The organism is Oleispirillum naphthae, assembly GCA_027864655.1.
In the GTDB taxonomy this organism is placed as follows: Bacteria; Pseudomonadota; Alphaproteobacteria; order Rhodospirillales; family Rhodospirillaceae; genus Oleispirillum; species Oleispirillum naphthae.
In genome coordinates this window covers 56,481-114,151 of the sequence record JAQAZG010000010.1, presented here as the reverse complement: position 1 = coordinate 114,151, position 57,671 = coordinate 56,481, and the positions used below count along the sequence as shown (strand labels likewise).

The 57,671-nt window shown below is 67.1% G+C and carries 44 protein-coding genes and 1 riboswitch (2 of these 45 cut by a window edge); of the genes, 16 read left to right on the top strand and 28 right to left on the bottom strand.

Annotated features, from left to right (window positions below; translation table 11 throughout):
- Positions 1–111, bottom strand: partial view of an SPFH domain-containing protein gene (locus O7R11_RS14980; RefSeq protein ID WP_420792988.1) — the start only. Its footprint begins 417 nt before the window's first position; only the first 111 of its 528 coding nucleotides appear in the window; the start codon lies at positions 109–111; its stop codon lies beyond the left edge, outside the window.
- Entirely contained in the window at positions 108–575 is a 468-nt protein-coding gene (locus O7R11_RS14975) for an SPFH domain-containing protein (RefSeq protein ID WP_420792987.1), read from the bottom strand. The genes O7R11_RS14980 and O7R11_RS14975 overlap by 4 nt, the downstream gene beginning before the upstream one ends.
- 366 nt (positions 576–941) lie before the next feature.
- Between O7R11_RS14975 and O7R11_RS11780 the strand changes: the two genes are divergently transcribed.
- Complete coding sequence (locus O7R11_RS11780; protein ID WP_337997720.1) at positions 942–1,838, top strand: OmpA family protein; 897 nt, start codon at positions 942–944, stop codon at positions 1,836–1,838.
- A 244-nt stretch (positions 1,839–2,082) separates the two neighbouring features.
- Here the strand turns inward: O7R11_RS11780 and dps are convergent, their stop codons facing one another.
- The gene (gene dps / locus O7R11_RS11775) at positions 2,083–2,772 is read right to left on the bottom strand and encodes a DNA starvation/stationary phase protection protein Dps (protein ID WP_337997719.1); all 690 of its coding nucleotides are present in this window, start codon (positions 2,770–2,772) and stop codon (positions 2,083–2,085) included.
- Between the two features lie 277 nt (positions 2,773–3,049).
- On the opposite strand from dps, the gene O7R11_RS11770 reads away from it, so the two are divergent.
- Positions 3,050–7,429, top strand: a complete 4,380-nt coding sequence (locus O7R11_RS11770; RefSeq protein ID WP_337997739.1) for a chemotaxis protein CheB — start codon at positions 3,050–3,052, stop codon at positions 7,427–7,429.
- 18 nt (positions 7,430–7,447) lie between these two features.
- On the opposite strand, the gene O7R11_RS11765 is transcribed toward O7R11_RS11770, so the two are convergent.
- Entirely contained in the window at positions 7,448–7,585 is a 138-nt protein-coding gene (locus O7R11_RS11765; protein ID WP_337997718.1) for a hypothetical protein, read from the bottom strand.
- 651 nt (positions 7,586–8,236) lie between these two features.
- Between O7R11_RS11765 and O7R11_RS11760 the strand changes: the two genes are divergently transcribed.
- Positions 8,237–16,756, top strand: a complete 8,520-nt coding sequence (locus O7R11_RS11760) for a glycoside hydrolase family 94 protein (RefSeq protein WP_337997717.1) — start codon at positions 8,237–8,239, stop codon at positions 16,754–16,756.
- Between the two features lie 40 nt (positions 16,757–16,796).
- Here the strand turns inward: O7R11_RS11760 and O7R11_RS11755 are convergent, their stop codons facing one another.
- The 4 genes from O7R11_RS11755 to O7R11_RS11740 all read right to left on the bottom strand — a co-directional run bounded on the left by O7R11_RS11755 (position 16,797) and on the right by O7R11_RS11740 (position 21,147).
- A complete protein-coding gene (locus O7R11_RS11755) occupies positions 16,797–17,285 on the bottom strand; it encodes a hypothetical protein (protein WP_337997716.1) in 489 nt (162 codons plus the stop codon).
- 156 nt (positions 17,286–17,441) lie between these two features.
- Positions 17,442–19,322 carry a B12-binding domain-containing radical SAM protein gene (locus O7R11_RS11750; protein ID WP_337997715.1) on the bottom strand — a complete coding sequence of 627 codons (1,881 nt, stop codon included), beginning with the start codon at positions 19,320–19,322 and terminating at the stop codon, positions 17,442–17,444.
- Positions 19,323–19,506: 184 nt separating this feature from the next.
- Entirely contained in the window at positions 19,507–19,857 is a 351-nt protein-coding gene (locus tag O7R11_RS11745) for a site-specific integrase (protein WP_337997714.1), read from the bottom strand.
- Between the two features lie 216 nt (positions 19,858–20,073).
- On the bottom strand, positions 20,074–21,147 hold the full coding sequence (locus O7R11_RS11740) for a tartrate dehydrogenase (protein ID WP_337997713.1): 1,074 nt from the start codon (positions 21,145–21,147) through the stop codon (positions 20,074–20,076).
- 156 nt (positions 21,148–21,303) lie between these two features.
- On the opposite strand from O7R11_RS11740, the gene O7R11_RS11735 reads away from it, so the two are divergent.
- From O7R11_RS11735 to O7R11_RS11705, 7 genes are all read left to right on the top strand, one after another.
- The gene (locus tag O7R11_RS11735; protein ID WP_337997712.1) at positions 21,304–21,930 is read left to right on the top strand and encodes a DUF6655 family protein; all 627 of its coding nucleotides are present in this window, start codon (positions 21,304–21,306) and stop codon (positions 21,928–21,930) included.
- Between the two features lie 95 nt (positions 21,931–22,025).
- On the top strand, positions 22,026–22,988 hold the full coding sequence (locus O7R11_RS11730; RefSeq protein ID WP_337997711.1) for a LysR family transcriptional regulator: 963 nt from the start codon (positions 22,026–22,028) through the stop codon (positions 22,986–22,988).
- A 305-nt stretch (positions 22,989–23,293) separates the two neighbouring features.
- On the top strand, positions 23,294–24,250 hold the full coding sequence (locus tag O7R11_RS11725) for a hydroxymethylglutaryl-CoA lyase (protein ID WP_337997710.1): 957 nt from the start codon (positions 23,294–23,296) through the stop codon (positions 24,248–24,250).
- A gap of 10 nt (positions 24,251–24,260) precedes the next feature.
- Positions 24,261–25,457, top strand: a complete 1,197-nt coding sequence (locus O7R11_RS11720) for a CaiB/BaiF CoA transferase family protein (RefSeq protein WP_337997709.1) — start codon at positions 24,261–24,263, stop codon at positions 25,455–25,457.
- A 230-nt stretch (positions 25,458–25,687) separates the two neighbouring features.
- Entirely contained in the window at positions 25,688–26,593 is a 906-nt protein-coding gene (locus O7R11_RS11715; protein WP_337997708.1) for a TRAP transporter substrate-binding protein, read from the top strand.
- A gap of 30 nt (positions 26,594–26,623) precedes the next feature.
- Positions 26,624–27,121 (top strand): TRAP transporter small permease, encoded by a 498-nt coding sequence (locus O7R11_RS11710; RefSeq protein WP_337997707.1) that lies wholly within the window; start codon positions 26,624–26,626, stop codon positions 27,119–27,121.
- A gap of 9 nt (positions 27,122–27,130) precedes the next feature.
- A complete protein-coding gene (locus tag O7R11_RS11705; protein WP_337997706.1) occupies positions 27,131–28,408 on the top strand; it encodes a TRAP transporter large permease in 1,278 nt (425 codons plus the stop codon).
- Between the two features lie 217 nt (positions 28,409–28,625).
- On the opposite strand, the gene serA is transcribed toward O7R11_RS11705, so the two are convergent.
- A complete protein-coding gene (gene serA / locus O7R11_RS11700) occupies positions 28,626–30,200 on the bottom strand; it encodes a phosphoglycerate dehydrogenase (protein WP_337997705.1) in 1,575 nt (524 codons plus the stop codon).
- A gap of 75 nt (positions 30,201–30,275) precedes the next feature.
- A complete protein-coding gene (locus O7R11_RS11695; RefSeq protein WP_337997704.1) occupies positions 30,276–31,445 on the bottom strand; it encodes a phosphoserine transaminase in 1,170 nt (389 codons plus the stop codon).
- Positions 31,446–31,928: 483 nt separating this feature from the next.
- Between O7R11_RS11695 and O7R11_RS11690 the strand changes: the two genes are divergently transcribed.
- A complete protein-coding gene (locus O7R11_RS11690) occupies positions 31,929–33,356 on the top strand; it encodes a carbon starvation CstA family protein (RefSeq protein WP_337997703.1) in 1,428 nt (475 codons plus the stop codon).
- A 356-nt stretch (positions 33,357–33,712) separates the two neighbouring features.
- Complete coding sequence (locus O7R11_RS11685; RefSeq protein ID WP_337997702.1) at positions 33,713–35,140, top strand: carbon starvation CstA family protein; 1,428 nt, start codon at positions 33,713–33,715, stop codon at positions 35,138–35,140.
- 49 nt (positions 35,141–35,189) lie between these two features.
- Here the strand turns inward: O7R11_RS11685 and O7R11_RS11680 are convergent, their stop codons facing one another.
- The 7 genes from O7R11_RS11680 to O7R11_RS11650 form a co-directional block, all read right to left on the bottom strand.
- The gene (locus O7R11_RS11680; protein WP_337997701.1) at positions 35,190–36,563 is read right to left on the bottom strand and encodes an amidase; all 1,374 of its coding nucleotides are present in this window, start codon (positions 36,561–36,563) and stop codon (positions 35,190–35,192) included.
- A 25-nt stretch (positions 36,564–36,588) separates the two neighbouring features.
- Positions 36,589–37,263, bottom strand: coding sequence for a DUF2848 domain-containing protein (locus tag O7R11_RS11675; RefSeq protein ID WP_337997700.1), 675 nt, complete (start codon positions 37,261–37,263; stop codon positions 36,589–36,591).
- Positions 37,264–37,278: 15 nt separating this feature from the next.
- Positions 37,279–38,562 carry a TRAP transporter large permease gene (locus O7R11_RS11670; RefSeq protein WP_337997699.1) on the bottom strand — a complete coding sequence of 428 codons (1,284 nt, stop codon included), beginning with the start codon at positions 38,560–38,562 and terminating at the stop codon, positions 37,279–37,281.
- On the bottom strand, positions 38,559–39,152 hold the full coding sequence (locus tag O7R11_RS11665; protein WP_337997698.1) for a TRAP transporter small permease subunit: 594 nt from the start codon (positions 39,150–39,152) through the stop codon (positions 38,559–38,561). The genes O7R11_RS11670 and O7R11_RS11665 overlap by 4 nt, the downstream gene beginning before the upstream one ends.
- A 58-nt stretch (positions 39,153–39,210) precedes the next feature.
- Positions 39,211–40,272, bottom strand: a complete 1,062-nt coding sequence (locus O7R11_RS11660) for a TRAP transporter substrate-binding protein (RefSeq protein WP_337997697.1) — start codon at positions 40,270–40,272, stop codon at positions 39,211–39,213.
- A gap of 32 nt (positions 40,273–40,304) precedes the next feature.
- Positions 40,305–41,144: a putative hydro-lyase gene (locus O7R11_RS11655; RefSeq protein WP_337997696.1), complete on the bottom strand. Its 840-nt coding sequence runs from the start codon at positions 41,142–41,144 to the stop codon at positions 40,305–40,307.
- A gap of 103 nt (positions 41,145–41,247) precedes the next feature.
- A complete protein-coding gene (locus O7R11_RS11650) occupies positions 41,248–42,141 on the bottom strand; it encodes a LysR family transcriptional regulator (protein WP_337997695.1) in 894 nt (297 codons plus the stop codon).
- A 139-nt stretch (positions 42,142–42,280) separates the two neighbouring features.
- Positions 42,281–42,502, top strand: a riboswitch (cobalamin riboswitch).
- 142 nt (positions 42,503–42,644) lie between these two features.
- Here O7R11_RS11650 and O7R11_RS11645 point away from each other — a divergent pair.
- On the top strand, positions 42,645–44,540 hold the full coding sequence (locus O7R11_RS11645; RefSeq protein ID WP_337997694.1) for a TonB-dependent receptor plug domain-containing protein: 1,896 nt from the start codon (positions 42,645–42,647) through the stop codon (positions 44,538–44,540).
- Positions 44,541–44,576: 36 nt separating this feature from the next.
- Here O7R11_RS11645 and O7R11_RS11640 read toward each other — a convergent pair whose 3' ends face one another.
- Genes O7R11_RS11640 through O7R11_RS11615 form a run of 6 tightly spaced genes read right to left on the bottom strand, consistent with a single transcriptional unit; the run spans position 44,577 to position 50,029 of the window.
- A complete protein-coding gene (locus tag O7R11_RS11640) occupies positions 44,577–45,494 on the bottom strand; it encodes a LysR substrate-binding domain-containing protein (RefSeq protein ID WP_337997693.1) in 918 nt (305 codons plus the stop codon).
- 58 nt (positions 45,495–45,552) lie between these two features.
- Entirely contained in the window at positions 45,553–46,860 is a 1,308-nt protein-coding gene (locus O7R11_RS11635; RefSeq protein ID WP_337997692.1) for a TRAP transporter large permease, read from the bottom strand.
- Positions 46,857–47,408, bottom strand: a complete 552-nt coding sequence (locus tag O7R11_RS11630) for a TRAP transporter small permease (RefSeq protein WP_337997691.1) — start codon at positions 47,406–47,408, stop codon at positions 46,857–46,859. Before O7R11_RS11630 ends, O7R11_RS11635 begins: the two co-directional genes overlap by 4 nt.
- A gap of 1 nt (position 47,409) precedes the next feature.
- Complete coding sequence (locus O7R11_RS11625; RefSeq protein ID WP_337997690.1) at positions 47,410–48,507, bottom strand: C4-dicarboxylate TRAP transporter substrate-binding protein; 1,098 nt, start codon at positions 48,505–48,507, stop codon at positions 47,410–47,412.
- Between the two features lie 35 nt (positions 48,508–48,542).
- The gene (locus O7R11_RS11620) at positions 48,543–48,869 is read right to left on the bottom strand and encodes a YciI family protein (protein WP_337997689.1); all 327 of its coding nucleotides are present in this window, start codon (positions 48,867–48,869) and stop codon (positions 48,543–48,545) included.
- Positions 48,857–50,029: a muconate/chloromuconate family cycloisomerase gene (locus O7R11_RS11615; RefSeq protein WP_337997688.1), complete on the bottom strand. Its 1,173-nt coding sequence runs from the start codon at positions 50,027–50,029 to the stop codon at positions 48,857–48,859. The genes O7R11_RS11620 and O7R11_RS11615 overlap by 13 nt, the downstream gene beginning before the upstream one ends.
- Positions 50,030–50,235: 206 nt before the next feature.
- Between O7R11_RS11615 and O7R11_RS11610 the strand changes: the two genes are divergently transcribed.
- From O7R11_RS11610 to O7R11_RS11600, 3 genes are all read left to right on the top strand, one after another.
- Positions 50,236–50,703: a YbaK/EbsC family protein gene (locus O7R11_RS11610; RefSeq protein ID WP_337997687.1), complete on the top strand. Its 468-nt coding sequence runs from the start codon at positions 50,236–50,238 to the stop codon at positions 50,701–50,703.
- A 109-nt stretch (positions 50,704–50,812) separates the two neighbouring features.
- Positions 50,813–51,457, top strand: coding sequence for a TetR/AcrR family transcriptional regulator (locus O7R11_RS11605; protein ID WP_337997686.1), 645 nt, complete (start codon positions 50,813–50,815; stop codon positions 51,455–51,457).
- The gene (locus tag O7R11_RS11600) at positions 51,454–52,188 is read left to right on the top strand and encodes a haloacid dehalogenase type II (RefSeq protein ID WP_337997685.1); all 735 of its coding nucleotides are present in this window, start codon (positions 51,454–51,456) and stop codon (positions 52,186–52,188) included. The genes O7R11_RS11605 and O7R11_RS11600 overlap by 4 nt, the downstream gene beginning before the upstream one ends.
- 156 nt (positions 52,189–52,344) lie before the next feature.
- On the opposite strand, the gene O7R11_RS11595 is transcribed toward O7R11_RS11600, so the two are convergent.
- The 5 genes in view from O7R11_RS11595 to O7R11_RS11575 are tightly spaced (at most 33 nt apart) and all read right to left on the bottom strand, a layout consistent with a single transcriptional unit that may run on beyond the window.
- Positions 52,345–53,319: a beta/alpha barrel domain-containing protein gene (locus tag O7R11_RS11595; RefSeq protein WP_337997684.1), complete on the bottom strand. Its 975-nt coding sequence runs from the start codon at positions 53,317–53,319 to the stop codon at positions 52,345–52,347.
- Positions 53,319–54,284, bottom strand: coding sequence for a threonine ammonia-lyase (locus tag O7R11_RS11590; RefSeq protein ID WP_337997683.1), 966 nt, complete (start codon positions 54,282–54,284; stop codon positions 53,319–53,321). The genes O7R11_RS11595 and O7R11_RS11590 overlap by 1 nt, the downstream gene beginning before the upstream one ends.
- A 33-nt stretch (positions 54,285–54,317) precedes the next feature.
- On the bottom strand, positions 54,318–55,280 hold the full coding sequence (locus O7R11_RS11585) for a TAXI family TRAP transporter solute-binding subunit (RefSeq protein WP_337997682.1): 963 nt from the start codon (positions 55,278–55,280) through the stop codon (positions 54,318–54,320).
- Positions 55,281–57,236 carry a TRAP transporter permease gene (locus O7R11_RS11580; protein WP_337997681.1) on the bottom strand — a complete coding sequence of 652 codons (1,956 nt, stop codon included), beginning with the start codon at positions 57,234–57,236 and terminating at the stop codon, positions 55,281–55,283.
- A gap of 4 nt (positions 57,237–57,240) precedes the next feature.
- Positions 57,241–57,671: the 3' portion of a LeuD/DmdB family oxidoreductase small subunit gene (locus O7R11_RS11575; RefSeq protein ID WP_337997680.1), read on the bottom strand. Its footprint extends 106 nt past the window's final position; 431 of the gene's 537 nt are visible here — the last part of the coding sequence; the start codon falls outside the window, past its right edge; the stop codon is at positions 57,241–57,243.

Genomic DNA, 57,671 nt, shown 5'->3' with positions numbered 1-57,671 from the left:
ATCCGCATGGATGATCTTGGCGCGCCGGTCGCGTTCGGCCGCCGCCTGCTTGGCGATGGTGCGCACCATGTTCTCGGTGAGCTCCACGGTTCCGATCTCGACATTGCTCACCTTGATGCCCCGGGTTTCGGTCTGGGCGTCAAGGACGTTCTGGACGTCGGCGCTGAGTTTTTCCGTTCGGACAGCATTTCGTCGAGGTCGTGCTGGCCGAGCACGGCGCGCAGGGTCGTTTGCGCCAGCATGTTGGTGGCCGGCATATAGTGCTGCACCTGGATGATTGCGCGTTCCGGGTTGACGACGTTGAAGTAGAGCACGGCATCAACCTTCATTGAAACGTTGTCGCACGGGATCACGTCCTGGCTGGGGATCTCGATCACCTGGATACGCAAATCGACGCGAACCATTTCCTGAACGAGAGGAATCAGGAGCACGAATCCCGGTCCCTTGACGCATTGGAACCGCCCGAGAGTGAAGACCACGCCGCCTTCGTGTTCGCGCAATATCCGCACGCTTGCCGCCGGATGCCAAGAAATTGTGCAGAGAAATCGAAAACGAAGATGCTGCAACCCGCGCATACGAAACCAAAATTCGGCACGCAGTGATGAGTAGATTCCGACTCTGGCGCCTTATCCTGGAGGCCGGTATGACTGGTTGTGGCCAATACTATGGGTCGAAGCCCGCCGCCGGGATGATCCGTCCCGGTCCGGCGGAATCGCCCGAGGCCGACACGGTTTTGATCCGGCGGAGTTGATTGCCGCCCGCATGCCTGCGTCGCCATCGGCCTGGACGATTCCGGACGGACGTTTTCCGGCCGGAATCTTTTCCTTTCGACGCTCGGGTCTTCCGCCGGGTTTTACGTACTTTTCAGTGTGGGAAGGCGGCACGGAGCTTCGGTTCCGGCCAGGAAAGCCGCCGCAACGCCATCGAAGATTGGAACGATCATGAAGGCCACCAAATATATACTGATGATTTCGACGGGATTGGCCCTGAGCGGGTGTACGAGCTTCAGCGAAATCCATGCCGTCAACGACATGCGAACCGTGAAGCCGCAAGGCGGCACGCCTTTCACGCACGGACTTACGGATGAATATCGTCGCCTGTCGAACTGGCAGGCCGACGATCACGTGATGTGGATGGACGGGGCCTGGTTCGCCCGCAAGGGGCTTCGGGCCGCCAAGGGCGAGGTCGTGATGCCGTCGGCTCCCATCGCGGCGCCCGAGGGCGCCTGGCTGCGCCGCGGCGAACTGGGGGAGGTCGTGCAGATTCCTGCCGATCGGGTGAATGAACTCGCGGCCGCGCGGGTTCGCCTGATGGCGTATCTGGACGGCGGCGGGCGGACTCTTCAGCCGATCAAGGCCGCCCATGCCCAGGGCATCTACGACTGCTGGCTCCTGGAGGAATGGGAGCATTATGCGAGCGGCAAGTACTGCATCAAGGAATACCCGGGTCTTGAGGCGCAATTCATGACGGCGGCGGCAAAGCCCGCGACGTCCATGGCCCCGACGGTGCAGAAAAACTTCCAGGTGTTCTTCGCCTTCGATCGCTCGGAAGTTAGCGAGGATGCGGCTCAGGTGATCCGCAAGGCTGCGGACGAGGCGAAGCGGAGCAATGTGGCCGTCCTCAAGCTCACGGGTCATACCGACTCTTCCGGTACGAACGCCTACAACCAGCTTCTGTCGGAGCGACGGGCTCATGCGGTGATGGCGGAACTCGTCAAGGACGGCGTACCGGCGTCTGAGATCGCCACCATCGGCGATGGCGAAGACGGCCAACTGGTGCCGACGGCCGATGGCGTGCGCGAGCCGCAGAATCGGCGGACCACAATCATCCTGCAGTAGGTTTCGTCCTGCCGCTCAAGCTCGAAAGCCCGCCTCGTGAGAGGCGGGCTTTCTCGTCTTTGGGGCGGATATCCGGGGAGCGGGCGGATCGAAGATGGGGGTGGGCCTCGTCCAAAGGGGGTAAGGACGAGGCCCGCACCGATCGGCTTAGGGGGGGGAACCCCTGGAGGGAAGCCGATCGGCAAGATATCGGCGGCGGACCGATGTTCGGCCGCGCCAGTATCGAGTGCGGGAACCCGGCGTTTCAGGCCGGATCGTTTCCGTCATCGCCTTCGCTCATCCTCTTTTCGACGCCGTCGCGGGTTTGGGCCGTGGCCTTCTTGCCCGTCGTCGCGGTGAAGTGCCAGTCGGAGCCGCTTCGCGTCGTACCGGTCTGGTCGGTATCGTTGCCGTAGATCTGCACGGGAACCTCGCCTCGCAAGGGAAGGTGCATTTCCGGAAGCAGATGCAAGCTGTCCGCATCCACGTGCGATTCGATGAGCCAGAGGTACTGGTCGATGCCGCGCAGAATCTCGGTCAGAATATCGGCGGTCACGGGATCGTTCAGGTTGGCCGTCCGGCCGACCGCTTCGCGAAGGGATTGACCGAAGGCGCCGAGAGCCCCGGCGGCCGCAAAGATGTGCCGTTGCGGATCGGCGGCGCCATCGAGGGGATAGGAAGCGAGGAACGACTGCTCCGCCGCGACCTGGACGGTGCCGTGTGCGATGCCGCCGAGTCCGGCGGCGCGCTCGGCGAGAAGGTCGATATAGCCCTCGACTGCCGCGGCGATGGTGTCGAACAGCTCATGGACGGCGGTGAACCCCGGTCCGCGCACGTTCCAGTGCGCCTGCTTCATCTGCGCTTGCAGATCGATCGCCGCCGCCAGATGCATGTTCAGCACATCGACGGATTGTCCTCGGATACCCTCGGGCAACGTATTCAATGTCGGCAGCATATCTCACTACTCCTGATCGCGAAAAAGGGCCGCCCCTTCCCTCGTTTACGTGTGGGGGCGAGTGGGGCGCCGGTGTGAGCGGCGCACCAGGAATCGGCGGCCCGGGCGAAATCCCGCCTGCCGGAATCATAGGGGCAAAGAGTTGAGAAGCGCAGACTCGGAAACTACTCAAGATTATGCCGACGCACGCGTCGAGGCGGCGATCCCCATCAAGGCGGGAATATGCTATCATCATCCGCAGCCTCCCTTCGGGAGGCGGGATTGAAAGCTCTTGCATATGGTGGAACGCCGTCCGCAGAAGGCAAAGATCGTCCGATCGCCGCATCGCCGCGCCTCCGGGGATTTCCCGATCGTCGGGATCGGGGCTTCGGCGGGAGGGCTCGATGCCTGCCGCAAGATGCTGGGCGCGATCCCCGCCCACACCGGCATGGCGTTCGTCCTGGTGCAGCATCTCGATCCCCATCATGAAAGCATGATGGTGGATCTGCTCGCCGGGCACACCCCGATGGCGGTGCGGCAAGCCGCCGACGGCATGTCGATCGAGCGCGACCACCTCTACCTCATTCCTCCGGGGGTCTATCTCTCGGTCGTCGGCCTCACCCTTCACCTGTCCCAGCCGCAGGCGCGTCACGGTGCGCGCATGCCGTTCGATTTTTTCCTGCAGTCGCTGGCCGAGGATTGCGGCGCGCGGGCGGTGTGCGTGGTGCTCTCGGGGACCGGCAGCGACGGCAGCCTCGGGCTGAAGGCGGTGAAGGAAAAATCCGGGCTGGTGATCGCGCAGGATCCCGGCGAGGCCGATTTCGACGGCATGCCGCGCAACGCCATCGCGACCGGCGGCGTCGATTTCGTTCTGCGGGCGGCGGAGATCCCCGCCGCGCTGATCCGATACGGCGAGGGGATGGTCCAGGCGCGCACACACAAGGAAACGGCGGCGCAGGATTCCGGCGCGGGCTGGCTGGCCGAGATCATAGAGCTCCTGCGCACCAGGACGGTCCACGACTTCACGCTGTACAAGCTCGGCACGCTGCAACGCCGGATCGAACGCCGCATGGCGATGGCGTCGCTCGGCGACGAGGAATGGGAACGCTATCTCGCCATCCTGCGGGCCGACATGGGCGAACTCGACCGGCTCGCCAACGACCTGTTGATCAGCGTGACCGGCTTCTTCCGCGATCCGAAGGTCTTCGAAAGCCTCGCCGCGGAGATCGTTCCCGAGATCGTCGGCGGCCATGACGCCGACCACCCCGTCCGCATCTGGAGCGCCGGGTGCAGCACCGGAGAGGAAGCCTATTCCCTCGCGATCCTGTTCTCCGAGGGAATCACGGCGGCGGGGAGCCCGGCGAAGCTTCAGGTGTTCGCCTCCGACATCGATCCGGCGGCGGTTGCCGCCGCGCGCGCGGGACTCTACTCGGAAGCGATCGCGGCGGACGTGTCGCCGGAGCGGCTTGCCCGCTTCTTCGCGCGGGAGGATGGGGGCTACAGGGTCCTCCCCGAGTTGCGCGATATGCTGGTGTTCACCACCCAGGATGTCCTGACCGATCCGCCGTTTTCGCGCCTCGACCTGATTTCCTGCCGGAACCTCCTGATCTACCTGCGCCCGGAGGCGCAGGAGCGGGTGATCTCGCTGTTTCACTTCGCGTTGCGCGAGCGAGGGCTGCTTCTGCTCGGCAATTCCGAGACGGTCGGCACCGTCGAGAACCGGTTCGAGGTGGTTTCCAAATCCGACCGCCTCTATCGCCATATCGGCCTCGGTCATGCGGGAGGGCCCGACCTTCCCACGTGGCCGGGCGACGTGCATGCCGCGGCGCGCGTGGAACAGCATCAGGCGCCGCCCGACCGTTCGGCGGCGCTTGCCGCGATCTGCCGCAAGCTGGTGCTGGAGTCCTATGCGCCGGCCGTGGCGTTGATCAATCGCACGGGCAAGTGCCTCTATTTCCTCGGGCCGGTCGATACGTACTTGAGCGTGAAGCCCGGACAGCCGGTTCAGGACCTGCTTGCGATGGTGCGGGAGGATGTGCGGAACAAGCTGCGCCTGGCGATCCGGCAGGCCTGCCGGGAGAACAAGCGGACCGTCATCCCCGGCGGACGCCTGGAGCGCGAAGGCGGCACGTTCGGGTTCCGCATCGAGGTCAAGCCGGTGGTGAGCGAAGGGGAGGACCTGCTGCTGGTCGGCTTCATCGACGAGCCGCGACCGCCGCCGCGTCAGAATTTTCCGGCGAGCCCGGGAGACACGCCGCCGACCACCGAGATCGAGCAGGAACTCGAAGCCACCCGGACCGAGCTGCAAGCGGCGCTGCGCAGCCTGGAAATTCTGGGCGAGGAGCAGAAGGCGATCAACGAGGAAACGTCCTCGGTTCAGGAGGAGTACCAGTCCACCAACGAAGAACTGATGACATCGAAGGAAGAGCTGCAATCGTTGAACGAGGAGCTGACCTCCCTCAACACCCAGCTCCAGGAAGCGCTGGAGCAGCAGCGCTCCACCTCCGACGATCTCCAGAACGTCCTTTACAGCACCAACGTCGCGACGATTTTCCTCGACAGCCGCCTGAACATCCGGTTCTTCACGCCGGCCACCAAGGCCCTCTTCAACGTGATCCCGGGCGATGTCGGGCGGCCGCTCGCGGACCTGAACTCGCTCGCCACGGACGCGGCCCTGCTGCGCGACGCGGAGACCGTATTGCGGAATTTTACGCCGATCGAGCGGGAAATCGAGACCCGCAACGGCACATGGTTCATCCGCCGCATCCTGCCGTATCGGACCCAGGCCAGCGGCGTCGAAGGCGTCGTCATCACCTTTGCCGACAGCACCGAGCGGAAGCACACGGCGGATGCGCTGGAGGAGGCGAGACGGCAGGCGCAGCAGGCCAACGCCGCGAAGTCCCGCTTTCTCGCCGCGGCCAGCCACGACCTCCGCCAGCCGCTGCAAACCCTGGCCTTGCTGCACGGCCTCCTGGCGAAAACCATCGAGGGGGAAAAGGGGCGGAGCCTCGTCGCCCGTCTCGACGAGACGATGGGCGCGGTTTCGAACATGTTGAACACGCTGCTCGACATCAACCAGATCGAGGCGGGCACGGTCCAGGCGGAAATCGCCGACTTTCCGATCGCCGGTCTGCTCGCGCGCATGCACGACGAGTTCGTCTATCACGCGGAAGCGCAGGGGCTGTCCCTGCGCGTCGTGCCCTGCGGTCTGTCGATCCGAAGCGATCCGCGCCTGCTCGAACAGATGATCCGCAACCTGCTTTCGAATGCCTTGAAATATACCAGGAACGGCAAGGTTCTGCTCGGCTGCCGCCGACGGCAGGGGAACCTGCGGATCGAAATCTGGGATACCGGGATCGGCATTCCCGAAGAGGAATTACAGGCGATCTTCGAGGAATATCACCAGATCGACAATGCCGCACGGGAACGAAGCCTCGGCCTCGGCCTCGGCCTTTCGATCGTGCGGCGCCTTGCGAACCTGCTCGACCATCGGGTCGAGGTCCGCTCGCGGCTGGAGTGCGGTTCGGTGTTTGCGATCGAGGCGAAGCTGCCGCCGGGCACGTACCCTTCCGGAGCCTCCTCCCGGCCACGGGCCCCCGACGGGGCCGTTCCGGGTTCGCCGCAGGCGGAACATCGCACCGGGAATATCCTCGTCATCGAGGACGACCCCGAGGTCCGCGATCTGCTCGGTCTTGCCCTGCAGGGCGATGGCCATCGCGCCGCGACCGCAGCCGACGGGATCGCGGCGCTGGAACTCGTGGGGCAAGGAGCCTTCCGGCCCGACCTCATCCTGGCGGACTACAATCTGCCGAAGGGATTGAACGGGCTTGAGGCCGCAGAGAAACTGCGGCAAGGCGACGGGCGGCGGATTCCGGTGATCATCCTGACCGGCGACATCTCGACCGGCAGCCTGCGCGACATCGCACGGCAGGACTGCGTGCAGATCAACAAGCCGGTGAAGTTGACGGAATTGATGCGGGTCGTCCGGCAAGGCCTGGAGGCACGCCCCGCCCCGCCGCCTCTTCCGGTTCCAGCCGCGGTTCCGGCGGGGCAGGTCATCTTCGTGATCGACGACGACAACCTCCTGCGCGCCGGAATCCGCGAAATGCTGGAGGCCCACGGCCATATCGTCGAGGACTTCGCAACCGGCGAGGATTTCCTCGCGGCCTACCGCCCGGGGGGCGAGGGCTGCCTCCTGGTAGACGCCTATCTGCCCGGAATGAGCGGGCTCGATCTGTTGCGGCGGATGCGCGCAGCGGGGGCGCGGCTGCCCAGCATCATGATCACCGGCAGCGGCGACGTGCCCCTGGCGGTCGATGCGATGAAAGCGGGGGCGATGGACTTCATCGAGAAGCCGATCGGTTGTAGCGACCTGCTCGCCGGTATCGGCCGCGCGCTCGAACAATCGCAGGATGCGGCCAAGCTTTCCGCCTGGCGGAAGGGAGCCGCGGACCATATCGGGCACCTGACGCCCCGGCAGCGCGAGATCATGGACAGGGTTCTCGCCGGTCATCCCAGCAAGAACATCGCCGCCGATCTCGGCATCAGCCAGCGGACGGTCGAGAACCATCGCGCCGCGATCATGCGGCGAACCGGGGCGAAGTCGCTCCCGGCGCTGGCCCGGCTGGCCGTTGCCGCCGCAACGGACGCGGAGTCCCCCGGCCCGGCAACCGCGTAGGAACAGCCGGCGGCGGACCTACTTGCTGATCGCGTTTCCGGTGGTGCGGAGGTTGTCCCCGGTATCCTGTTTCGCACCGTGCCAGGTGTCGCTGCAGCCGGCGACGCCGGCCACGAAAACCACGAAAAACAAAGAAGCGATGATGCGGCGTAGCATGACGATATCTCCCTGAATGGCGGATTTTGTCGGCGAAGAAATACGTTCCGGCGAACGGTGGGTCCACCGGGCGTGCAACGACCGACTCTAGCTGGACGCCGTCTCGCGCGGCAGGCTCGGAAACTACGCAGGCCCGGCTTGGGCCGTAGCGATCGGCGCGGCGCGATGCCGTTCGGACTCCCGGAAGCCGTTTCCGGACCTTCGTAGGTAATTTCCGAATCTGCCGGGACGCGCCGTCCATGGGTATTCTGCGGGAATGCGCCGCCCGCGCGGTTCGTGCCGCGCGGGGAAGGCGTCCGAACGGCCTGCCATCGACAGAGGAGGATCGTCTTCGGTCTTTCGTTCGGGCAATAGCAGTCTGAAGCTGATTTTCAGCGACAAGGTCGCGTCGTTCGGCGAGGTTGCGCGGAAGCTGAGAACGCTTTCTCCACGCCGCCACGGCGATCATCCTGTCGCAATCAAACTCACGTCGGTCTCCTCGCCGGGAGGATCCGCTTCGCCGCGGTCCACGCCGCCCAGCTCCGGCCGCCGACGGGACGGCTCGGGCAATCGGACGCGTGCCGCGCCCTGCGGCCTGCCGATCCGGCGCCGCTGCGGGGTCCTGTCCGGTTCGCCTGATCGCGGGCCGCAATCCAAGCTGGAAAGGTCGTTATGAACTTGTTCCCCGGGGTATTCTTCCGCTGCCGCCGCTCGTCGCTTTTGTGGGGCGACAAGGCCCCGGTACGGGAGGAACTGTTCGGCGGCGAACGGCTGGAGCAGCATGCGGAAAGCCTCGCCGCGGCTCAGTCGGTCGCCGCTGACTTTACGCCGGTCCTGCCGCTGCACACGCGGCTGCGCGAGAACGCCGAAGCCTTGCACGGCGCCTATAAAGCGAACCTCGAAGAGATGGAAAGAGGCCGGGAGGTCGGCCCTGCCGCGGAATGGCTGCTCGACAATTACCATCTGGTCGAGGAGCAGATTCGCGAGATTCGCGACGATCTGCCCCCCGGCTACTATCGCCTGCTGCCGAAGCTGGCGACGGGGCCGTTCGCCGGATACCCGCGGGTGTTCGGCTTGACCTGGGCCTTTGTCGCCCATACCGACAGTCACTTCGATCCCGCCATCCTCTGCCGCTTCATCACCGCCTATCAGCGGGTTCAACCCCTGACGATCGGCGAGCTGTGGGCGGTGGCGATCACCCTGCGCATCGTCCTCGTCGAGAATCTGCGCCGGTTGGCCGACCAGATCGCCGCCGATCGCACGGCGACGCTTGCGGCCGACGATCTGGCGGATCGTCTTCTCGCCTTCGGACACACCCGGGCGGAGACGGCGGGGGAGGTTTTTCCGGACGCGCCGGAACCGTTATCCGAACGCTTCGCCGCCCAGCTTGCGAAACGGCTGCGGGACCACGATCCCCATACGACCCCGGCGCTGGGGTGGCTGGAGGACCGGCTCAAGCTGCAAGACGTCTCCATCGACGACGTCGTGCGGCACAGTCATCAAAGGCAGGGCGTATCCAACGTCACGGTGCGCAACATCATCACCAGCATGCGGCTGATTTCCGATGTCGATTGGGCGGACCTGTTCGAGAGCGTCAGCCTTGTCGATGCACGGTTGCGCGCGGCAAGCGCCTTTGCCGCCATGGATTTTCCGACACGCAACCTGTACCGCAGCGCCATCGAACACCTGGCGCGCGGTTCGAAGCTGTCGGAGATCGAGGTCGTCGCCCGGGTGCTGGGAGCCGCCCGCGCGGTGGCGGCCAAAACGCATGACGCCGCGGAAGCGCGGCGTGTCGGCGATCCCGGCTACCACCTGATCGGCAGAGGCCGCCGCGCGTTCGAGAAAACCATCGGCTTCCGTCCCCCGCTCCGGCTGTGGATCTACCGCTTCAACGTCCGCCTCGGCATCGGCGGCTATGTCGGCGCGATCCTGTCCGTTACGGCAGCCGCGCTGGTCCTCGCCCTGTGGGCGCTCGCGGCCTTCGGCCTGAGTTCCGTCTGGCTCGCGGGGTTCGCCGCGCTGGCGTTCCTGCCGGCGACCGAGGTCGCGACCGCCCTGGTCAACCGTGCCGCCGCCTGGACCTTCGGCGCGACGGCACTGCCGGGTCTCGAATTGATCGACGGGGTGCCGCAATCGCTGCGCACCGTCGTCGCGGTGCCGACGATGCTGACCAGCGAGGCCGACCTTCTGGAGCAGATCGAACGGCTGGAAATCCACCATCTTTCCGGCGCGAGCGGCGATCTGACGTTCGTGCTTCTTCTGGACGGCATCGATGCGGACGAAGAGGTTCTTCCGCGCGACGCCGCCCTGCTGAACGTCGCCGCCGAGGCGATCGACCGCCTGAACCGCCACCACGGCCCGGGGCCCGGCGGGGGAAACCGTTTCCTGCTCCTGCATCGGCGCCGCCTGTTCAATGCGGGCGAAAACAAATGGATGGGATGGGAGCGCAAAAGGGGAAAGTTGCACGAACTCAACCGTCTCCTGCGCGGCGCCACCGATACGACGTTCATCCCCATCGCGGGGCAGCCGCCACGGGTGCCGCCCGGGGTGCGTTACGTCATCACCCTCGATGCCGATACCCGGCTGCCGCGCGATGCGGCCCTGCGGCTGATCGGCAAGATGGCCCACCCGCTCAACCGCCCGAAGTTCAGCCGGGCCGATCACCGCGTCACCGACGGCTACGCCATTCTTCAACCGCGCGTTACCCCCGCTTTGCCGCTCGGACGGGAGGGGTCGTTCTATCAACGGGTATTTTCCGGCCCCGGCGGCATGGACCCCTACGCTTCCGCCGCGTCCGACGTCTATCAGGATCTCTTCGGCGAGGGGTCCTACACCGGCAAGGGGATTTACGACGTCGATGCCTTCGAGGCCGCGTTGTCCGGCCGGGTGCCGGACAACGCCATGCTCAGTCACGATCTCTTCGAGGGCATATTCGCGCGGGCCGGTCTCGCGTCCGATATCGAGGTGGTCGAGGAATTCCCCTCCCGCTACGACGTCGCCGCCAAGCGCCGGCATCGCTGGACGCGGGGCGATTGGCAGCTCCTTCCCTGGGCTTTCGGACTCCGCCCCGGCGCCGGTGCGCTTCCTCCGCTGGGGCGATGGAAGATGCTCGACAATCTGCGGCGGTCCCTGCTGGCGCCGTTCGCCCTTGCGGCCCTGGCGTTTTCCTGGACGCAGCCCGGTATCGCGGGGATGGACGCCGGTCTCTTGGTGCTTTCGGCCATCGCGATCCCGGCGTTTTTCCCGACCCTGTTTTCCGTGCTGCCGCGCAGAACCGACAGCCGCCTGCGCGCGCATCTCGCCGCCCTTGCGTCCGATCTGCGTCTGGCGGCGATGCAGTCCCTGCTGTCGGTGGTCTTTCTCGCCGACCATGCCTGGCGGACCGGCGATGCCGTGGCGAGAACCCTGACGCGGCTGTTCGTCACCCGGCGTCACCTTCTCGAATGGACGACCGCCGCGCAATCCACCGGACGGCCGCGCCTGGGGTTTCCCGGCTTTTATCGGGAGATGGCGGGCGGCGTCGTCCTTGGGCTGGGTGCGGCCGCGGGCGCGCTCGCCGCCGCGCCGCCGTCGTGGCCGCTGGTTCTGCCGTTCGCCGCGCTCTGGCTGGCCGCGCCGGGGTTGGCGCTGTGGTCCAGCCGGCCGCGGGCGGTATCGCGGCGGCTCGCGGTCTCCGCCGCGGATGCGCGTACGTTGCGCCTGATCGCGCGCCGCACCTGGCGCTTTTTCGAGACCTTCGTCACCGACGGCGACAACATGCTGCCGCCGGACAACTATCAGGAGGACACCAAGCCCGTCGTCGCGCATCGCACCTCGCCGACCAACATCGGCCTCTATCTGCTGTCCGCCGCCGCGGCCCGCGATTTCGGCTGGGCGGGCACCGGCGCGACCCTCGCCCGCCTGGAGGCGACGGTCGTCACCCTGCGGAAGATGCAGCGCTTCAAGGGACATTTCTACAACTGGTACGACACCCGCGATCTCCGCCCGCTGGACCCGGCCTACGTCTCGTCGGTCGATAGCGGCAACCTCGCCGGGCACCTGATCGCGCTCGCCAATGCCTGCGAAGACTGGGCCGAGACCCCGTTGGCGGCGGCGGCGCGCGCGGGCCTCAAGGACACCCTCGCCCTGGCGCGCGATGCGCTGGAAAGCGGGGCCGCGGCGAACGGCGAGCGCGGCCGGGCGCTCGCCGCGACGCTGACCGAGATCGAAACCCGGCTGGCCGGAACGCAAGCGTTCGACAGCCTTTTCCCGACGCTGAAGCGGCTGAGCGAAAAGGCCGCCGCGACGGCGCGCGCGTGCCTGTGCGAAGGCGCGGAGGACACACCGGACCTGATCTTCTGGACCGGGGCGCTGCAACAGGCGGTCGCGGACCATCTGTCCGATCGGGCGCGTCCCGCCGAAGAGGCGCCGCTCGTCGAGGCGCGGCTGCGGACGCTCGCCGCCAAGGCGCGCGGGTTGGCGCTCGAGATGAATTTCGCCTTCCTTCTCGACCCCGAGCGGAAGCTTCTGTCGATCGGCTATTCGCTGGCCGACAACCGTCTCGACCCGGGTTGCTACGATCTCCTCGCCTCGGAAGCGCGTCTCGCCAGCCTGTTCGCGGTGGCGAAGGGCGACCTGCCGACACGCCATTGGTTCCGCCTCGGGCGGGCAGCGACGCCGCTCGGCAACGGTTCGGCGCTGCTCTCGTGGTCCGGCTCGATGTTCGAATACCTGATGCCGTCCCTGGTGATGCGCGCGCCGATCGGCAGCCTGCTCGAACAGACCAGCCGCCTGGTGGTGGCGCGCCAGAAGTCCTATGCGCGGTCGCTCGGGGTGCCGTGGGGCGTTTCGGAATCCGCCTACAACGTGCGCGATGTGGAATTCACCTATCAGTACTCCAACTTCGGCATCCCCGGTCTCGGGTTGAAACGCGGCCTGTCCGAAAACGTCGTGATCGCGCCTTATGCCACCGGCCTCGCGGCGATGGTCGATCCCCCCGGCGCCTGCGCGAACTATGCCCGCCTCGCGGCGATGGGCGCGTGCGGCCGTTACGGCTTCTACGAGGCGCTCGACTTCACCCGGTCGCGTCTCCCCGACGACGCCGACGTCGCGGTCATCCGCAGCTTCATGGCCCACCACCAGGGCATGACCATCGCCGCCATCGCGAACGCCGTGCAGGATGGGCTGATGCGCGCGCGGTTCCACCGCGAACCGATGATTCGGGCGAGCGAACTCCTGCTCCAGGAGCGCATGCCGCGGGACGTCGCGGTCGCACAGCCCCACGCCGAGGAGGCGGCCGCCTATCCCGACGAGGCCTGGACCGAGGTTCCGACGGTGCGCCGCCTCAAGGCTTCGGCGGCGGGTCCGCCGGTCACCCACCTGCTGTCGAACGGGCGCTACGCGGTGATGCTGACCACGGCGGGCGCGGGCTACAGCCGCTGGCGCGATATCGCGGTGACGCGGTGGCGGGAGGATGCGACCCGCGACAACTGGGGATCGTTCGTCTTCCTGCGGGACGCCCAGAGCGGCAACCGGTGGTCCGCCGCGGCGGTTGCGGGAGGCGGCACGCCGGACGACGAGGATGTGGTGTTCGGCGAGGACCATGCGCGGTTCACCCGCCGCGACGGCCCGTTGACCACGATCATGGAGGTTCTGGTTTCCGGCGAGGACGACGGCGAGGTGCGCCGCGTGTCTCTGGTCAACAGCGGCCGCAGGCTGCGCGAGATTGCGCTGACCTCCTATGCCGAGGTGGTGCTGACCACGGCAGCGGCCGACGCCGCGCATCCGGCGTTCGCCAAGATGTTCGTCGAGACCGAATATCTTGCCGAATTCGGCGCCCTGATCGCCACCCGCCGTCCGCGCGAGGCGGGGGAAGCGCGGATCTGGGCCGCCCACTTTGCGGTGGTGGAGGGCGACATCGCCGCCGCCCCGCAATACGAAACCGATCGCGCCGCTTTCCTCGGGCGCGGCCATGGCCTCGCCGCTGCCGATGCCGTCGCCGGCGACCGGCCGCTGTCGAATACGGCGGGGGTGGTGCTCGACCCGATCTTCTCGATCCGGCAGCAGGTTCTGGTGCCGCCCGGCTCCGTCGCGCGGGTCGTCTTCTGGACGACCGTCGCACCCTCGCGGGAGGAGCTTCTGGGGCTGATCGACAAGCATCACGACCGCAACGCGTTCTCCCGCGCGAAGACTCTTGCGTGGACCCAGGCGCAGGTCCAGATGCGCCACATCGGGGTGAAGGCGGAGGAGGCGGCGGACTTCCAGAGGCTGGCCGCGCCGATTCTCTATGCCGACCCGCGCTTCCGTCCGCATCCGGAGGCGATCGCGCGCGGCGCGGCGGCGCAGTCGGATCTGTGGCCTCTGGGAATTTCCGGCGACCGGCCGATCGTGGTCTTGCGGATCGACGACATCGAGGACATCGCCCAGGTGCATCAGCTCCTGCGCGCTCACGAATATTGGCGGATGAAGCGTCTGAGCGTCGATCTCGTGATCGTCAACGAGCGGGCGTCCTCGTACACCCAGGATCTCCAGACCGCGATCGAAACCGCGGTGCGCAGCAGTCAGCTGGGGCCGGAATTCGGCGAGGAGCTGGCGCAGGGGTCGGTCTCCACGCTGCGCGCCGATCTGATCGGCCGCGAGGCGCGGGCCCTGCTGCAATCCGTTGCCCGGGTGACGATCGGCGCGGGCAGCGGCCCGCTTGCCGACCAGCTCGCCCGCGTGCCCGCCGCGCCGACATGGGCGCGGCCGGTGCACGGCGCGGCAATCGCGGCATCGCCCGTGGCGGCGAGCCCGGCGCAGCCCCCGGAAAACCTGGAATTCTTCAACGGCCTCGGCGGGTTCGGCCGGGATGGCCGGGAATACGTGACGCTTCTCGACGCGGCGCGGACGACGCCCGCGCCATGGATCAACGTCGTCGCCAACCCGGATTTCGGATTTCAGGCATCGGCGGAGGGGGGCGGTTACACCTGGGCCGGAAGCAGCCGCGAGAACCAGTTGACGCCATGGTCGAACGACCCCATCGAGGATCCGGCGGGGGAGGCGATCTACGTGCGCGACGAGATCACCGGCGAGCTTTGGAGCCCGACCGCACAGCCGCTCCGCGGCGGCGGCAGCTATGTCGCGCGCCATGGCTACGGCTATTGCCGCTTCGAGCACCGGGCGGGCGGCATTGCGCTCGGCCTGCTGCAATACGTGCCGCTCGCCGACCCGATCAAGATTTCCCGTCTGACCCTGCAGAACCTGTCCGGCCGCCCCCGGCGGCTTTCGGTCACCAGCTATGCGGAATGGGTCCTGGGAACCTCGCGGGGCGTTTCCGGACCGTTCATCGTCTCCGAAGTCGATGCCGCCACCGGCGCGCTTCTGGCGCGGAATCCCTGGTCGATCGGGTTCTCGGGCGGCGTCGCGTTCGCCGATCTCGGCGGCCGCCAGACCGCGCTGACGGCGGATCGCACCGAATTTCTCGGCCGCAACGGCGGACCGGATGCGCCCGTGGCGTTGTGCGGCACGGCACGGCTGTCGGGAAGCGCCGGCGCCGGGTTCGATCCCTGCGCGGCGCTACAGACCACGGTCGATCTCGGGGTCGGCGAAACCAGGGAAATCGTCGCCTTCATCGGCCAATGCGGATCGGTCGAGGCGGTGCGCGAGCTGATCGCGCGCTACCGCGCGGCCGATCTCGACGGCGTCCTCGCGGAGGTGACCGCGCATTGGGACGCCGTGCTCGGCGCGGTCACGGTCAAGACGCCAGACCGTGCGATGGACGTGATGCTGAACGGCTGGCTTTTGTATCAGACCCTCGCCTGCCGCATCTGGGCGCGCTCGGCGTTTTATCAGGCGAGCGGCGCCTACGGCTTCCGCGATCAGTTGCAGGACGGCATGGCGCTGAGCTTCGCGCGGCCGGAAGAGACGCGCGCGCATCTTCTGCGCGCGGCGGCGCGGCAGTTCGTCGAGGGCGACGTGCAGCATTGGTGGCTGCCGGATTCCGGCGCGGGCGTGCGGACGCGGATCTCGGACGACCGGGGCTGGCTCGCCTATGCCGCCGCCACGTATGTCGCGGCTTCGGGCGACACGGCGGTTCTCGACGAGATCGTGCCGTTCCTCGACGGGCCGCTTCTGCATGACGGCGAGGACTCCGCCTTCTTTCAGCCGACGGCCGCGGCGGAAACCGCGTCGCTGTTCGAACACTGCGCGCGCGCGCTCGACCGCAGCCTGGAGCGCCTCGGCGAACACGGCCTGCCGCTGATCGGCGCGGGCGACTGGAACGACGGGATGAACCGGCTCGGCACGGGCGGAAAAGGCGAAAGCGTCTGGCTCGCATGGCTGCTGGCGCGGACCGTCGATCTCTTCGCGCTGCTGGCGGATCGCCGCGATGCGGACCGGGCGCTGCGCTGGCGGACCCAGGCGGTGCGGATGCGGCATGCGCTGGAGCGCGACGCCTGGGACGGCGCGTGGTATCGCCGCGCGACGTTCGACGACGGAACCTGGATCGGCTCGGCGGAGTGCGACGAATGCCGGATCGATTCCATCGTGCAGTCCTGGGCGGTGCTGGGCGGCGGCGATCCGGCCCGCGCCGCCGTGGCGATGGCGTCGCTGGACCGGCATCTGGTCCGCCGCGACGACGGCCTTGCCCTGCTGTTCGCCCCGCCCTTCGACGAAACGCCGCGCGACCCCGGTTATATCAAGGGATATCCGCCCGGCCTGCGCGAGAACGGCGGCCAGTACAGCCACGCGGCGATGTGGGCGGTCCTCGCCCATGCGCGGATGGGCGATGGCGGCAAGGCGGCGGAACTGTTCGCGCTGCTCAATCCGATCAACCATGCGCGCACGCCGGAAGGGGCCGAGCGATACAAGGTCGAACCCTATGTCGTCGCCGCCGACGTCTATTCGGTGGCGCCGCATGCCGGGCGCGGCGGATGGACGTGGTATAGCGGCTCGGCCGCCTGGATGTACCGCGCGGGCATGGAGGGAATTCTGGGGATTCGGCGCGAGGGAACGACCCTTGTCGTCGCGCCGTGCCTGCCGCCCGAGTGGCCGGGCTTCGAGGCCGGGGCGACCCTGGCGGGGACGCGCTACGACATCCGCGTCGAGGCCGGGCGCGGCGGCCGTCGGGTCGCGCATGCATGGCTGGATGGGGAAGAAGTATCCTGCGACGGCGGAGAAGTGCGCGTCGCGTCGGCGGACGGCGGCACGCATGAACTCAGGCTGGAACTCGGATGACGGCATGCGAGCGCCCGCGCGGGCCTTTATCCCCCGTCGGTCATCGGAATGCGGGCGGCGGCGTACGGGGACCCGTGTCGGAGATCGACGGGCGGGCGGCCTGATCCTGGGCCGAGGATTGACGGTGCGCCATCATCCACTGTGTCCCCACCCCAAGAAGCATCAGCAGCAGGAAGGCGAGGCCCATGGTGCGGACCGGCACTTCGGGCGCAGTGGCCGTCTGCGCGGCGGGGGTCTCCACCGGGGTGGGGCGCGGCAAAAGCGCGACCAGACGCGCCGCGATTCCGGGGAAATCCGGCGTGCCCGAAAGGGGGTCGGGAAGCGCGACGATCAAGGCGGACAATCTTCGCACCGCGGCGTCCGCCGGCAGTCCGGCCAGTGCCGCGGCTTCGCGCCAGGGATCGAGGTTCATCCGTGCGAGAGCGGAGAGGGTGCTGAGCATCCCTCCGCTTTTGTCCTCGCCGACGGAAGCGAAGAGAAAGGCGTCGTATTCGGTCCCGAGGCGAAACCTCGAAGGAGATTTGGTCATGTCATCACCTGATTTCGGCCGGGGTGCCCGCGCGAATGGGCGATCCGCGCCCAGGCGCGCGGCAGGACGTGCCGCACCGGCCGAGACACCCTTCTATATGGTGTGCGGCGACCGACCGCGTCGGCCTCGGAAATCACTCAGCCTGTCCGCACCCTGCTAAGGCGCCGGTTCGGCGGCCGGGGTCAACACCAGATCGAATATCGACAGGTCGAGGGTCATCCGCCTGCCGAGGTTTTCGCTGAGGACGAGGGAAACCCGGTCCCCGTATCGGGCCAGGCGCGCGAGCAGCCGCTCGAACTGCCCAAGGTACTGCGGCGGCATGCCCTCGGCCGCGAGGGTGACGCGCGCGGGGGACTGCTCCAGCAGCCGGCAGAGATGCGGCGCCGCGGCTTTGAAAAAGCGCCGCTTCAACGCATCGCCGAGATGGATGGTCAGGTTCGGCGACGCCGTCGCCTCGCGGGTGACCCAAACCTCGTCCTGGCTCAGCTGGCGGGCGATCGCCGCCCGCACCGAATCGAGCAGATGGAGTTCGGGTGTGCTCGCGGGCAGCGCCGACCAGAGATGATCGCGGGCGAAGGCGCGCATCGACAACCCGATGATCCAGTCCGAGATCGCCAGAGGCAGAAGCGACGGACGCCGGAACGGCAGCGACCGGAGAAAATGATACATCCGCCGTGGACCGCCCGGAATGATGCCGCGGAACAGCAGGCGCGCAACGATGCCGGTGCTTTGCCCGAAGGTATAGCCGCCGCCGTAGCCCACCGGCCCGAGGAATCGCGTCTTGTTGCGGATGCGCGTGCCGATTCCGGCATCGGTCAGCAGGCGGCGGTAGATGTCGCGGTAGAGGTGGGCGACCTCTTCGTCGCTCATCGTCTTGGGAATGATGTTGGTGCGCAGGCTGGTGTTGTCGGATTCCTCGTCGATCTCGCGCAGGCGGCCCTCCCGCTCCATGCGGGCGTAAAGCGGGGTGCGCGGCAGGGCGGACAGCAGGCCGATCATCGCCGACTGGATGCCCGCCTCGGTGATGAAGCGGAACTGCGCGTCGAAGGTCTGGGGGGTGTCGTTGTCGAAGCCGATGATGAAGCCTGCGAGCACGTCGATGCCCCGCGCGTAGATCCGCCGCACCGAGACGAGAATGTCCTCGCGCAGGTTCTGCGTCTTGCCGGTTTCCTTCAGACTTGCGGCGTCGGGGGATTCGATGCCGATGAAAACCCAGCCGAAATGCGCCGCCTGGAACAGGCCCAGCAATTCGTCGTCCTGAGCGGCGTTGAGCGAAACCTCGGTGCCGAAGGAGAACGCGTGGCCGTGGCGATGCTGATACGCCGCGAGGAAACGCAACAGGGCCTTAGCCCGGGACTTGTTGCCGATCATGTTGTCATCGACGAAAAAGACGCTGCGTGCGCCGCGTTCGCGCAACGCGTCGAGTTCGCGGCCGATCTGCTCCGGGCTCTTGGTGCGCGGCGTGCGGCCGAACATCACGATGATGTCGCAGAACTCGCAGGCGAACGGGCATCCCCGGGAATACTGGAGGGTGGCATTGCCGTAGCGGGGGAGCTTCAACAGATCGAAGCGCGGCACCGGCGAATCCGCCATCTCGACGGTTCCGGTTTCCCGGTAGAGCGCTTGCGGCCTGCCCGCTGCGAAGTCGCGGCAGAATTCCGGCCAGATATATTCCGCCTCGCCGGCGACGATGGTGTCGGCGACCCCTTCGTAGGTCTCCGGACAAAGCGAGGCGGCGGCCCCTCCGGCAACGACATGATGACCGCGCTGCCGGTAATAGGCGAGCAGCTCGCGCTGACGCGGCGCCTGCACGCCCATGCCGCCGATGCCGATAATATCGGCTGCGGGATTGAGGGGGATCGCCTCGATGTTTTCATCGACGATTTCGACCTGCCAGCCGTGCGGACAGAGGGCCGCGACGGTCGCCAGTCCCAGCGGAGGGTTGACGGCGCGCTTGCCCGGCAAGATCGTGTGGATGGCCCACCCGAGGCTCCAGAAACTGTCGGGCAGCTTCGGATTGATCAGCAAAAGACGCATGTCGCCCTCCATTGCATCTGCCAAGGAGCCGACGGCGTCACTCGAGGCGCGACAGACGAACACCGACCGGTGTCTGCGGCCCTTCGACAAAAATTTACCCCCTTTGGGTCTGCCGGCGTAAGTTTCGGAATCTACCTATGGGGCGGGATTGCACTTACGTATGAATGCGTTCTGGTACGGCAGGTCATGTTCCACCTCGACGTTCCAGCCATGCGAGAATGCTGGCACGAGCAGGTTCGAGGAGTTCGAACTGAACAGGCCGACCGGTTTTCTGCTGGACGACGATTGCCCGGGATAGGACTTGCCCTCCTCTGACGAGGTCTCCAATTTTCATTTTGACGATGTCGCATCCGCGAAGCTTGCTATCAATAGCCAGGTCGAACATCGCACGGTCACGCAGCCTACGCTCCCGGTCCAACCAGAACCGGATCGCCCATACTTGTTGTGGTTTCAGCGCACGTTTGGCACCAATATATCGATCCGCATTCCAAGGACGCCGATCGCGTACCTCTGGATCAAATTCGGAAAGTCCCATAGCCGTTCTCCTCTTGGCAGGTGGAACCTCCGTAGATGAGACGTGTCGTGCTGCTGTCCGCTTTCAGGGCGATGAGAACTACCTCGCAACGACTGGCATGGGCGCACAGAAGACCTCGCGCACCCGACATGTCGGGCCAGCGCGGCTTTTAACAGCTTAAAGTAATGGGAGGCCCGGAGGGTCCGCGACCCTCCGGAAGGTTTTGGTTTTCCGGCCTTACCCCAGCGCCGCAACGATGGCCGCGCCGCAGGTGGCGGTGTTGGCGGTGCCGCCGAGGTCGCCGGTGCGCAGGGCGGGGTTGACCACGACTTTCTCGATCGCCGCGACGATGGCGGCGGCGGCTTCGGGCTCGCCGAGGAAGTCGAGCATCATCGCGGCGGACCAGATCTGGCCGATCGGGTTGGCGATGCCCTTGCCCGCGATGTCGGGGGCGGAGCCGTGCACCGGTTCGAACAGCGAGGGGAACCGGCGGGTGGGGTTGATGTTGGCCGAGGGCGCGATGCCGATGGTTCCGGTGCAGGCCGGGCCGAGGTCGGAGAGGATGTCGCCGAAGAGGTTGGAGGCGACGACGACGTCGAAGCGGTCCGGGTGGAGGACGAAATTCGCGGTGAGAATGTCGATGTGGTATTTGTCCCAGGTCACCTCGGGGAACTGTTTGGCCATTTCGACGACGCGCTCGTCCCAATAGGGCATGGTGATGGAGATGCCGTTGGACTTGGTGGCCGAGGTGAGGTGCTTCTTCGGGCGCTTCTGCGCGAGTTCGAACGCGAACTTGAGGATGCGGTCGATGCCGACGCGGCTCATCACGGTTTCCTGGATCACCACCTCGCGTTCGGTCCCGGCGTACATCTTGCCGCCGACCGAGGAGTATTCGCCCTCGGTGTTCTCGCGCACCACCAGGAAGTCGATGCTCCCCGGCTCGCGCCCGGCGAGCGGGCACTCCACCCCCGGCATCAGGCGCACCGGGCGGAGATTGACGTACTGGTCGTAGTCGCGGCGGAACTTCAGCAGAGATCCCCACAAGGAGACATGATCGGGCACCGTATCCGGCCAGCCGACCGCGCCGAAGAACAGCGCATCGACGGCGCCGATGCGCGCCTGCCAGTCGTCGGGCATCATCCGGCCGTGCTTGGCGTAATAGTCGCAGCAGGCGAAGTCGTGGTCCTGGAGGTCGAGGCGGAAGCCGAAGCGGCTCGCCGCGGCCTCGAGCACGCGCACGCCTTCCGGCACGACTTCCTTTCCGATGCCGTCGCCGGGGATGACGGCAATGGTATAGCAGCGGTCCTTCATCGGGGGTCTCCTTGTCCGCCGGGACCGGCGGATGCGGGTTCAAGACTGGGGCCTCCCAGTATAGCGAATCCGGCGGCCGCCGCCAGAGGCCGGGTTGACATCGGCGGGTGCCGACACGAAACAGACTGGGAGCGTTTCAACCGACCCGGAGACTCCATGCCGCGCCGTTTCGCCGTTGCCCTGGCCTGCCTCGCGCTCGCCGCCTGCACCACCGAGCGCCAGACCACCACCAGCCGCACCGCCACCGAGCAGCTTTTGATTTCCGCCGCCGCCGACCGCGCCGCGGTCGAGGTGGTGCGCGCCGTGCCGCCCGGCAAGAAGACCTTCGTCGATGCGGGCAACTTCGAGGCGACCGACGGCAAGTACGCGATCGGCGCGATCCGCGCCGCGGTTCTGGCGCGCGGCGCGCTGCTGGCGGCGGAGCGCAAGGATGCCGAGGTGGTGGTGGAGATTCGCGCGGGCGCGCTCGGCATCGACAATTCCGACACCATCGTCGGGCTTCCCGAATACAAGGTGCCGGTGCCGCTGGCCGGGTCCGACATCACCACGCCGAAGATCGCCCTGTTCGAGAAGGCGCGCCAGTTGGGCGTGGCGAAGTTCGCGGCGGCGATCTACGACGCCAAGACCGGCGCCGCGCTGTTCACCGGGCCGCCCCGCTTCGGCTTTGCACGCAAGAACGACTACACCGCGGCGCTGGTGATCTCCTGGCAGCGCGACGACATCCACTCCGTCGAGGACGCGCCGCCCGCGACGCTGACTTTCTACCCTTCCGACGACGAATGAAAACCGCGGCCGCCCCGAATCCCTGAGCGAAGGCTTGCCCGCGATGGCCGAATGCGGCACCGTGGACCGTGCCTTCATCCGCTGGAGCAAGAGCATTGGCCATCAGCCCGCTTCTCCGTAAGCTCGATTTCGTCACGCTCAAGCTTTTCATTTCGGTCTGCGAAGAGGGCAACCTGACCCACGCGGCGGAGCATGAGGCCATCGCCCCCTCCGCCGTCAGCAAGAGGCTGGCGGACCTGGAAGCGGCCCTGGGGGTCGCCCTGTTCGTCCGTCAGGCCAGGGGCATGGCCTTGACCATGGCGGGGCAGACCCTGCTCTACCATTCCCGCACCATGTTGCAGAACGTCGAGAGCATCGGCATCGAGCTCGGCGAGTACGCCCAGGGCGTGCGGGGCTATGTCCGCGTGTTGGCGAACATTTCGTCGCTCATCGAGTTCCTGCCCGAGGACCTCGAGGATTTTCTGACCCTGCATCCCGAGATCAAGGTGGACCTGGCGGAGTTTTCCAGCCCCAAGGTCGTCGAGGAAATCGAGAACCACAAGGCCGATCTGGGCATCTGCGCCGGCGACACCAACATGTACCAGCTCGTCCGCACGCCGTACCGGCGGGACCGGCTGATGGTGGTTTTGCGCCCCGACCACAAGCTTGCCTCCGAGCGGTCCTTGTCCTTCGGCCAGACCCTCGGCTACGACTACGTGTGCCTGCACAGCGACAGCTCGATCTTCACGCAACTGCTGGTCGCCGCGCGGCAGACGAACTCCCCCCTGCGGGTCAAGATCCACGTCACCAGTTTCGACGCCCTGTGCCGGATGGTGCAGGCGAATCTGGGCATCGGCATCATGCCCGACCGCGCCTTCGAAGTGGTCGGCCAGCCGCTCGGCCTGTGCGCCGTGGGCCTGACCGACCCCTGGGCGCGCCGGGAGCTGATGCTGGTCTGCCGCAATCAGCACGTTCTCTCGCCGGCCTCGAAGATGCTGTTCGATTACCTGGCGGCCGTCGGCAAGTCCGCCCCCCGCAGGAATCCCTCCGGCGAGCGCCCCGCCCCCGACATCCTCTGAACGATCCCTCGCGGCCAAGAACCCAGCGGCTTCCGCCCCGGCGAGCGTTCTCCGTTGGAGAACGCTCGTTGGCGTAAGGTGATTAGACATACCGGCGAAATTTCCCCATCATCAATTCAATCAAGAATACAAGAAGCACAACTGGAGGATATTCCATGGCACGCCACGGGAAAGAATAATCACATTATATTTGTGGCCTTTCTCATCTCTGCTTTGTTCGGCAGAGAGGGAGAGCTGTGTGAAAATTTCCACGTAGCGCCTGAAAGAGCGGATAACCCTTTAGTTCGATTACGTAAAGGTGGTCCATGATCTCTCTCGATGCCCCATCTCGTGTGTACATCAACGAGGTCGTCTTGCGGGACGGCTTGCAAAACGAAGCCGCGTTCGTGCCGACCGACGAGAAGATTCGACTGGCCGACCGATTGTCTCTGACCGGGGTCGCCAAGATCGAGGTGACCTCCTTCGTCTCCCCCAAGGCCATCCCCAATCTCCGCGACGCGGCGGAGGTCATGGCGGGGATCGCCCGGCATCCCGGCGTCTCCTATTGCGCGTTGGTCCCCAACGCCAAAGGCGCGGAACGGGCCCTCGCCGCGAAGGCGGATGAAATCAACCTGGTGATGTCGATCGGGGAACGGCACAACCTCGCGAACATGCGGATGACCTGCGCGCAATCCCTCGCGGGGTTCCGTGCGGTCATGGATCTGGTGGCGGGCAGCGGCGTCAAGGTCAACGGCGTCATCGCCACCGCGTTCGCCTGCCCGTTCGAGGGAACGCAGCCGCTCTCCCGGGTGATGTGGGCGATCGAGTCCTATCTGGCGCTCGGCATGGATGCGATCACCATGTGCGACACCACGGGCATGGCCTTCCCCTCCCAGGTCGAATCCTATTGCGGCGCGGTGCGGAAGGCCTTTCCGAAGGTGCCGCTGACGCTGCATTTCCACGATACCCGGGGCCAGGGCCTGGCCAACGTCATGGCCGCGCTTGCGGCCGGGGTCGGCAGCTTCGAGGGATCTCTCGGAGGCATCGGCGGCTGCCCGTACGCTCCCGGCGCGACCGGGAACGTCTGCACCGAGGATGTGGTCCATCTGCTCGAAGGCTGCGGCATCGCGACCGGCGTGGACCTGGACTCCCTGCTCTCCCTGTCGCGGGAAATGCCGAAGCTGCTGGGCCACGACATGCCCGGCCACGTCATGCATGCGGGCAAGAGCAGCGAACTCCATGCCTTCACGCCCGACGCGTCTCAAAAAATACCCTGTCTGTAAGGATATCATGATGAATGAGCAAAAAGGCGCACTGTCTGGGCTGCGGATTCTCGACTTGACCCGGGTTCTGGCCGGGCCGTTCTGCACCATGATGCTGGCCGACATGGGCGCCGAGGTCATCAAGATCGAGGAACCCGGAAAAGGCGACGATTCCCGGCACTTCGCGCCGTTTCAGAATGGCGAGAGCGCCTATTACATGAACCTGAACCGGAACAAGAAGGGCGTCACGCTCAATCTCAAGGGAAAGGGGCGCGAGCTTTTTCTCTCCCTGGCCGAAACCGCCGACGTGGTGGTGGAGAACTATCGTCCGGGAACCATGGACAAGCTCGGGCTGGGCTACGAGACGCTGAAGGCGATCAACCCCCGCCTGGTCTATGCCGCGATTTCCGGGTTCGGCAACACCGGCCCCTATCGCCTGCGCGCCGGATACGACATCATCGGGCAGGCCATGGGCGGACTGATGAGCACGACCGGATGGCCGGATGGCGAACCGACGCGAACCGGCACCGCCATCGGCGACGTTCTCGGCGGGCTCTCCGTGGCGATCGGCGTCCTCGCGGCATTGCGCCACCGGGACCTCACCGGAGAAGGCCAGATGGTGGATGTGTCCCTGGTCGATTCCGTCGTCGCCAGCCTCGAGATCATCACCCAGATCTATCTGACCGAGGGCCGGATTCCGGGACGAATCGGCAATCGCTACGAATCCGTCTATCCCTACGATTCGTTCCGCGCCAACGACGGCAGCATCGTCATCGGCGCGGGAAACGACAAGCTCTGGCACCTGGTGTGCTCGGTGATCGGCCGCCCCGACCTGGCCGCCGACGAGCGCTTCGATTCCAACCCCAAGCGGGTGAAGCGGCATGCCGAGGTCAAACCCCTCGTCGAGGCGTGGACCCAGCTCCATTCCATCGACGAGATCGTCGAGAAAATGCTGGCCGCGGGCGTTCCCGCCGCGCCGATCAACACCATAGACCGGCTGGTCAAGGACCCGCACATCGCGGTCGCGCGGGAGATGTTCGTCAACGTCACCCACCCCAAGGCGGGAGAGACGAAGCTGACCGGCTCGCACATCAAGATGTCGGCCACGCCCTCCGCGATCCGCACGCCTTCGCCCGAACTCGGGCAGCACAACGGCGAAGTGTATGGAGAAATTCTGGGGCTGTCGGAAAAGGAGATTCTCGCACTGCGCCAGGAAGGCGTTTTGTAACGGCGGGGAGAAACGCCGCCCCCCGCCGCAAAAATCCGCCGCGGCGCCTTTTCTCGATTGCGTATGAAAACATCGAGGTTCCGGCGGAGTTATCTTTGATAAGAAGAAAATGGAATGGAGTAGAGTCGGAAAAACATTAGGGAGGTATAGCAATGAAGACGACACGCCGTTTCGGGTTGACGACCGCAGTGGCCGCAGCCTTGGTGGTGGCCTTATCGTGCGGACCGGCCATGGCCGCCGCAAAGACATTGAGACTGGGACATACCGGCGCCCTTGACCACCACTACCAGAAGGGCAGCGAGATGTTCAAGAAACTGGTGGAGGAACGCTCCAAAGGCGCGCTCCTGATCCAGATCTATCCCTCCGACCAGTTGGGGACGCAGCGCGAGCTCGTCGAAGGCGCGCAGCTCGGCACCGTAGACATGGTGCTGACCTCCGACGTTCTGCTTTCCTCGTTCGAGCCCACGCTCTCGGTGCTGACCCTGCCCTACCTGTTCCAGAACATCGAGCAGGTCGCGAAGGTGATGGACGGCCCCATCGGCGACGAACTGGCCGCCAATCTCGAAAAGAAGGGCCTCACCGTCGTCGGCTACTGGGAAAACGGTTTCCGTCACGTCACCAATTCCAAGCGGCCGGTCGTCAAGCCCGAGGATATGAAGGGCCTGAAGATCAGAACCCCCAAGGGGCCGGTGTTCGTGGATACCTTCAATGCGTACGGCGCCAGCGCCACGCCGATGGGCTTCGGCGAAATCTACACGGCTCTGCAACTCGGCGTGGTGGATGGCGAGGAGAACCCCATCGCCCATATCCTCACGCAGAAGTTCTATGAGGTGCAGAAGTATCTCTCCCTCACCTCGCACATCCACTCGGTGGAGCCGCTCCTGATCAGCACCGCGGTGTTCAAGACGCTGCCCGCGGACCAGCAGAAGCTCCTCAAGCAGGCCGGCAAGGACACCGCCGTCTGGGTCCGCAAGGAAGTGGACCGGATCGAGGCCGCCCAGATGAAGCAGCTGGAAGGCAAGATCGCGATCAACAAGGCCGACATGGCCGCCTTCGAAGCCGCGTCGGAACCGGTCTACGCGAAGTACGAAAGCAAGTTCGGCAGCTTGATCAAGCGGATCAAGGCCGCGCGCTGAACCATTGCGCTGTCCAAGGGGGAAATACTCATGAAGATGCTTTCCGCTCTCAACGCAACGGCGAACCGCTTGATCGGACATGCCGTCGTCCTGCTCTTCGCCGCCATGACGACGATCATTCTGATGCAGGTGTTCTTTCGTTACGTGCTTGAGAACTCGTTGTCCTGGTCCGAGGAATTGGCCCGCTACATGTTCATCTGGCTGACCTTCCTCGGTGCGAGCATCGCCATGCGCGAAAAAGCGCACATCAAGGTGTCCGAAATCGTCGGACTGGTGAAGAACAAGAAACTCAATGCGATCTTGCGTCTTGCCGCCTGCGTGGCGGGAATCGTCTTCCTCTACATCCTGACGACCAACAGTCTGGTCGTCGCACAGCGCGTCTTCTCCCTTGGACAGGTTTCCCCGACCATGGAGTTCCTCCCCATAGGCGTCACCTATTTCGCGATCCCCATCGGGTGTCTCTTCATGATTCTGAATCTGGTTGAGCAGGCCTATCCGATCTGCCTCGACATCATCCGCCAATCCTAGGAGGCGAAGGTGGGCATCGTACTTTTCGCATCGTTTTTCGCTCTGATCGCCATGAGCGTGCCGATCGCGATCGCCCTCGGGCTTTCGTCGGTCATCGCTCTGTCGCTGTTCAGCCATACGTCGCTGATGGTGATCGTCCAGAAGGTATACGGCGGCGCCGATTCCTTCACCCTGATGGCGATCCCGTTCTTCATCCTCGCCGGCAACGTGATGAGTTCGGGCGGCGTGTCGCGCCGCCTGGTCGATCTGGCCGGGTCCCTGCTCGGGCGGATGACCGGCGGACTGGCCCAGGTGACCACGGTCGCCTGCACCTTCTTCGGCTCCATCTCCGGTTCGGCCCCCGCCACCACCGCCGCCATCGGCTCGGTGATGGTCAAGCCGATGGAGGAGAAAGGCTACGACCCGGCCTTCGCCGCCGCCGTGGCCGCGTCCTCCGGCACCATCGGCCTGTTGATTCCCCCCAGCATCACCCTGGTGATCTATGGGGTGATCACCGGCACGTCGATCGCCAAGCTGTTCATGGGCGGGGTGCTTCCCGGCCTGCTGATGACCGCGGCGATCATGGCCGTCAACCACATCATCTGCGTCCGGCACGGCCACCGGGGCGGCGACGCCTTTTCCGCCTCCGCCGTCGCCACCAGCGCCCGGCGCAGCTTTTTCGCCCTGCTGATGCCGGTGATCATCCTCGGCGGCATCTACGGCGGCGTCTTCACGCCCACCGAAGCGGCGGTGGTCGCGGTGTTCTACGGCCTGCTGGTCGGGCTCTACATCCACCGCGAATTGAAGCACGGGCAAATTCCCGGAATTCTGCTGGAAACCGGGAAGAGCACCGCGGTGATCATGTTCCTGATCGCCACCGCCCACATCTTCAGCTACATCCTCGCCAGCGAACAGATTCCCCAGAAGCTGACGGTGGCCATGCTGAACATCTCGCACGACCCCCACGCGCTGCTGGCGATGGTGGTGATTTCCCTCATGGTCGTCGGCACCTTCCTCGACAACGCGGTGGCGGTCGTCCTGATGACCCCGATCTTCTACCCGCTGACCATTCAGGCCGGCATCGACCCGATCTTCTTCGGCGTCCTGATGATCCTCACCCTCGCGATCGGCCAGATCACGCCGCCGGTGGGGCTGTGCCTGTTCGTCGCCTGCAACATCACCAAGGTGAGCATCGAATCCCTGTCCCTGCGGGTCGTTCCCTACGTAATCGCCCTGCTCGTCGTCGTCGCGTGCCTGGTCATCTTCCCCGACATCGTTCTGTTCATCCCCAACAGTATGGACTTGTGACCCTGCCCCGATAAGTCCCGGACCCGATCCGGAGGAAAACCCATAGCCGATACCGCCATCTGTCGGCACCCCCCCGGGAAGCGGCGAATCTTCTTCGCCGCTTCTTCTTTTTCTTTATAGGCTCCGCCCTGCCCGCCCTCCGCCGCGTGCGGGCGGCGAAAAGAAAAGGCCGCGCCCGAAGGCGCGGCCCGATCGTTTGTTCCGCCGGACATGCGCCTCAGAAGCGCAGCGCCTCGACCCGCACCACGTTGGGCACGGCGCGCAGGGAGTCGAGCACGTCGGGCTTGATCGCGCCGTCGATCTGCACCAGGGCGACCGCATCCTCGCCCACCTCGTTGCGGCCGAGATGGAAGGTGGCGATGTTCACCCCGGCGAGGCCGAGCGCGGTGCCGAGCTTGCCGATCAGGCCGGGCTTGTCCTTGTTGGTGAAGAACAGCATGTGGGCGCCGAACTCCGCCTCCACCGGAATGCCGTTGACCTCGACGAGACGCGGCTTGCCCGCGAACAAGGTGCCGGAGACGGAACGGGTCTGGGTCTCGGTGGTGACCGTCAGCTTGACCAGGCTCTGGTATTCGGCGCAGGTCTCGCGCTTGGTTTCCGAGATCCCGATGTTGCGCTCCTTGGCGATCACCGGGGCGGAGACCAGGTTGACCGCGTCCAGCATCGGGCGCAGCAGACCGGCCAGCGCGATCGCGGTCAAGGGCTTGGTGTTGAGGCCGGAGACCGCGCCCTCGTACTCGATGGACACCGCCTTGAGGCCGGTGCGGGTGATCTGCCCGGCGAAAGCGCCGAGGTATTCCACCAGCTTCATGTAGGGCTTGAGCTTCGGCGCGTCCTCGGCGGAGACCGAGGGCATGTTCAGCGCGTTGGTCACCGCGCCGGTGAGCAGGAAATCGGCGATCTGCTCCGCCACCTGGACCGCGACGTTGACCTGCGCCTCGGTGGTGGATGCGCCCAGGTGCGGCGTGCAGATGACGTTGGGGTGGCCGAAGAGGATGTTCTCCCTGGCCGGTTCCTGCTCGAACACGTCGAGCGCCGCGCCCGCCACCCGGCCCGCATCCAGCGCCGCCTTGAGCGCCGCCTCGTCCACCAGGCCGCCGCGCGCGCAGTTGACGATGCGCACGCCCTTCTTCATCTTGGCGAACGACTTTTCGGAGATGATGCCGCGGGTGGCGTCGGTGAGCGGGGTGTGCAGGGTGATGAAGTCGGCGCGGGCGAACAGCTCGTCCAGCTCCACCTTCTCGACGCCCAGGTCCCTGGCGCGTTCCGGCGAGAGATAGGGGTCGAAGGCGACCACCCGCATCTTCAGGCCGATGGCGCGCTCGGCGACGCAGGAGCCGATGTTGCCGCAGCCGACCACGCCGAGGGTCTTGCCGAAGAGTTCGACGCCCATGAACTTCGACTTCTCCCACTTTCCGGCGTGGGTGGAGGCGGAGGCCTGGGGAATCTGGCGGGCGAGCGCCATCATCATCGAAAGCGCATGCTCGGCGGTGGTGATGGAGTTGCCGAAGGGGGTGTTCATCACCACGATGCCCTTGGCGGTGGCGGCGGGGATATCGACGTTATCGACGCCGATACCGGCGCGGCCGATCACCTTGAGGTTGTTGGCGGCGGCGATGATGTCGGCCTTGACCTTGGTGTCGGAGCGGATGGCGAGACCGTCGTACTCGCCGATCGCCGCCTTCAATTCGTCGGGCGTCATGCCCGGCTTGCAATCGACCTCGAGGCCGCGCGCCTTGAATATCTCGGCGGCAAGCGGACTCATCTTGTCGGAAATCAGGACTTTCAGCATCGGAAGGCTCCTTCGCGGAGAAAAACGGGGCGGGACGGGACCGGGCGGACCCGGCCCCGCATCGCGGTCGGACGATCAGGCGGCGAAGTCCTTGGCGGCTTCGGCGAGGGCCCATTCGATCCAGGGGAAGAGCGCTTCGAGATCGGCGGTCTCCACCGTCGCTCCGGCCCAGATGCGCAGGCCGGGGGGCGCGTCGCGGTAGGCGCCGAGGTCGTAGGCCACGCCTTCCTTGTCGAGCAGGCCGACCACCGCCTTCTGCGCCTTGGCCTGGGCCTCGGCGGAGAGCTTGGCGAACCACGGCGCGGTGATCCTCAGGCACACCGAGGTGCTGGAGCGCACCGCCGGGTCGGCGGCGAGGAAGGCGACGTTGCCGCTTGCCTCCACCCAGGCGGCGACCGCCGCGAGGTTGGCCTTGCTGCGGCCGATCAGCGCGGGCAGGCCGCCGATCGCCTCGCCCCACTTCAGGCCGTCGATGGCGTCTTCCACCACCAGCATCGAGGGGGTGTTGATCGTCTCGCCTTCGAAGATGCCCGCGATCAGCTTGCCGCCCTTGGTCATGCGGAAGATCTTCGGCATCGGCCAGGCCGGGGCATGGCTCTCCAGGCGGGCGACGGCGCGCGGGGAAAGGATCAGCACGCCGTGCGCGCCCTCGCCGCCCATCACCTTCTGCCAGGAGTAGGTGACGACATCGAGCTTGTCCCAGGCGAGATCCATGGCGAACGCGGCGGAGGTGGCGTCGCAGATGGTCAGGCCCGCGCGGTCGGCGGGAATCCAGTCGCCGTTGGGCACGCACACGCCGGAGGTGGTGCCGTTCCAGGTGAACACCACGTCGCGGGAGAAATCCACCTGCTTGAGGTCGGGAATCTCGCCGTAGGGCGCTTCGAGGACGCGGGCGTCCTTGAGCTTCAGCTGCTTGACGATGTCGGTGGCCCAGCCGGAGCCGAAGCTCTCCCAGGCCAGCACATCGACGCCGCGCGCGCCGAGCAGGCTCCACAGCGCCATCTCCACGGCGCCGGTGTCGGACGCCGGAACGATGCCGAGCAGATAGCCCTCCGGGACGCCGAGCAGCGCCTTGGAGCGGTCGATCGCCTCCTTGAGGCGCGCCTTGCCGATCTTCGCGCGGTGCGAGCGGCCGAGGCAGTCGGTGGCGAGCGCCGCCAAGCTGTAGCCGGGGCGCTTGGCGCAGGGACCGGAGGAGAAATTGGGGTTCGCCGGCCGGGTGGCCGGTTTGGCGATGGCAGTCATCGATGTCTCCCTTCCATTGCAGAAGGGCTTGGCGACCCGTTGGGAGGTCGCGGCCCACAAGCCTTATACGGAGCGGCGGAATTTCCGTCAATCGAATCCCCCGGAGGGGGGCTTGCGCCGCCGTGCGAGTCGCCGTCCGGGGCGGGTGCGGAAAATCCACCCGAAGAGGTTGTGACGGAATAGAACGATGCCAAACAAGGGATAAGGCGCGCCCTAACCGAACGGGTAGCTCCGCGCGGGAGGACCGCCCCACCCTCGCGCCGTGCGGCCGAGCCTCAACCCTCGGAAATTCCCCGATAATTTTTCCGGCAAAATTCCGGCAAAAAAGTGTTGAATCTTTCCTTACATGAGGCGAGAGTCTGAAATCAGAGGGATAACTGGTGGGGGTACTTCGCGCGCAGAGCGTGCCGCCAGTGGGGAGGCCCCTCGAAAGCGAATGCATTTCTGCATCGACCCAAAAGCAGATACTTCAGGAGACGTCCGATGACTCTCTTCTTTACGTGCGTGGGCCTGCTCATCGCGGGTTATTATGTATATGGTTCGCTGGTCGATCGTATCTTCGAGCCCGATCCGGGCCGTGCCGTGCCTTCGGCCTCGATGGCCGACGGCGTCGATTATGTGCCGATGCCGACCTATAAGGTGTGGCTGGTGCAGCTGCTCAACATCGCGGGGCTGGGGCCGATCTTCGGGCCGATCCTGGGCGCCCTGTACGGACCGTCGGCGCTTTTGTGGATCGTCGCCGGTTGCATCTTTGCCGGTGCGGTGCACGACTACTTCGCTGGCATGCTGTCGCTGCGGTCCAACGGCGAGAGCGTCCCGAACGTCGTCGGCCGCGAGCTCGGCCCGGTGTTCAAGCAGTTCATGAACTACTTCTCGGTGATCCTGCTGCTGCTGGTGGGCATCGTCTTCGTCCTCGGGCCCGGCAAGCTTCTCTCCACGATGACCGGCCTGCCGGTGGGCGTGTGGGTGGCGGCCATCTTCGCCTACTACTTCCTCGCCACCATCCTGCCGATCGACAAGATCATCGGGCGCTTCTATCCGATCTTCGGCGCTCTGCTGCTGTTCATGTCGGTCAGCCTGACGATCATGATCATCGTCTCGCCGGACCACGCGCTTCTGCCGCGCGGCCTCGACATGGCCAACACCCATCCGAAGAACCTGCCGATCTGGCCGTTGATGTTCATCACCATCGCCTGCGGCGCGATCTCCGGCTTCCACGCCACGCAGTCGCCGCTGATGGCGCGCTGCCTGATGAACGAGAAGCACGGCCGTTTCGTCTTCTACGGCGCGATGATCGGTGAAGGCGTGATCGGCCTGATCTGGGCCACCCTCGGCCTGTCGTTCTATCCCGACGCCGCCTCCCTCGGCGCCGCCATCGCCAAGGGCTCGCCCGCGGGCGTGGTGCACGAGATCGCCACCGCCCTCCTCGGCGGCGGCATCGGCACGACCCTTGCGGTCCTCGGCGTGGTGATCCTGCCGATCACCTCGGGCGACACCGCCTTCCGTTCGGCGCGCCTGATCATCGCCGAATACATCAAGATGCCGCAGAAGGACGTGGCGAAGCGCCTGATGGTCGCGGTGCCGCTGTTCGGCATCGGCTATGTGGTCTCGCTGGGCAACTTCAACGTGATCTGGCGGTACTTCGGCTGGGCCAACCAGACGCTGGCCATGGTGATGCTGTGGGCGGCTGCGGCCTACCTGATCAAGCGCGGCAAGCTGCACTGGATCTGCACCATCCCGGCCACCTTCATGACCGCGGTGACCTTCTCCTACATCTGCGCGGAGAAGATCGGCTTCAGCCTGCCCTACACCGTCGCCAATTGGATCGGCATCGTCGCGGCGGCGGTGGCCTTCGGCGCGTTCTTCTATGCCTTCGGGGGCAAGAGGTCCGGCGAAGCCCCGGCCGAGTGACGTTTCGGGCCTGACTCGAACGGAAAACCGCCGCGGGAAACCGCGGCGGTTTTTTCGTTGCCCGCGCGCAGAGTCTGCTGCCCCAACCATGGCATGTATTGCCCAAAGCAAGGCGGCCTTGGCGACAATTCCCGTGATCCATACCAAAAAAGCGCCGCAAATCTGCTTAGACTCGTGTCAAGCAGGAAAAGCCGGTTTCCCCGGCAGATACATTCCCGCTGCTTTGCATCGTCTTTCTTTTGCATGGTTGCCGACTACCCGTATGGGCGATGTCCGGGCTTGCAATCAGGGGGGTTTCCGGCCTCGCCCCAACAAGGACAACAGCTTCACGCACACGGATTTCACGGAGACGTCTCATGGCTCTCTTCTTTCTCTGCGTCGCTCTGCTGATCGGGGGGTACTTCGTCTACGGCTCCCTGGTCGATCGCATCTTCGGGGCGGATGCCGGCCACGCGGTTCCCAGCCAGTCGATGGCCGACGGCGTTGACTACGTGCCGATGCCGACCTGGAAGGTGTTTCTCATCCAGCTCCTCAACATCGCCGGTCTCGGGCCGATCTTCGGGCCGATCCTCGGCGCCCTCTACGGGCCGTCCGCGCTGTTGTGGATCGTCGCCGGCAGCATCTTCGCCGGTGCGGTGCACGACTACTTCTCCGGCATGCTGTCGGTGCGTTCCAACGGCGAGAGCGTGCCCAACATCGTCGGCCGCGAACTCGGCCCGGCGTTCAAGCAATTCATGAACGGCTTCTCGGTGATCCTGCTGCTGCTGGTCGGCGTGGTCTTCGTGCTCGGGCCCGGCAAGCTCCTGTCCACACTCACCGGCTGGCCGGTCACCGCCTGGGTGTTCGCCATCTTCGGGTACTACTTCCTCGCCACCATCCTGCCGATCGACAAGATCATCGGCCGGTTGTACCCGCTGTTCGGCGCGCTCCTGCTGTTCATGTCGATCAGCCTGACGATCATGATCCTGGTCTCGCCGGAGCACCACGTGCTGCCGCAGGGCCTCGACCTCGCCAACGCGCATCCGAAGAACCTGCCGATCTGGCCGTTGATGTTCATCACCATCGCCTGCGGCGCGATCTCCGGCTTCCACGCCACGCAGTCGCCGCTGATGGCGCGCTGCCTGATGAACGAGAAGAACGGCCGCTTCGTCTTCTACGGCGCGATGATCGGCGAGGGCATCATCGCCCTGATCTGGGCCACCCTCAGCATGTCGTTCTACGACAGCTCCGCCGCGCTCGGCGCCGCCATCGCCAAGGGCTCGCCCTCCGGCGTGGTGAACGAGATCGCCACCGCCCTCCTCGGCGGCGGCATCGGCACCACGCTTGCCGTCCTCGGCGTGGTGATCCTGCCGATCACCTCGGGCGACACCGCCTTCCGCGCGGCGCGCCTGACCATCGCCGAGTTCCTCAAGGCGCCGCAGAAGGACGCGGTGAAGCGCCTGATCATCGCGGTGCCGCTGTTCGCCATCGGCTACGTGATCTCTCTCGGCGACTTCAACATCATCTGGCGCTACTTCGGCTGGGCGAACCAGACGTTGGCCATGGTGATGCTGTGGGCGGCGGCCGCCTACCTGATCAAGCGCGGCAAGCTGCACTGGATCTGCACCATCCCGGCCACTTTCATGACCGCGGTGACCTTCGCCTACATCAGTGCGGAAAAGATCGGCTTCAGCCTGCCCTACGACGTCGCCAACTGGATCGGCATCGCCGCGGCGGCGGTGGCCTTCGGCGCGTTCTTCTACGCCTTCGGGCGCAAGCACGCGGGCAAGGCCCCGGCCGAGTGACCGGCCCCTGCCGATGAAGAACCGCCGCGGGAAACCGCGGCGGTTTTTTTCATGCCTGCTGCATCATCGGGCGGCCCAGCCCGGCGCCGCACAGCGCGCCCTCCACCGCCGCGGCGAAGGAGAGCGTGGCGCGGTCGGAGCCGCGGCGGCCCACCACCGAAAGCCCCACCGGCAGGTCGCCGGGCTGCTGGCACGGCAGGCTGACGGCGCAGAGGTCGAGGAGGTTGCCGACCGTGGTGTTGCGCAGCGCCAGCGCGTTGACGCGGGTGTAGGCGGCATCCTCCGCCAGATCGGCGAGGCGCGGCGCGACGCAGGCGACGGTGGGCATGAGGACTGCGTCGAAGGGCTCCATCGCCGCGTCCATCTCGGCGATGCGCACGGCGCGCAGCGCCTGCAAATCGAGGTAGTCGGCGGCGGAGATCGCCGCGCCGCGGTCGATGCGCACCGCGACGCGCGGGTCGTAGAGGGCACGTTTTTCCGCCAGCAGGGCGCGGTGCCAGGCATAGCTTTCCGCCGCCACCAGGCCGCCGCCCGCGAGCAGCTCGGGGATTGCCGAGAGGTGGGCGAAGGGAACCTCCTCCAGCCGCGCGCCGAGACCGGAAAGCGCCGAGAGCGCCCGGCCGAAGGCCTTGGCCACCCCGTCGTCGAGACCGTCGAGCACATAGGCCTGCGGCAGCGCGAAGCGCAGGCCCGCAAGCGGCGGCGGTGCAAGCCGCGGCACCGCGCCGCCCACCAGCATCGCGTCGATCAGCGCGCAGTCGGCCACCGAGCGGGCGATCGGCCCCACCGAATCCAGGCTCGGCGACAGCGGCACGACGCCGTGGATGTCGCTGCGCGCCGCCGTCGGCTTGAAGCCGACGAGGCCGCAGAACGCCGCGGGAATGCGCACCGAGCCGCCGGTGTCGGTGCCCAGCGCCGCCGCCGCCATGCCGAGCGCCACGGAAACCGCCGCGCCGGAGGACGAACCGCCGGGGATGCGCGCCGCGTCCCACGGGTTGGGCGGCGTGCCGTAGTGCGGATTGATGCCGAGGCCGGAGAAGGCGAACTCGGTCATATTGGTGTGGCCGACGATCACCGCCCCCGCGGCGCGCAGCCGCGCCACCGCCGGGGCGTCGGCGGCGGCGGCGGGCGCATCGGCGAGCGCCCGGGACCCGGCGCGGGTGACATGGCCCGCCACGTCGAACAGGTCCTTCACCGAGACCGGCAGCCCGGCGAGCGGCCCCGTCGCCACGCCCGCGGCGCGGTAGAGGTCGGCGGCGCGCGCCTCGGCCTGGGCCTGCGGCGCGAAGACCTCGGTGAAGACGATGCGTCCGGCCTCGCCCGCGGCGCGCGCAAGCGCCTCGCGGACGAGGGACTCCGCCGTCGCCGTCCCGTCGGCGAGGGCGCGGCGCAATTGCGCAAAGGCACGCAGATCGACGAACATGAGCGGTCTCCCAAAGCGGCCGGGGTCAGGCGACCACCGGCAGACTCTCCATGGAATAGGCGTGGGTCAGGCTGCGGCGGCGCAGCGGGTCCTCGAGGACGATCTCGAAGCGCTCCGCCGGGCGGATGCCGCCGATCGCGGGCACCGTGCCGCACAGCATCGCCTGGCCGTCGGAGAAGCGCCCGTGCGCCGCCTCCCACCCGGCGATCAGCTCCTCGGGGCGCAGCAGGCCCGCCACCTTGCCCTCCTGATAGAGCACGCGGTCGCCGCCGATGGTGGCGTAGGAGCGCAGCACCAGTTCGTCCCAGTGGTCCGCCACCTCGGCGAAGGGCCAGAGCTCGGCGCCCATCGGCTTGACGCACATCTCCTTGGAGACCGCGACGGAATAGGACTCCACCTTGCGGTCGGTGTGGTCCGAGGCGATGCCGACCCACAGGACCCCGCCGATGGGAAGGACGATCGCCTCCGCCTCGCCCGAGCTTTCCGTCCCCAGCACCTGCACCCGCGGCGCGGTGGTCAGGCGGTCGGCGGAAACCCGGTAGTAGAGCGGCACCTGCGAGGGCGGCGCGACGCCGAGCGCCGCAAGCTCGGCGATGTGGTGGTCCACCGCGGCGCGGTCGCGCCCGGCCCACCCGGCGACGATGAGGTCGCGGACTTCGGCGGACAGCGGCGCGCCATCCGCGCTTTTCAGGCTCAGCATGGATGACCTCCCTGGTCAGTTCATGGCGTTGGGCAGGAACAGCGCGATGCCCGGGAAGACGAGCAGCAGCCCGGCCATCAGCAGCATGATGAGGACATAGGGAATCGACCCCATGATCACGTCGCTGAAGGCGCCGCGTCCGCGCACCCCCTGCACGACGTAGAGGTTGAGCCCCACCGGCGGGGTGATCAGCGCCATCTCGATGAGCAGGATGAGCATCACGCCGAACCAGATCGGGTCGTAGCCCAGGCTCACCACCACCGGCTCGATCACCGGCACGGTGATCACCATCAGCGACAGGGTCTCGATGAAGAAGCCGAGGATGACGTAGATGCCGACGATCAGCAGCATGGTGGCGAGCGGCGAGAAGCCGCTCTGCGTCACCAGGCGGGAGAGCGCCTGGGTGGCGCCGACGGCGGAGAGCACGAAGTTGAGGAAGTACGCCGAGGTGATGATCAGCATGATCATCGCGGTGGTGCGCATGGTGCCGAGGATCGCGCCGCGCAGCATGGAGATGGAGAGGGTGCGCGTCGCCTGGGCGATGCCGAGCGCGGCGAGCACGCCCACCGCGGCGGCCTCCGTGGGGGTCGCCCAGCCGGTGTAGATCGAACCGATGATCAGGGCGAACAGGCCGAACATCGGGGCGAGCGCGGCGAGGCCCCTCGCCCGCGCCGCCCAGGAATGGGTGCGCCGCGGCCCGCCCCACTCCGGCCGCAGGGTGCAGAGCGCGGCGGTGCCTGCGATGAACATCAGGGCGAGCAGGGTGCCGGGCATGATCCCTGCGATGAACAGGCGGGGGATCGAGGTCTCGGTCATGAAGCCGTAGACGATCAGGTTGATCGACGGCGGGATCATGATCCCCAGGGTGCCGCCCGCGGCGATGGAGCCCGCGAACAGGCGTTCGTCGTAGCCGAGCGCGCGCGCCTGCGGCATCGCCACGGTGCCGACGGTGGCGGCGGTGGCGACCGAGGAGCCGGAGGTGGCGGAAAAGAAGGTGGCGGTGCCGATGTTGGCGTGCAGCAGCCCGCCCGGCAGCCAGGAGAGCCACGCCTCCAGCGCCTGGTAGGTCATCCGCGCGATGCCGCTGCGCACCAGCAGTTCGCCGAGGAGAATGAACAGCGGAATGGCGATCAGCAGGAAGCTGTCGGAGGCCGACCACAGCACTTCGCCCAGCGCGCGGTGCAGCGGGAAGCGCGAATAGGTCTCGCCGAGGAAGAGGCCGAGGCCCATCAGCGTCGCCGCGATCGGAATCGACAGCAGCATCAGGACGATGAGAACGACGAAGGCGACCCCGATCATGAGCCCTGCTCCTTAAGGTTGAGGGCTTCCTCCTCGATCTGCTCGTCGAGGGTGGAACTGCCGGCGAGGCGGCGCACCGTCTCGGCGTCGCCGGTCACGGCGGCCAGCGCGACGCGGACGAACAACAGCAGGGTGGCGAAGGCGAACCACAGCCAGCCCGCGGCCCACAATACCTGCGGAATCCACATCGGGGTGTGCAGCGGGGTGTTGGACACGCTGTCGCGAGCGATCGTCTCGGTGAGCACGCCGAAGGCCGCCTGCGCCGCCATCACCGCGAAGGCGGTGAACGCGGCGAGCGCCAGAAGGTCGAGAACCAGCCGTCCCCGCGCCGAAAACCGCACATAGGCGGCGTCGATGCGGATGTGCGCCTTGTGGAACAGCGCATAGGCGAACGACCAGGAGGCGGTGATGCCGAGCACGTAGCCCGAATACTCGAAGGACAAGCCGGGAGAATGACCGATGGTGCGGCGCATCACGATCTCCAGCGAGATCAAGAGCACCATGCCGATCAGGACCACCCCCGCCAGTCCGGCAAGCCGGCGCGAGAGGCGCTCCACCAGGCGGATCAGGGCATCGAGGGCATCGAGCATCGGCGGGGTCCTTGCAGCGGGGGCCGGGACCGGCAAAAGCCGGTCCCGGCGGGAGGGATCACTTCTTGGCGGTCAGGCCGACGACCTTGCCGACCGTGGCGTTCCAGCGGTCCACATAGGCCTTGTCGGTGCGGCCGGCCCAGCTCGGCAGCACCTTTTCGGTAAGCAGCTTGCGCGCCACCTCGACGTCCGCCTTGGACACTTCCACCAGCTTCATCGAACCGGCCTTGCCGTGGGTGCACGCGGGCGTGCCGACGCCGGTCAGGCAGGCGATGCCCTGCTGGGTGTCCTCGGTGGCGGCGGCCCACACCGCCGCCTCGAACTTGCGCTCCACCTCGTCCTTGAGGAAGGCCTGGGTTTCCTTGTCCATGCTGTTCCACTTCTTCAGCGAGATCGCGGTCACCACGTCGTCCCAGCCGCCCATCGGCATCGGGTAGAGGACCTTGGAGACCTCGTGCCAGCCGGAGGAATAGCCGGAGAGCGAGCCGGTCACGGCGCAGTCGATGACGCCGCGTTGCAGCGCGCCCGGCACCTCGGAGAACGCCATGGTCACCGCCTCGGCGCCCGCGGCCTTGAGGAACTCGGCCGCCGAACCGCCGCTCGAACGCACCTTCAGGCCCTTGATCCCGGAAAGCCCCTTGATCTCGGCGTTGCAGAACAGCATCTGCGCCGGATAGGGCACCACCGCCAGCACCTTGGCGTTGAAGCGCTTGGCGAAGGCGTCGTCGAGCACCGGCTTATAGGCCATCGCCACCGCCTGCGCGGTCTTGGGGTCCCGGGCGAGCATCGGGATGTCGAGGCCCTCGACCTCCGGCGCGTCGGCCACCGTGTAGTCGGCCACCGTGGCGCCGATGTCGAAGACGTTCTTCGCCAGGATGCGGTACACCTCGGCGCCCTTCAGGCCCATCTGGTCGAAGGTGGAGACGTCCACCTTGATCTTGCCCTTGGAATCGGCGGGCAGGGTCTCGCCCCAGAAGGGCTTCTCGAACTGCTTGAACAGCACCAGGCCGCTCCAGCTGCCGACATAGGTCAGGCTGGTGCCCTTCATTTCGGCATGTGCCGCAGTCGAGCCGAGCAGCGCGGCGAGCGCCGCGGTCGTTACCACCTTGAAACCTCGCATGGGTGCCTCCTTGTTCTTTGGGCTGGAAACCGTCAAAACGAAATCGAGTCGTCCTCCACCAGTCCGCCGAGGTCGTAGACGTCGGCATTGCGGATATCGGTGATCAGCATGTGGCCCGGGTCGTGGGTGATGGCGAAGGGGAGCCGGGCCGTCTCCAACACCGCCTGGGGCGTGACGCCGCACGCCCAGAATACCGGAACCTCCCCCGCCGCCACCGGCACCGCATCGCCGTAGTCGGGGGATTGCAGGTCGGCGATGCCGATCGCCGCCGGGTCGCCGAAGTGCACCGGCGCGCCGTGCGCCAAGGGCATGCGATCCGACAGGCAGATCGCGCGGATCGCGTCGGCGGGCGCGAACGGGCGCATCGACACCACCAGCGGGCCGGAGAAGCGGCCGCGCGGCATCGTCGGAATCGCAGTCTTGAACATCGGCACGTTGCAGCCGCAATCAATATGACGCACCGCAAGACCGGCATGCAGCAGCGCGTGCTCGAACGAGAAGGAGCAGCCGAGGGCGAACACCACCAGGTCGTCGCGCCACAGCGCGGCGATGTCGCTCACCCGGTCGGTGCAGCGGCCGTCGCGGTAGACGCGGTAGCCGCAAAGGTCGGTGCGGATGTCGAGGTCCTCGGCCACGCCGGGGATGCCCGCCTCGCCCGCGCGGGAGACGCCCAACAGCGGACAGGGCTTGGGGTTGGCGCGGCAGAAGGCGAGGAAATCGGCGGCGTGTTCCCGCGGCAGGATCGCCAGGTTGGCCTGCATGAAGCCGTCCGCCATGCCCGCCGTCGGCGCGTCCACCGCGCCCGCGCGGATGCGGGCGCGGACCTCGCGCGCGCTCATCGACCTGAGGGAAGAGGAATCGCCGGGTGTCATCGTCCGTCTCCGCCTGGGTATCGCAAAGACGTTATGGTGACAAATGTTATTGATCGCGTCCAAACGCGAATCCTGATGGTTTCCCATCAGGATTGCCTATGGATTAGGCCGCAGCGCCGGAGTGCTCAATCGCTGTGCGGTAGGCGAGGTCGGAAACCGCGCGCGGCAGCGCCGTATCCGCCGCATGGGGAAACGACGCGGTGAAGGTGAGCGCGGGCAGCGCCACGGAGACCCGCAGCGGCACCAGCACGCCGCGGTCCAACTCGCCCTGCACGATCTCCTGCGGCAGGGCGCACACGCCGATGCCGTCCACCGCCATGCGCACGATGGTGGCGATGGACGAGCTGTTGTGGATGCGCGCGCGCTCCCCCGCATCGCGGAAGATGGAGAGGATGTCCATGTTGGGGCGCGAGTTGCGCGGAAAGGTGATCACCGGGATGCGGCGCAGGTCGTCGAGGCCGAGGGTGCGCCCGTGCAGGCCGAGGCGCGGGCTGCCCACCCAGACCAGGGGATAGGTGCTCAACGGCAGATTCTCGATTTCCGGGTGCGCGATCGGCCCCATCAGCAGGCCGAGATCGATCTCCCGCGCGATCAGGCGGCGCGAGAGATTGGCGGTGATGTCGATGTCGAGTTCCAGCGAGAGCGCCGGATAGGTCTGGGCGAGGCGTTCGATCAGGCGCGGCAGCCAGGTGTGGGCGATCGTCTCCACCACGCCGAGGACGATGGTGCCCTGGATCGCCGCGGGGTCGCCGACCTTGGCCAGCATCTCGCTTTTCAGCGCCAGCACCCGCTCGGCATAGGGCAGCAGGTCGCGCCCCTTGGCGGTCAGCGTCACGGCGCGGGCGCTGCGTTCGAACAGGCGCACCCCGAGTTCCTCCTCGAGCGCGCGGATGCGCGCGGAGACCGAGGGCTGGGTGGTGTTGAGGCGATCGGCGGCAAGGCGGAAACCGCCGAGGCGCGCGATCCACAGAAACGTCTCGAGAGCGCGAAAGTCCATGTCCGTTGCGGCCCCGCCATGGCTGAAAAACCGTGATGGATTATACGGATAGGACCGGAAGAGGGAAAGCGGACTCTCGGGGTGGCGGAAACAAGTACGTTCTAATGTTACATCGGGATTGACAGACCCCGCATCAGCCTGTACCACCGCTTTCGACGGTGTTCGCGGGGGTTGCCCCGCGGATGAAAAGGGAATCCGGTGCGGCGCGCGCAGGCGCGCCAAGGCCGGAGCTGCCTCCGCAACTGTAAGCGGCGAGCGCCCGGACCGAGAAAGCCACTGGCATGGAAATCCATGCCGGGAAGGCGGTCCGCAGACGCATTGACCCGCAAGCCAGGAGACCTGCCGTCGGACGTCGCTTTCTTCCGCGCGGGGGTGCGGGGGGACGGTTTCCGACCGTTGCGGTGACGTACTTCGCCGCGGCGGGACGGTGTTCTCCTCTCCCCCACGGCATCGACGACACAACCGGCGCGCGGCGACGGAGGCCCGCGCTCAAGGGGGAAACGATGCGACAGACGCACACTCCATTTCCGCGGCGGCTCGGCGCCGGACTTCTGGTTCTTTCCGCGGCCGCCGCCACGCCCGCCTTCGCCGACGAGGCGCAGGACCTCGGCAAGATGGTGATCTCCGCCGACCGCACCGCCACGCCGGTGGCGCAGACCGGCAGCACCGTCACCGTGATCACCGCCGAGGACATCGCCAAGAAGCAGGCGGTCACCGCGCTCGACGTGCTCCGCGAGGTGCCGGGCGTCTCCAGCTACGGCAACGGCGGCATCGGCAAAACGACCAGCCTGTCGATCCGCGGCATGGGCGACGCCTACATCAAGATCCTCATCGACGGCATGGACGTCAGCGACGTTTCGGGGGCCGCCTCCAGCTACGACCTCACCCACCTGCTCGCCGACGACATCGAGCGCATCGAGGTGCTGCGCGGCAACCAGAGCACGCTCTACGGCTCCAGCGCCATCGGCGGCGTGATCTCGATCACCACCAAGTCGGGCAAGGGCTCGGGCAAGGCGATCGGCGGCGACGGCGGCTTCGAGTGGGGCAGCTACGGCACCGCCAGGGGCCACGTCAACGCCCGCGGCGAAAGCGGCGGCGTCTACTACAGCGCCGGGCTTTCCGGCCTCACCACCCAGGGCTTCGACGTCTCGCCGATCGGCGCCGACACCGGCGAGAGCGACGGCTACAAGAACCGTTCCGCCAACCTGCGCGTCGGCTCCGACCTGATCACCGATCTCGGCATTCTCGACCGCCTGAACGTCGAGGCGCTGGGCAGCACCATCGAGGCCCACACCGAATACGACGGCAGCGCCACCGCCGACAACGACCGCGACATCCGCTCGGTGCAGCGCTCGGGCAAGGTCTCGGTCTCCGCCGACCTGTTCGAAGGCCTGCTCGCCAACACCGTCTCGGCGGCGCAAAGCCGGATACGGCGCGACTACTACACCAACGACAAGCGCAACAACTACTTCGACAGCGAGGTCACCAAGTACGAATACACCGGCACGCTGAAGCCCCTGGACCACCATGCCGTGGTCTTCGGCGCGGACCACGAACGCCAGCACATGCGGACCTACAGCGTGTCGGCCAAGGAGATCACCAACGACGGCTACTTCGCCAACTATCAGCTCGGCCTGCTCGACGACGCCCTGACCCTGACCGCGGGCGCGCGCCAGGACGACCACTCGGCCTTCGGCGACACCACCACCCACCGCGGCACCGCGGCCTACCGCATCCCCGACTGGGGCACCCGCCTGCACGCCAGCTACGGCACCGGCTTCCGCGCCCCCAGCCTCTACCAGCTCTACGAACCGACCTACGGCGACCCCGGCCTCAAGGCGGAGGAAAGCCGGGGCTACGACGTGGGCATCGAGCAGAGCTTCCTCGACGACCGCCTGGTCATCGACACCACCTTCTTCAACACCCGCCTGAACAACGCCATTACCTACGACTTTGCCACCAGCAAGTACGCGCAGACCGCCTCGGCGCGGGTCTACGGCCAGGAGACCAGCGCCACCGCCCAGGTCAGCGACGAGGTTTCGGTGTCCGCCGGTCACACCTGGATGCAGGCGCGCGACAACACCACCGGCCAGGTGCTGGCGACCCGCCCGCACCACCAGGGCAACCTCCGCGTCGCCTATGCGCCGGACGAGGTGAAGGGTCTCGACGCCTGGGTGAAGGCGCGCTTCGCCACCTGGAGCTACGACTCCGCCAACACCAGCAGCAAACCCTTCATCGGCGGCTACACGGTGTTCGACCTCGGCGCGACCTACGCGATCACCGATTGGGCGAGCGTCTACGGCCGCCTCGAGAACATCGCCGACAAGGACTATCACACCAAGAGCTGGTACGCGGAAAGCGGCCGCGCCGGCTATGTCGGCGCGCGGATGAAGTTCTGAGCCTTTGCCGGGGCGTCCCCTGCGGGCGCCCCGCGCTCACTTGCGCAGGATCGAGCCGCTCTCGCCCGCCGCGGCGCGCAGATGCTCCACGAGCAGCCGCACCGGCGCGGGCAGCCGCCGCTCCGAATAGGCGACGGCGATCTCCGCCGTCGCCACCTCGTCGGCAAGCGGACGGTAGACCACGTCCGGCAGATGCAGGTTGCACACCGAATCCGGCACCAGGGCAACGCCCAGCCCCGCCCCCGCCAGGTTGACGATGGTGGCGAACTGCGAGGCGCGGTAGGCCACCTGCGGCGAGAACCCCGCCGCCGCGCAGATGCGGTGGATGTGTCCGGCGAAGCCCATGGAGGGCGGCAGGTGGGTCAGGATAAAAGATTCCCCCCGCAGCGCGGACAGGGAGAGACTCTCCCGCGCCGCGAGGGGATGGTCGCGACGCAGCGCGACGAAGATGGTCTCGCGGTGGATGGTCACGGTGCGCACCGTATCCGGCAGTTCGGCGGCGGGCAGGCGGATGAACCCCACGTCGAGGCGCCCCGCGGCGACCTCCAGGAGCTGACGGTCCATATCCACCTCGTGGAAGTTGAGTTCCACATCGCGGGCGATCTGGCGGAAGCCGTGAATCGCCTCCGCCAGGATGCCGCCGTAGGCGGCCGAGCCGACGTAGCCGATTTCCAGGGAGCCGATCTCGCCGCGCCCGGCACGCAGGCCCTGCGCCTCGGTGCGGTGCATCTGGCGCAGCAGCGCCTCGGCCTCGGGCAGAAGGGCGGTCCCCGCGGCGGCGAGCGCGACGCTGCGCCGCGTGCGCTCGAACAGGCGCACCCCGAGGTATTCCTCCATCGCCTTGATCTGATGCGTCAAGGCGGGCTGCGCGATGTGCAGCTTCTCGGCGGCGCGGCCGAAGTGCAGCTCATGCGCCAGGGTGACGAAGTATTCGTACTGCCGGAGCGTCAGCATCGGCTCCTCCCCTTGTATCTCGCGTCCGGCGCGGCGGCCGCGCCGGACGCCCGTGGCGTCAGTTCATCAGGTTCGGGATGAACAGCGACAACTGCGGGAAGCTCAGGATCAGCACCATCACCACCGCCTCGGCGTAGAGGAACCAGCTTGTCCCCCGCACCACCTCGGAGAAGGTGATCTGTCCCTTCACCGCCGCGGTGACGACGTAGAGGTTCAAGCCGATGGGCGGCGTGAGCAGGCCGATCTCGACGAACTTGACGACGATCACGCCGAACCAGATCACGTCGATACCCATGACGCTGACCGCGGGCGCGAGAATCGGCAGGGTCACCAGCATCAGGCCGACCGCATCCAGAAACATCCCCAGCACCAGATAGAACACCGAGATCATCAGCAGGAACAGCGGAAGGTTGTCGGACAGGCCGCGGATCAGCCCGCCGATCACCAGGGGCACCCGGCTGATGGTGAGAAACTGGCTGAACAGCACCGCGCCGATGGCGATGAAGAAGATCGCGGCGGTGGTGCCGGCGGTGTCCTTGACCACGGCGAGCAGCATGGCGCGGTTGAGGCGTCCGCTCAGCGCCGCGACGATCAGCGCGAGGGCGGAGCCCGCCGCGCCCGCCTCGGTGGCGGTGACGATGCCGCTGTAGATGCCGCCGATGATGCCGATGAAGATGATCGGCAGCGGCCATGCCTGGGCGAGCAGGCGCAGCTTCTCCTCCATCGGCACCGCATCGTTGGTGCGCGGCGCGAGCGAGGGGTTGAGCGTGGTGCGGATCACCACCAGGCCGAAGTACGCGGCCATGGTCAGGAGGCCGGGGATGATGCCCGCCATCAGAAGCTTGCTGACCGAGGTCTCCATGAAGGTGGCATAGAGGATGAAGTGGATGCTGGGCGGGATCAGCGCGCCCAGCGTGCCGGAGGCGGCGACGACGCCGGAGGCGAGGCCCTTGTCGTATCCGGCGCGCAGCATCTCCGGCACCGCGAGGCGCGACATCGCCCCGGCCATGGCGACGCTGGAACCGGAGGTGGCGGCGAACCCGGCGCTGGCGCAGGTGGTGGCGAGCGCCAGCCCGCCGGGGAGGAAGGAGAGCCAGGCCCGCGCCGCGCGGTAGAGCATGGTGGCGAGCCCGGAGTGATAGGCGACGTTGCCCATGAACAGGAACATCGGCACCGCCGTCATCGTCCAGTGCGCGGCGAAATCGAAGGTCGCCGCGCCGAGGATGGAAAGCGCGGCGGTCTGGCCGCGGATGAGCAGCACGCCCACCGCGGCGGTGCCGCCGAGCGCCACCCCGATCGGGATGCGCAGCGCCGCCAGCAGCAGCACGCAGGCAATTCCCATGCAGCCGATCTGGACCGCGCTCATGACCCGTTCTCCTCGCTGATGGTGTCCTCGGGTTCGAGATCCCGTATCTCATCGACGTCCAGTTCCTCCTGCTCGCCGCCCCGGAGGAACGCGGCGATGCGGACCGCCACCAGCGCCGCCATGGCGGCGATGGCGGCGAAGGCGATCCACCGCGCCGGCCAGATCGGCAGATAGGCGACGAGGGCGTCGATCTCCTCGAACTCGGCGGTGCGGCGCAGCGCCTGGCGCCCGAGGGCGAGGGCGAAGGCCGCAAGGTAGGCGAGCGTCAGCGCCTGGCCGATCACGTAGACCGCGGCGCGGCCCTTGCGCGGCAGCAGGCGGTAGATCACGTCCACCATGATGTGATGCTTCTGATACGCGGCGACGAAGCTCCCCACGAAGATGATGATGACCATGTAGTAGTAGCTCACGATCTCCATCGCCCCGGTGGCCGGGATGTGCAGGAAGCTTCGCCCCAGTGCGTCCAGCGTGACATGAACCAGCATCAGGAGCGTTGCGGCGCCGGTGAGGATGACCCCCACCCGTGCCATCAGCTTGAATGCGGGCATGTCACTTCCCCCAGATCTTGGTCCTGAGCATCTGCACGTAGGCCGCTTCGTCCGGCTTGGCGTCGTCGATCAGCTTCTGCCACTTGGCGATGTTGGCGATCAGCGCCTCGGCGACCTTGGAACCGTCCTTGACGCCACGCCCGGCCGCGGTCTTGGCCGACTGGGTACGCTGCAATTCCTGGAAGGCGGCACGCGCATCCGACATCTCCTTCGACGGCGCAAGGAAGGTGATGCCCTTCTTCTCCGCGGCGACGCGGGCGACCTTCTCCTCGTCGAGGTAGGCATAGACGGTGCGCGCGATGCCGATGATCGCGGCATCTTCGAGGATGCCGCGGTCCTTGGCGGAGAGGCGCTTCCACACCTCCTCGGAGACGTTGAGCAGGGAGCCGCCCTGGAAGGCGCCCATCGGCATTTCCAGCACCGTCTCGGTGACCTCCACCAGCGACAGCGAGCTGAGCCAGGAGACCGCGCCGATCACGCAGTCCACCTGCTTGCGCTGCATCGCCTCGTAGGACTCGCTGTTGGGAATGTTGACCGGGATCGCGCCGATGCTCTGCGCCCAGCGCCCCATGTCCTCGCCGGCGACGCGCATGCGCTTGCCCTTGAGGGTGAAGCCTTCCGGCTTCGCGGCGCAGAGCGCGTTGTAGGGCGGCGCGCCGTAGGTGGCGAGGAAGTGCACGTTGTGCTTGGTGAACTCGGCCAGGCACTGCGGGCAATCGTTGACCACGGTGTCGGAAATCGCTGCGGAGATCACCCGGGTGTCGGCGTTCCAGAAGGACATGTCGTTGATGATCGAATTGATCGGCACCTCGGTGGGGAAGTAGAGGTTCACCAGCATGCCGCCGTCCATCAGGCCGTCCTGGATCGCGCTGAGGCTGGTCTTGCCCGAGGCGATGGAACCCGAGGGATAGAACTCGAAGACGATGTCGCCGTTGGTCTTGGTCTTCACCGTGTCGATGAAGGCCTGGATTCCCTTGCTGGAGGAATGCGACGGCGGCAGATAGCTGCCGTAGGTCAGCCGTTCCTTCGCCAGGGCGGTTCCCGAGGCGGCCGCAAGCATCATCGTGGCGGCCATCGATACGCGCATCACTGTATTCATGACGTCCTCCCTTTATTGTCGTGCCGTCGTTTCCGTCAGCCGGCGGGTTTCGCCGCCGCTTTCACGGGCAGGTAGTTGCGTCCGTCCACATAGGCCTTGCGCCACCGCGTGATCGCCACGCGTGCGAACAGGCCGGCGGCGTGGAAGGGATCGCGGCCGATGAAATCCTCCGCCGCCTCCCGGGTCTCCACGGCGACGATGTAGATGCCGCCGCCCAGATCCGTGCCGTCGTCGTTGAGCTTGGCCCCGCAGGCGAGCAGCAGGGACGCATTCTCCACGAGGAACTCCAGATGTTTGTCCCGCACCGCCATGCGCAACGGCAGGCTGTCGGGTTTGTCGAAGGTTTCGATCAGATAAGGCATGCCGCGTCCTCCTTTCGCATCAGGCTCTTGAGCGCATCGCGGTCGATTTCGACGCCGCTGCCCGGCCCGGTGGGCACGATCAGGCAAAAATCCTCGTAGCGCACCGGCGCCACCACCGGGTCGGCGGTCATCAGGAGCGGCCCGAACAGCTGGTTGCCGAGGGAAACCGACGACACGGTGGAGAAGAACTGCGCATGCGCCGCCACGCCCAGCGAGGATTCCAGCATGGTGCCCGCGAACATGCGGAAGCCCGCGGCCTCGGCGATGGAGACCACCGCCCGCGTCGCGGTGGGGCCGCCGTGCTTGCCGAGTTTCACCGAGAAGGCGTCGCAGGCGTGCGCCGCGGCGAAGCGCAGCGCATCCTGCGGCGTCTCCACCGGCTCGTCGGCCATGATCAGGCAGGGGAAGCGCCCGGTCAGCCGCCGCATCGCCTCGACGTTGTCGGCGCGCACCGGCTGCTCGACCACGGTGATGCCCGCCTCGGCGAGCTGGGGGATGAAGCGCATCGCGGTGGGCTCGTCCCAGCTCTGGTTGACGTCTACGCGCAGTTCCACGCCGTCGCCGAGCTCTTTGGCGACGCGGCGCACCCGGGCGAGATCGTCTTCCGGCGCGCCCTTGCCGACCTTGAGCAGGAAGCAGCGGAAGAGCTTTTGCTCGAACAGCTTCTTCGCTTCGGCGATGTCCGCCTCCGCCTCGCCCGCGCCGAGCACCCACAGCCCGGCGATGCGGTCGTGCCGCCGCCCGCCGAACAGGGCGGACATCGGCACCCCGGCGCGGCGCGCCATCAGGTCCGCCACCGCCAGTTCCACCGCGGATTTCGCATAGGGATTGCGCTTGATTGCGGTTTCCATGCGCGCCGCGGCACCGCCGAGACTGGAAATCTCCGTGCCGACCAGCGCGGGGGCCAGGCTCGTCCGCACCACCTGCGCCATGGTTTCCACCGTCTCGGCGCCATAGCCGGGAATGGTGGCGGCCTCGCCCCACCCTTCCTCTCCGTCGTCGGTGACGATGCGGACGACAACGTTGGACTGCACTTCGATCGTCGCCATGGCGAGCTTGTGCGGCCGCTTCAGGGGCAGGTCCACCACTCCGCACCGCACCTCGGCGATTCTCGCGGTGTTGAGACCGATCGGGTCGAGCGCCTCGCGCATTTTTATCATACCTCCTGCTGCCTCAGGGACATCCACTCTATCGGGTGGGAAGATGCTCGAGAGTCGCAGTCGGCAAGATATAACTCCAATATATCTTTTCGTTTTATTTATTATTTTTAGTTATTATTCGGAAACGCCGTGCAATCCTCCGGGGTTGCGCGCTCCGGCGGGCGGAGGTATCACGGAAGCCTTCCAAGCAGCTTCCGGAACCCGCCATGAGCCTCGAATCCGCCAGGGCCTTCCTCGCCGAAAAGGCCCCCGACCTCGCCGTCGTCGAACTGCCGCAGAGCACCGCCACGGTGGAGCTGGCCGCCGCCGGGTTCGGCGTCGAACCCGCGCGCATCGCGAAAACCCTGTCGCTCAAGGTGGAGGGCAAGGCGCTGCTGGTGGTCGCCTGCGGCACCGCGCGGCTCGACAACAAAAAGGCCAAGGCCGCCTTCGGCGGCAAGGCACGCATGCTCGAAGCCGAGGAAGTGGTGGAGATCACCGGCCACCCGGTGGGCGGGGTCTGCCCGTTCGGCCTCGCCTCGCCGCTGCCGGTCTATTGCGACGTGTCGCTCCAGGCCTTCGACGAGGTGCTGCCCGCCGCGGGCTCGACCAACAGCGCCCTGCGCATCTCCCCCGCCCGCCTCGCCGAGATCACCGGCGCGGCCTGGGTGGACGTCTGCAAGGACCCGGAGTAGCCCGCCGCCCTCCGCCGTAACGGATCCGTGGCCCGCCACATTCCGCTTGTATTTTAACGAACGTTCTTATTAATATAACCCCGCCCTTCAGCCCCATCCGGAGCGCCGCATGCCGCGCACCCGCATTCTCGACGACGACACCGTGCTCGACCACGCCATCGCCCTGTTCTGGCGGCGCGGCTATGCCGGCACCTCGATCCGCGACGTTTCGGAGGCCTCCGGCCTCGGCGCAGCCGCGCTCTACCACCGCTTCGGCGACAAGGACGGCCTGTTCGTCGAGGCCCTGCGCCGCTATGCCGAGGAAGGCCCGGCCGAACGCATGGCGCGGTTTTCCGCCCTGGCGGACCCGCTGGCGGCGGTTTCCGGCTTCCTTCACGAATTGGCCGACCTCTCGATCTCGGACCCCGAGCGGCGCGGCTGCTTCCTCGTCAACACCGCCCTCGACGGCGCCGCCACGGTGCCGGGCGCGCGCGGCCTCGCCCGCGCGCGGCTGGACGAGATGAAGGATTTCTTCCGCGCCCAGGTGTGCCGCGCCGAGGCCGCGGGGCGGCTCTCCCCGGACGCGGACCCCGACGCCCTGGCCGAAAGCCTTCTCGCCTGCGCCCTGGCGATGCGCGTCCTCGCGCGCATCGATCCCGACCCCGGCCGCCTGCGCCGCCTCGTCGATGCGGCGCTTGCGCCCCTCCTCCCCCGGGAGGCGCGTCCCCCGCACCGACCGCCTTCCCTCTCCGGCAAAGGAGCCCCCGCACCATGACCGCCTCCCCCGTCTCCGCTTCCGAACACGCCACGCTGCCGCCGCTCACCGGAATCCGCGCCTGCGTCTTCGACGCCTACGGCACGATCTTCGACTTCGCCTCCGCCGCCGCAAGCTGCCCCGGCATTCCGGAGGACCGCCGCGCCGCGCTGACCGCGCTGTGGCGCGACAAGCAGTTGCAATACACCTGGCTGCGCGCGCTCTTGGGCCGCTATGCCGATTTCTGGCAGATCACCGCCGACAGCCTGGATTACGCCCTCGACAGCCTGGATATCCGCACGCCGGGGCTGCACCGGCGGCTGATGGACCTCTACCTCGGCCTGTCCGCCTTCCCCGAGGTCCCCGGAATGCTGCGCGCCCTGCGGCAGGCGGGGTTCACCACCGCGATCCTCTCCAACGGCGCGCCCGCGATGCTGGAGGCCGCGGTCGCCAACGCCGGACTCACCGGCCTGTTCGATGCGGTGTTCTCGGTCGATCCGCTGCGCACCTTCAAACCCCACCCCTCGGTCTACCGTTCCGCCGTCGATGGCCTCGGCGTGACCGCGCAGGAGGTCTCCTTCCAGTCCTCCAACCCCTGGGACGCCCATGCCGCTTCCGTCTGCGGCATGCGGGTGGTGTGGTGCAACCGCTACGGCCAGCGCGGCGAGCGCCTGCCCGGCGCGCCGGACCGCGAAATCCGCACCCTGGCGGAGCTGCCCGCCTGCCTCGCCCCGCCGACGCTCACCGCCTGAGGTTCGGGAACGGACGGTGCGCCCGCCGCAAACGGGAGAATCCCGCCGCGCCACGACCCTTCGGGACAAATCAGGAACTATGGGTATGGCGCCGAAACCGGGCCGCCGCCGGTGCGGACGGCGCGGAGGGGGGCAGCCCTCCACGCCGTCCTGGGTTCACGCCTTGCGCAGGCGTGCCGCGGCGGCCTTGGCCGCCGCCTCGTCGATCGCCCCGCCGCCCTTGGCGGTCTCGGCGATCAAGCGGATGACGCCGACGCCCTCGGCGGCGGCCACTGCCTCCACCACCGGCAGGTTGCGCGAGTGGAAGCCGACCATGCCGTAGACGATGTCGAGCGGCGGCACGGCGGGCGCGGCGGGCACCGCCTCGCGGAAGCCGCCGTCGATGAAGTCGAACAGCGCGAAGGGGTCGATGCCGGTGTCGATGCCGAGCTTGCCGAGGACCGTCACCAGCATTTCGGTGGGGGCGTTGCCGGCGCTGCGCGCCAGCCCGGTGAGCGCCCCGTCGAGCGAGGATGCCCCCGCCTCCAGCGCGGCAAGCGCGTTGGCGATGGAGAGGCCGAGATTGTTGTGGCCGTGGAAGCCGACCGGAATGCCCACCCGGTCCACCAGCGCGGCGACGCGGTCGCGCACCTCGGCAGGCAGCAGGGTGCCCGCCGAATCCATGATCGTCACCACCTGGGCGCCGTAGCTCTCCACCTTATGGGCGCTCTCGGCAAGTTCCCTGGGCGAGAGCATGTGCGCCTCGATCAGGCTGTAGCGCACCATGATCCCCGCCTTGCGGATGCGCTCGATCACCGGCGCGGAGGCCTCCACCTTGCGGCAGTTGGCGCCGACGCGCAAAAAGCCGAGGCGGTAGCCGGTGGCGAGCGCATGCTGCGCATCGCCGTACCAGTCGGGACGGCAGAACATGCCGATCTCGCCCTCGCCGAACATCGGCGACACCGCCTTGAGGTAGTCCTCGTCGGCGACCTTTCCCTTCGGCGAGCCGATGCCGGAGGCGCGGCCGAACTCGATGCCGCGCACGCCGGCGTCGAGCAGCCCGCGCACCACCTGCGCCGCCCCCGCGGCGGAGAAGCCGCCTGCGAGGGCGTGGCCGCCGTCGCGCAGGGTACAATCGAAGATTTCGAGCATCAGTCCTCTCCTTCGCTGAGAATGTCGATCAACACCCGTTCGTCGATGTTGCCGCCGCTCAAGACGGCGCACACCGGACCCTCGCAGGGCGGAATCAGGCCCTGCATCACTGCCGCCGCCACCACCGCGCCGGACGGCTCGATCACCAGCTTGCTGCGGCGGAGCAGGCCGCGCACCGCGGCGCGGATCGCCGCCTCGCTCACCGTGACCACGCCATCGACGTACTTTTGCGCCACCGCGAACGGCAGGGCGCCGGGGCGGGTGCCGCGCAGGCCGTCGGCGATCGTCGCCGGGGTGGCGGGCAGTTCGACGATCTCGCCCTTGTCGAGCGACATCTTCATGCAGCAGCCGATCTCCGGCTCGACGCCGTAGACCTTGACCGCGGGATTGCTCTCCTTGATCGCGGTGGCGATGCCCGCGATCAGGCCGCCGCCGCCCACCGGAACCACCACCGCCCCGAGGCCGGGGAGGGAGTCCAGGATTTCCAGGCCGATCGTCCCCTGCCCCGCGGCGATCAGCGGGTCGTCGTGGGAGTGGACGAACAGCATGCCCTCCTCGTCGGCGAGGGTGTGGGCGTAGGCGCGGCGCTCCTTGGAGCTGCGGCCGTAGGCGACGACGCGCGCCCCCAGCGCCTTGAGGCCGGACATCTTGATCGGCGTGCAGCCGTCGGGGACGATCACCGTCGCCGGGCAGCCGAGCCGCGCGGCGATGAACGCGACGCCGAGACCGTGGTTGCCCGACGAAGCGGTGACCACACCCTTGGCGAGCGCCTCCCTGCCCAGGGAGAGCAGAAGGCTGCCGGCGCCGCGCGCCTTGAACGAGCCGGTCGCCTGCAGGCTTTCCGGCTTGAGGTAGACCGGCCCCCCGCCCGCCTGGTCGAGCCAGGGCGCGGGGAGGACCGGGGTTGCCAGGACGTGAGGCCGGATCCGGCCTCGCGCCTCCTGGATATCGGACAATGCGATCACAAAAAGATCCTCGGAGTTGGAGTCGCGGCGGGCTTAGAGGATGCCCTTTTCCTTGTAGTAACGAAGCGCGCCGGGATGCATCGGCGCGGCGATGCCGCCCTTCACGTTCTCCGGACGCAGGTCCTTGAAGTAGGTGTGGCGCTTGGCGAGATCGGCCTGGTTCTCGAACATCGCCTTGGTCATCGCGTAGACGAGATCGTCCGGCAGGCCGGCGCGGACGACGACGATCGTCCAGTTGGCCACCGTCCGCACGTCCGCATCCTGGCCGACGTAGCTCTTCGCCGGGATCGTCGCCGGGCTGAATTCCGAATTCTTGGTGACGATCGCCTCGATCTCCGCGGGGGAGAGGGAAAGCAGCTTGAAGCGGCCCTCGCCGATGACGTCCACCATCCACGCCGCGCCGACGCCGGTGCCGTCGATGATCGCGTCCATGCGGCCGGTCTTCAGCCGCGAGCTCGACTGCTGGCGGTTGCCGCTGTGCTCGCCCACGACGTCCTTCATCGACAGGCCGACCGCGGAGAGAATCTGCTTGGTCGCCACCTCGATGCCGTCGCCGGGCGACATCAGTTCGATGCGCTTGCCCTTGAGGTCCTTCAGCGACTTCACCGAAAGCTTGGCGTTGTAGACGATGTGCTGCGGCGTCGAATGGTACTGCGCGATGGCATAGACCTTGTCGGTCTTACGCCCGGCGAACTCGCCGGTGCCCTTGACCGCGGCCGCCACCGCCGAGCCCTGGCAGAGGCCGATGTCCTGTTCGCCCTTTTGCAGCGCCGTCATGTTGTAGGCGGAGCCCGCGGTGGCCATCGGCGTGAAGCTGTAGCCCTTGATCTGCGGCCCCAGCACTTCCGCCATCGCGGCGCCCATCGGGAAGAAGTTCCCGCCCATGCTCGCGGTGCCGATCTTGAGGAAGGCATCCTCCGCCAGCGCCCCGCCGGCGAAGGACGGAACGAGGATTGCGGCGGCCGCCAAGGACTTGAAAACCGATTGCCAAGACATTCAAACCTCCATGATGTTTTCGATGGGTTCCCGGTCCGCCCGCGCGGCGGCCCGATGCTTCAACCAATGCCAGGCGAAGAACAGCCCAGCCCCGCCCCAGCCGATGACGGCGGGCACGGCGTTGGGGAGGATGATGAGAACGGCCGCGACGACGAGCGCGGCACGCACGAGGATGGGGACCGGCCGCAGCATGAAGCCCTCGAACGCCACGGTGACGAGGACGAGCGCCACCGACACCGCGAACATGACGTAGACGAGGTTGACCAGCGAGAAGGTGCGCTCGATCAGCAGCAGGCTGGGGTACTCGATGCAGAGGAAGGGGACGATGAAGCCGCCGAGGGCGAGGCGCAGCGAGGTGAAACCCACCTGATTGGGGTTGGCCCCAGCCAGGCCCGCCGCGGTGTAGGCGCCGGTGCACACCGGCGGGGTGAGCGCCGACATGCAGGCGAAGTAGAAGACGAACATGTGCGCCGCGATGTCGGGAACGCCCATGCGCATCAGCACCGGCGCGGCGCTGATGCTGGCGAGCACGTAGGCGGGCGTCGTCGGCACGCCCATGCCGAGCACCAGCGACACCACCATGGTCAGCGCCAGCGCCGCCCACATGCTGCCGCCCGCGAGCGCGAAGATCTTGTCGGCGATGGTGACGGTGATGCCGGTGAGCGAGGCGACGCCGACGAGGACGCCGACCAGCGCCATCGCGATGGCGAGGCTCATCGCGGTGCGCGCCGCGGTCTCGGCGATGTTGATGATCTTCGGCAGGGTGAGCCGCGTCGCCGCGTTGAACACGGTGAGCAGGATCGACACCATGATGCCGCCCCAGAACGCGGCGACGGTGGGGGTGTACTCCATCACCATCAGCGCCACGATGCCGCCGATCGGCAACAGCAGGTGGCCCTTCTTCAGCATCACGTCGCGGAAGCGCGGCAGCTGCTCGGGGTCGGACTCGTAGAGGCCGCGGCGGGCGGCGCGGAAATGCACCGCGGCGAAGACGCCGACGTAGTAGAGGATCGCCGGGCAGATCGCGGCGGTGGCGATGCGCACATAGGGCACGCCCAGGGCATCGGCGATGACGAAGGCGGTGGCCCCCATGATCGGCGGCATGATCTGGCCGCCGGCGGAGGCCGCGGTCTCGATCGCCCCGGCGAAGTAGGGCGCATAGCCCACCCGCTTCATCAGCGGAATGGTGAAGGCGCCGGTGGTGGCGACGTTGGCCGAGGTCTCGCCGCTGACCATGCCCATCAGGCTGCTGGAAATCACCGCGACCTTGGCCGGGCCGCCGAGCGCCCGGCCGGTGATGCTGCGCGCGAGGTCGAAGAAGAAGTCGGCGATCTTCACTTCCTGGAGAACGCAGCCGAACACCACGAAGACGATGATGATCTCGGCCGAAACCCCGAGGACGAAGCCGAAGACGCCCTCGGCGGTGAGCATCAGGTGGTGCGTCAGCGCCTCGACGCCGAAGCCGACGTGGGTGAACGGCGCGGGGAAGGAACGGCCGAAGATGGCGTAGACCAGGGTGAAGAGGACGAGGACGTAGAGTCCCATGCTGATCGCCCGCCGCCCGGCTTCGAGCAGCACCAGGAAGGCGACGAAGCCCATGGCGATATCGGCGGGTTCGTAGGTTCCGGCCATGCGGGCGAGCGCCTGGTAGCGCACCAGCAGGTAGCCGAGAGAGGCCACCGTGACGACGATGAGGGCATAGTCGATCAGCATCGGCGGACGGCCGGACCAGCGCTTGAGCGGCGGCACGAAGAGGAAGCACAGGCAGAGCGCCGCCATCAGGTGGACGAGCTTCACCTGCATCGGCAGCGCGTAGACGAGGTCCGAGGCGAGCAGAACGTGGAAGGTGATCCACGCGATCGAGACCAGGGAGGCCGCGATCGCGAGCGGGCCGGAGAGAGTCCTCCGGCCGGAGCCGTAGCTCAGCGTCTTATCCTTGAACATGTCGAGTATCACGGTATCAGTCCTTGCCTGCGCGCCCGTCCGGGGTAAGCCCGAAGCCGCGATTGAGCCGGAGATAGGCGATCAGCCCGCCTGCGCGGGCGATCTCGTCGAGCAGCGGGGAGACCCCAGCCCCCGCATAGTCCCTGCCGGTGCGCAGGTTGCGCACACCGGTTGCGCCGCCGCGCTCCTCGACCGCCAGAGGGTCGCCCTCGGCGATGCCGTCGGTATCCACGGCGATCATCAGAAGGCCGCCGTTGATGCCGTTGCGGAAGAAGGTGCGCGAAAAGGATTTGGCCAGCACCGCGCGGATGCCCGCGCCGCGGATCACGTCGGTGGCGATCTCCATCGCCGAGCCGCAGCCGAAGTTCCTGCCGCCGACCAGGAAGTCGCCGGGAGAGACCATGCCGCCGAAGCCGGGCCGGATGTCTTCCATCAGGAAGGCGGCGA

What these genes read in the sequence shown, in the direction of transcription:
- O7R11_RS14975 (WP_420792987.1), bottom strand. Translation starts at nt 575, where the DNA reads ATGCGCGGGTTGCAGCATCTTCGTTTTCGATTTCTCTGCACAATTTCT.
- O7R11_RS11780 (WP_337997720.1), top strand. Translation starts at nt 942, where the DNA reads ATGAAGGCCACCAAATATATACTGATGATTTCGACGGGATTGGCCCTG.
- dps (WP_337997719.1), bottom strand. Translation starts at nt 2,772, where the DNA reads ATGCTGCCGACATTGAATACGTTGCCCGAGGGTATCCGAGGACAATCC.
- O7R11_RS11770 (WP_337997739.1), top strand. Translation starts at nt 3,050, where the DNA reads ATGGTGGAACGCCGTCCGCAGAAGGCAAAGATCGTCCGATCGCCGCAT.
- O7R11_RS11765 (WP_337997718.1), bottom strand. Translation starts at nt 7,585, where the DNA reads ATGCTACGCCGCATCATCGCTTCTTTGTTTTTCGTGGTTTTCGTGGCC.
- O7R11_RS11760 (WP_337997717.1), top strand. Translation starts at nt 8,237, where the DNA reads ATGAACTTGTTCCCCGGGGTATTCTTCCGCTGCCGCCGCTCGTCGCTT.
- O7R11_RS11755 (WP_337997716.1), bottom strand. Translation starts at nt 17,285, where the DNA reads ATGACCAAATCTCCTTCGAGGTTTCGCCTCGGGACCGAATACGACGCC.
- O7R11_RS11750 (WP_337997715.1), bottom strand. Translation starts at nt 19,322, where the DNA reads ATGCGTCTTTTGCTGATCAATCCGAAGCTGCCCGACAGTTTCTGGAGC.
- O7R11_RS11745 (WP_337997714.1), bottom strand. Translation starts at nt 19,857, where the DNA reads ATGGGACTTTCCGAATTTGATCCAGAGGTACGCGATCGGCGTCCTTGG.
- O7R11_RS11740 (WP_337997713.1), bottom strand. Translation starts at nt 21,147, where the DNA reads ATGAAGGACCGCTGCTATACCATTGCCGTCATCCCCGGCGACGGCATC.
- O7R11_RS11735 (WP_337997712.1), top strand. Translation starts at nt 21,304, where the DNA reads ATGCCGCGCCGTTTCGCCGTTGCCCTGGCCTGCCTCGCGCTCGCCGCC.
- O7R11_RS11725 (WP_337997710.1), top strand. Translation starts at nt 23,294, where the DNA reads ATGATCTCTCTCGATGCCCCATCTCGTGTGTACATCAACGAGGTCGTC.
- O7R11_RS11720 (WP_337997709.1), top strand. Translation starts at nt 24,261, where the DNA reads ATGAATGAGCAAAAAGGCGCACTGTCTGGGCTGCGGATTCTCGACTTG.
- O7R11_RS11715 (WP_337997708.1), top strand. Translation starts at nt 25,688, where the DNA reads ATGGCCGCCGCAAAGACATTGAGACTGGGACATACCGGCGCCCTTGAC.
- O7R11_RS11710 (WP_337997707.1), top strand. Translation starts at nt 26,624, where the DNA reads ATGAAGATGCTTTCCGCTCTCAACGCAACGGCGAACCGCTTGATCGGA.
- serA (WP_337997705.1), bottom strand. Translation starts at nt 30,200, where the DNA reads ATGCTGAAAGTCCTGATTTCCGACAAGATGAGTCCGCTTGCCGCCGAG.
- O7R11_RS11695 (WP_337997704.1), bottom strand. Translation starts at nt 31,445, where the DNA reads ATGACTGCCATCGCCAAACCGGCCACCCGGCCGGCGAACCCCAATTTC.
- O7R11_RS11690 (WP_337997703.1), top strand. Translation starts at nt 31,929, where the DNA reads ATGACTCTCTTCTTTACGTGCGTGGGCCTGCTCATCGCGGGTTATTAT.
- O7R11_RS11685 (WP_337997702.1), top strand. Translation starts at nt 33,713, where the DNA reads ATGGCTCTCTTCTTTCTCTGCGTCGCTCTGCTGATCGGGGGGTACTTC.
- O7R11_RS11680 (WP_337997701.1), bottom strand. Translation starts at nt 36,563, where the DNA reads ATGTTCGTCGATCTGCGTGCCTTTGCGCAATTGCGCCGCGCCCTCGCC.
- O7R11_RS11675 (WP_337997700.1), bottom strand. Translation starts at nt 37,263, where the DNA reads ATGCTGAGCCTGAAAAGCGCGGATGGCGCGCCGCTGTCCGCCGAAGTC.
- O7R11_RS11670 (WP_337997699.1), bottom strand. Translation starts at nt 38,562, where the DNA reads ATGATCGGGGTCGCCTTCGTCGTTCTCATCGTCCTGATGCTGCTGTCG.
- O7R11_RS11665 (WP_337997698.1), bottom strand. Translation starts at nt 39,152, where the DNA reads ATGCTCGATGCCCTCGATGCCCTGATCCGCCTGGTGGAGCGCCTCTCG.
- O7R11_RS11660 (WP_337997697.1), bottom strand. Translation starts at nt 40,272, where the DNA reads ATGCGAGGTTTCAAGGTGGTAACGACCGCGGCGCTCGCCGCGCTGCTC.
- O7R11_RS11655 (WP_337997696.1), bottom strand. Translation starts at nt 41,144, where the DNA reads ATGACACCCGGCGATTCCTCTTCCCTCAGGTCGATGAGCGCGCGCGAG.
- O7R11_RS11650 (WP_337997695.1), bottom strand. Translation starts at nt 42,141, where the DNA reads ATGGACTTTCGCGCTCTCGAGACGTTTCTGTGGATCGCGCGCCTCGGC.
- O7R11_RS11645 (WP_337997694.1), top strand. Translation starts at nt 42,645, where the DNA reads ATGCGACAGACGCACACTCCATTTCCGCGGCGGCTCGGCGCCGGACTT.
- O7R11_RS11640 (WP_337997693.1), bottom strand. Translation starts at nt 45,494, where the DNA reads ATGCTGACGCTCCGGCAGTACGAATACTTCGTCACCCTGGCGCATGAG.
- O7R11_RS11635 (WP_337997692.1), bottom strand. Translation starts at nt 46,860, where the DNA reads ATGAGCGCGGTCCAGATCGGCTGCATGGGAATTGCCTGCGTGCTGCTG.
- O7R11_RS11630 (WP_337997691.1), bottom strand. Translation starts at nt 47,408, where the DNA reads ATGCCCGCATTCAAGCTGATGGCACGGGTGGGGGTCATCCTCACCGGC.
- O7R11_RS11625 (WP_337997690.1), bottom strand. Translation starts at nt 48,507, where the DNA reads ATGAATACAGTGATGCGCGTATCGATGGCCGCCACGATGATGCTTGCG.
- O7R11_RS11620 (WP_337997689.1), bottom strand. Translation starts at nt 48,869, where the DNA reads ATGCCTTATCTGATCGAAACCTTCGACAAACCCGACAGCCTGCCGTTG.
- O7R11_RS11615 (WP_337997688.1), bottom strand. Translation starts at nt 50,029, where the DNA reads ATGATAAAAATGCGCGAGGCGCTCGACCCGATCGGTCTCAACACCGCG.
- O7R11_RS11610 (WP_337997687.1), top strand. Translation starts at nt 50,236, where the DNA reads ATGAGCCTCGAATCCGCCAGGGCCTTCCTCGCCGAAAAGGCCCCCGAC.
- O7R11_RS11605 (WP_337997686.1), top strand. Translation starts at nt 50,813, where the DNA reads ATGCCGCGCACCCGCATTCTCGACGACGACACCGTGCTCGACCACGCC.
- O7R11_RS11600 (WP_337997685.1), top strand. Translation starts at nt 51,454, where the DNA reads ATGACCGCCTCCCCCGTCTCCGCTTCCGAACACGCCACGCTGCCGCCG.
- O7R11_RS11595 (WP_337997684.1), bottom strand. Translation starts at nt 53,319, where the DNA reads ATGCTCGAAATCTTCGATTGTACCCTGCGCGACGGCGGCCACGCCCTC.
- O7R11_RS11585 (WP_337997682.1), bottom strand. Translation starts at nt 55,280, where the DNA reads ATGTCTTGGCAATCGGTTTTCAAGTCCTTGGCGGCCGCCGCAATCCTC.